Annotated in this window: 51 protein-coding genes and 1 riboswitch (1 of these 52 only partly in view); of the genes, 18 read left to right on the top strand and 33 right to left on the bottom strand. The window is 74.0% G+C overall.

Features of this window, described 5'->3' with window-relative positions; all coding sequences use genetic code 11:
- On the top strand, positions 1-2,444 hold the 3' portion of the coding sequence (locus tag AB0442_RS09230; RefSeq protein ID WP_366161756.1) for a helicase C-terminal domain-containing protein. The gene continues 91 nt to the left of window position 1, outside the view; only the last 2,444 of its 2,535 coding nucleotides appear in the window; the start codon falls outside the window, past its left edge; the stop codon is at positions 2,442-2,444.
- A gap of 9 nt (positions 2,445-2,453) precedes the next feature.
- On the opposite strand, the gene AB0442_RS09235 is transcribed toward AB0442_RS09230, so the two are convergent.
- Positions 2,454-2,726, bottom strand: coding sequence for a hypothetical protein (locus AB0442_RS09235; protein WP_030268854.1), 273 nt, complete (start codon positions 2,724-2,726; stop codon positions 2,454-2,456).
- 98 nt (positions 2,727-2,824) lie between these two features.
- Here AB0442_RS09235 and AB0442_RS09240 point away from each other — a divergent pair, with 98 nt between their 5' ends.
- Entirely contained in the window at positions 2,825-4,459 is a 1,635-nt protein-coding gene (locus AB0442_RS09240; protein WP_366161757.1) for a DNA repair helicase XPB, read from the top strand.
- 100 nt (positions 4,460-4,559) lie between these two features.
- Here AB0442_RS09240 and AB0442_RS09245 read toward each other — a convergent pair whose 3' ends face one another.
- Positions 4,560-4,727: a hypothetical protein gene (locus tag AB0442_RS09245; protein ID WP_344622538.1), complete on the bottom strand. Its 168-nt coding sequence runs from the start codon at positions 4,725-4,727 to the stop codon at positions 4,560-4,562.
- A 342-nt stretch (positions 4,728-5,069) separates the two neighbouring features.
- Between AB0442_RS09245 and AB0442_RS09250 the strand changes: the two genes are divergently transcribed.
- A complete protein-coding gene (locus AB0442_RS09250; protein ID WP_366161759.1) occupies positions 5,070-7,136 on the top strand; it encodes an AAA family ATPase in 2,067 nt (688 codons plus the stop codon).
- A 74-nt stretch (positions 7,137-7,210) separates the two neighbouring features.
- On the opposite strand, the gene AB0442_RS09255 is transcribed toward AB0442_RS09250, so the two are convergent.
- The 3 genes from AB0442_RS09255 to AB0442_RS09265 are packed head-to-tail and all read right to left on the bottom strand — an operon-like array spanning position 7,211 to position 9,246.
- A complete protein-coding gene (locus AB0442_RS09255) occupies positions 7,211-7,897 on the bottom strand; it encodes a copper homeostasis protein CutC (RefSeq protein ID WP_363540813.1) in 687 nt (228 codons plus the stop codon).
- A 54-nt stretch (positions 7,898-7,951) separates the two neighbouring features.
- Positions 7,952-8,890, bottom strand: coding sequence for a hypothetical protein (locus AB0442_RS09260; RefSeq protein WP_366161761.1), 939 nt, complete (start codon positions 8,888-8,890; stop codon positions 7,952-7,954).
- A complete protein-coding gene (locus AB0442_RS09265; RefSeq protein WP_366161762.1) occupies positions 8,887-9,246 on the bottom strand; it encodes a PadR family transcriptional regulator in 360 nt (119 codons plus the stop codon). Before AB0442_RS09265 ends, AB0442_RS09260 begins: the two co-directional genes overlap by 4 nt.
- Before the next feature lie 76 nt (positions 9,247-9,322).
- Between AB0442_RS09265 and AB0442_RS09270 the strand changes: the two genes are divergently transcribed.
- Positions 9,323-9,952 carry a hypothetical protein gene (locus AB0442_RS09270; protein WP_363540810.1) on the top strand — a complete coding sequence of 210 codons (630 nt, stop codon included), beginning with the start codon at positions 9,323-9,325 and terminating at the stop codon, positions 9,950-9,952.
- Here the strand turns inward: AB0442_RS09270 and AB0442_RS09275 are convergent.
- The 7 genes from AB0442_RS09275 to thrC all read right to left on the bottom strand — a co-directional run bounded on the left by AB0442_RS09275 (position 9,933) and on the right by thrC (position 15,701).
- Positions 9,933-10,202, bottom strand: a complete 270-nt coding sequence (locus tag AB0442_RS09275) for a DUF4031 domain-containing protein (RefSeq protein ID WP_363540809.1) — start codon at positions 10,200-10,202, stop codon at positions 9,933-9,935. The genes AB0442_RS09270 and AB0442_RS09275 overlap by 20 nt on opposite strands.
- Complete coding sequence (locus AB0442_RS09280; RefSeq protein WP_366161764.1) at positions 10,199-10,558, bottom strand: hypothetical protein; 360 nt, start codon at positions 10,556-10,558, stop codon at positions 10,199-10,201. Before AB0442_RS09280 ends, AB0442_RS09275 begins: the two co-directional genes overlap by 4 nt.
- A gap of 19 nt (positions 10,559-10,577) precedes the next feature.
- Positions 10,578-11,150: a Uma2 family endonuclease gene (locus AB0442_RS09285; RefSeq protein WP_366161792.1), complete on the bottom strand. Its 573-nt coding sequence runs from the start codon at positions 11,148-11,150 to the stop codon at positions 10,578-10,580.
- Between the two features lie 197 nt (positions 11,151-11,347).
- On the bottom strand, positions 11,348-12,970 hold the full coding sequence (gene groL, locus AB0442_RS09290; RefSeq protein ID WP_363540807.1) for a chaperonin GroEL: 1,623 nt from the start codon (positions 12,968-12,970) through the stop codon (positions 11,348-11,350).
- Positions 12,971-13,288: 318 nt separating this feature from the next.
- Complete coding sequence (locus tag AB0442_RS09295) at positions 13,289-13,495, bottom strand: cold-shock protein (protein ID WP_030235075.1); 207 nt, start codon at positions 13,493-13,495, stop codon at positions 13,289-13,291.
- Positions 13,496-14,114: 619 nt separating this feature from the next.
- A complete protein-coding gene (locus AB0442_RS09300; protein ID WP_095873584.1) occupies positions 14,115-14,393 on the bottom strand; it encodes a MoaD/ThiS family protein in 279 nt (92 codons plus the stop codon).
- Positions 14,394-14,423: 30 nt separating this feature from the next.
- Positions 14,424-15,701: a threonine synthase gene (gene thrC / locus AB0442_RS09305; protein WP_366161765.1), complete on the bottom strand. Its 1,278-nt coding sequence runs from the start codon at positions 15,699-15,701 to the stop codon at positions 14,424-14,426.
- Positions 15,702-15,718: 17 nt separating this feature from the next.
- Positions 15,719-15,852: riboswitch (SAM riboswitch) on the bottom strand.
- Between the two features lie 137 nt (positions 15,853-15,989).
- Here thrC and AB0442_RS09310 point away from each other — a divergent pair.
- Positions 15,990-16,994 (top strand): glucosyl-3-phosphoglycerate synthase, encoded by a 1,005-nt coding sequence (locus AB0442_RS09310; RefSeq protein WP_366161767.1) that lies wholly within the window; start codon positions 15,990-15,992, stop codon positions 16,992-16,994.
- A 60-nt stretch (positions 16,995-17,054) separates the two neighbouring features.
- Positions 17,055-18,524 carry a trehalose-6-phosphate synthase gene (locus tag AB0442_RS09315; RefSeq protein ID WP_344622549.1) on the top strand — a complete coding sequence of 490 codons (1,470 nt, stop codon included), beginning with the start codon at positions 17,055-17,057 and terminating at the stop codon, positions 18,522-18,524.
- Positions 18,525-18,650: 126 nt separating this feature from the next.
- Here the strand turns inward: AB0442_RS09315 and otsB are convergent, their stop codons facing one another.
- Positions 18,651-19,502, bottom strand: coding sequence for a trehalose-phosphatase (gene otsB, locus AB0442_RS09320; RefSeq protein ID WP_366161768.1), 852 nt, complete (start codon positions 19,500-19,502; stop codon positions 18,651-18,653).
- A gap of 37 nt (positions 19,503-19,539) precedes the next feature.
- Complete coding sequence (locus AB0442_RS09325) at positions 19,540-19,767, bottom strand: DUF3263 domain-containing protein (protein ID WP_030268825.1); 228 nt, start codon at positions 19,765-19,767, stop codon at positions 19,540-19,542.
- 93 nt (positions 19,768-19,860) lie between these two features.
- On the opposite strand from AB0442_RS09325, the gene AB0442_RS09330 reads away from it, so the two are divergent.
- Positions 19,861-20,202 (top strand): cupin domain-containing protein, encoded by a 342-nt coding sequence (locus tag AB0442_RS09330; RefSeq protein ID WP_366161769.1) that lies wholly within the window; start codon positions 19,861-19,863, stop codon positions 20,200-20,202.
- A gap of 30 nt (positions 20,203-20,232) precedes the next feature.
- Here the strand turns inward: AB0442_RS09330 and AB0442_RS09335 are convergent, their stop codons facing one another.
- Together AB0442_RS09335 and AB0442_RS09340 are read right to left on the bottom strand one after the other, a co-directional pair.
- Positions 20,233-21,525, bottom strand: a complete 1,293-nt coding sequence (locus AB0442_RS09335; RefSeq protein WP_366161770.1) for an extracellular solute-binding protein — start codon at positions 21,523-21,525, stop codon at positions 20,233-20,235.
- Positions 21,526-21,679: 154 nt separating this feature from the next.
- Positions 21,680-22,474 carry a DeoR/GlpR family DNA-binding transcription regulator gene (locus AB0442_RS09340; protein WP_344622553.1) on the bottom strand — a complete coding sequence of 265 codons (795 nt, stop codon included), beginning with the start codon at positions 22,472-22,474 and terminating at the stop codon, positions 21,680-21,682.
- A gap of 234 nt (positions 22,475-22,708) precedes the next feature.
- Here AB0442_RS09340 and AB0442_RS09345 point away from each other — a divergent pair, with 234 nt between their 5' ends.
- The 4 genes from AB0442_RS09345 (at position 22,709) to AB0442_RS09360 (ending at position 26,807) form a co-directional block, all read left to right on the top strand.
- The gene (locus AB0442_RS09345; RefSeq protein ID WP_366161771.1) at positions 22,709-23,641 is read left to right on the top strand and encodes a sugar isomerase; all 933 of its coding nucleotides are present in this window, start codon (positions 22,709-22,711) and stop codon (positions 23,639-23,641) included.
- 132 nt (positions 23,642-23,773) lie between these two features.
- Positions 23,774-24,706 carry an ROK family protein gene (locus AB0442_RS09350; RefSeq protein ID WP_344622555.1) on the top strand — a complete coding sequence of 311 codons (933 nt, stop codon included), beginning with the start codon at positions 23,774-23,776 and terminating at the stop codon, positions 24,704-24,706.
- A complete protein-coding gene (nagA, locus tag AB0442_RS09355) occupies positions 24,703-25,878 on the top strand; it encodes an N-acetylglucosamine-6-phosphate deacetylase (RefSeq protein ID WP_366161773.1) in 1,176 nt (391 codons plus the stop codon). Before AB0442_RS09350 ends, nagA begins: the two co-directional genes overlap by 4 nt.
- Positions 25,879-25,943: 65 nt before the next feature.
- The gene (locus AB0442_RS09360) at positions 25,944-26,807 is read left to right on the top strand and encodes a class II fructose-bisphosphate aldolase (RefSeq protein WP_366161775.1); all 864 of its coding nucleotides are present in this window, start codon (positions 25,944-25,946) and stop codon (positions 26,805-26,807) included.
- Here the strand turns inward: AB0442_RS09360 and AB0442_RS09365 are convergent.
- Positions 26,785-27,699 (bottom strand): hypothetical protein, encoded by a 915-nt coding sequence (locus tag AB0442_RS09365; protein ID WP_366161776.1) that lies wholly within the window; start codon positions 27,697-27,699, stop codon positions 26,785-26,787. The genes AB0442_RS09360 and AB0442_RS09365 overlap by 23 nt on opposite strands.
- 92 nt (positions 27,700-27,791) lie before the next feature.
- On the bottom strand, positions 27,792-29,588 hold the full coding sequence (locus AB0442_RS09370; protein WP_366161777.1) for a diguanylate cyclase: 1,797 nt from the start codon (positions 29,586-29,588) through the stop codon (positions 27,792-27,794).
- A 280-nt stretch (positions 29,589-29,868) separates the two neighbouring features.
- On the opposite strand from AB0442_RS09370, the gene AB0442_RS09375 reads away from it, so the two are divergent.
- The gene (locus AB0442_RS09375) at positions 29,869-30,396 is read left to right on the top strand and encodes a flavin reductase family protein (protein ID WP_363540796.1); all 528 of its coding nucleotides are present in this window, start codon (positions 29,869-29,871) and stop codon (positions 30,394-30,396) included.
- Between the two features lie 37 nt (positions 30,397-30,433).
- Here AB0442_RS09375 and arfB read toward each other — a convergent pair whose 3' ends face one another.
- Entirely contained in the window at positions 30,434-30,868 is a 435-nt protein-coding gene (arfB, locus tag AB0442_RS09380; protein WP_344622561.1) for an alternative ribosome rescue aminoacyl-tRNA hydrolase ArfB, read from the bottom strand.
- A gap of 136 nt (positions 30,869-31,004) precedes the next feature.
- Between arfB and AB0442_RS09385 the strand changes: the two genes are divergently transcribed.
- Both AB0442_RS09385 and AB0442_RS09390 read left to right on the top strand, forming a co-directional pair.
- Positions 31,005-31,493 (top strand): hypothetical protein, encoded by a 489-nt coding sequence (locus AB0442_RS09385; protein WP_366161778.1) that lies wholly within the window; start codon positions 31,005-31,007, stop codon positions 31,491-31,493.
- 138 nt (positions 31,494-31,631) lie between these two features.
- Positions 31,632-32,207 (top strand): TerD family protein, encoded by a 576-nt coding sequence (locus AB0442_RS09390; RefSeq protein ID WP_030268801.1) that lies wholly within the window; start codon positions 31,632-31,634, stop codon positions 32,205-32,207.
- A 121-nt stretch (positions 32,208-32,328) separates the two neighbouring features.
- Here AB0442_RS09390 and AB0442_RS09395 read toward each other — a convergent pair whose 3' ends face one another.
- Positions 32,329-33,423, bottom strand: a complete 1,095-nt coding sequence (locus AB0442_RS09395; protein ID WP_366161779.1) for a hypothetical protein — start codon at positions 33,421-33,423, stop codon at positions 32,329-32,331.
- Positions 33,424-33,602: 179 nt separating this feature from the next.
- Between AB0442_RS09395 and AB0442_RS09400 the strand changes: the two genes are divergently transcribed.
- Both AB0442_RS09400 and AB0442_RS09405 read left to right on the top strand, forming a co-directional pair.
- Positions 33,603-33,872 carry a hypothetical protein gene (locus tag AB0442_RS09400; RefSeq protein ID WP_344622564.1) on the top strand — a complete coding sequence of 90 codons (270 nt, stop codon included), beginning with the start codon at positions 33,603-33,605 and terminating at the stop codon, positions 33,870-33,872.
- A 1-nt stretch (position 33,873) separates the two neighbouring features.
- The gene (locus AB0442_RS09405) at positions 33,874-35,430 is read left to right on the top strand and encodes an alpha/beta hydrolase (RefSeq protein WP_366161780.1); all 1,557 of its coding nucleotides are present in this window, start codon (positions 33,874-33,876) and stop codon (positions 35,428-35,430) included.
- 46 nt (positions 35,431-35,476) lie between these two features.
- Here the strand turns inward: AB0442_RS09405 and AB0442_RS09410 are convergent, their stop codons facing one another.
- The 6 genes from AB0442_RS09410 to AB0442_RS09435 form a co-directional block, all read right to left on the bottom strand.
- Positions 35,477-35,971 (bottom strand): DUF3180 domain-containing protein, encoded by a 495-nt coding sequence (locus tag AB0442_RS09410; protein WP_344622566.1) that lies wholly within the window; start codon positions 35,969-35,971, stop codon positions 35,477-35,479.
- 158 nt (positions 35,972-36,129) lie between these two features.
- A complete protein-coding gene (folK, locus tag AB0442_RS09415; protein WP_366161781.1) occupies positions 36,130-36,729 on the bottom strand; it encodes a 2-amino-4-hydroxy-6-hydroxymethyldihydropteridine diphosphokinase in 600 nt (199 codons plus the stop codon).
- A 40-nt stretch (positions 36,730-36,769) separates the two neighbouring features.
- Positions 36,770-37,129, bottom strand: coding sequence for a dihydroneopterin aldolase (gene folB / locus AB0442_RS09420; protein ID WP_030268790.1), 360 nt, complete (start codon positions 37,127-37,129; stop codon positions 36,770-36,772).
- A 205-nt stretch (positions 37,130-37,334) separates the two neighbouring features.
- Positions 37,335-37,811, bottom strand: a complete 477-nt coding sequence (locus AB0442_RS09425) for a nuclear transport factor 2 family protein (protein WP_344622615.1) — start codon at positions 37,809-37,811, stop codon at positions 37,335-37,337.
- A gap of 73 nt (positions 37,812-37,884) precedes the next feature.
- Complete coding sequence (gene folP, locus AB0442_RS09430; protein WP_366161782.1) at positions 37,885-38,739, bottom strand: dihydropteroate synthase; 855 nt, start codon at positions 38,737-38,739, stop codon at positions 37,885-37,887.
- Positions 38,740-38,858: 119 nt separating this feature from the next.
- Complete coding sequence (locus tag AB0442_RS09435) at positions 38,859-40,715, bottom strand: phosphatidylglycerol lysyltransferase domain-containing protein (RefSeq protein WP_366161783.1); 1,857 nt, start codon at positions 40,713-40,715, stop codon at positions 38,859-38,861.
- Positions 40,716-41,152: 437 nt separating this feature from the next.
- Between AB0442_RS09435 and AB0442_RS09440 the strand changes: the two genes are divergently transcribed.
- Entirely contained in the window at positions 41,153-42,337 is a 1,185-nt protein-coding gene (locus AB0442_RS09440; protein ID WP_366161784.1) for an alpha/beta hydrolase-fold protein, read from the top strand.
- A gap of 65 nt (positions 42,338-42,402) precedes the next feature.
- Here AB0442_RS09440 and folE read toward each other — a convergent pair whose 3' ends face one another.
- The 6 genes from folE to dacB form a co-directional block, all read right to left on the bottom strand.
- Positions 42,403-43,008: a GTP cyclohydrolase I FolE gene (gene folE / locus AB0442_RS09445; RefSeq protein WP_366161785.1), complete on the bottom strand. Its 606-nt coding sequence runs from the start codon at positions 43,006-43,008 to the stop codon at positions 42,403-42,405.
- A gap of 126 nt (positions 43,009-43,134) precedes the next feature.
- Positions 43,135-45,177 (bottom strand): ATP-dependent zinc metalloprotease FtsH, encoded by a 2,043-nt coding sequence (gene ftsH / locus AB0442_RS09450; RefSeq protein ID WP_344622572.1) that lies wholly within the window; start codon positions 45,175-45,177, stop codon positions 43,135-43,137.
- 218 nt (positions 45,178-45,395) lie between these two features.
- Positions 45,396-45,950: a hypoxanthine phosphoribosyltransferase gene (gene hpt / locus AB0442_RS09455; protein ID WP_030268775.1), complete on the bottom strand. Its 555-nt coding sequence runs from the start codon at positions 45,948-45,950 to the stop codon at positions 45,396-45,398.
- Positions 45,951-46,011: 61 nt separating this feature from the next.
- Positions 46,012-47,136, bottom strand: a complete 1,125-nt coding sequence (gene tilS, locus AB0442_RS09460) for a tRNA lysidine(34) synthetase TilS (RefSeq protein WP_366161787.1) — start codon at positions 47,134-47,136, stop codon at positions 46,012-46,014.
- 235 nt (positions 47,137-47,371) lie between these two features.
- Positions 47,372-48,529: a zinc-dependent metalloprotease gene (locus AB0442_RS09465; protein WP_366161788.1), complete on the bottom strand. Its 1,158-nt coding sequence runs from the start codon at positions 48,527-48,529 to the stop codon at positions 47,372-47,374.
- 77 nt (positions 48,530-48,606) lie between these two features.
- On the bottom strand, positions 48,607-50,118 hold the full coding sequence (gene dacB / locus AB0442_RS09470) for a D-alanyl-D-alanine carboxypeptidase/D-alanyl-D-alanine-endopeptidase (protein WP_366161789.1): 1,512 nt from the start codon (positions 50,116-50,118) through the stop codon (positions 48,607-48,609).
- A 74-nt stretch (positions 50,119-50,192) separates the two neighbouring features.
- On the opposite strand from dacB, the gene AB0442_RS09475 reads away from it, so the two are divergent.
- Positions 50,193-50,684, top strand: a complete 492-nt coding sequence (locus AB0442_RS09475) for an inorganic diphosphatase (protein ID WP_263104139.1) — start codon at positions 50,193-50,195, stop codon at positions 50,682-50,684.
- Between the two features lie 95 nt (positions 50,685-50,779).
- Here the strand turns inward: AB0442_RS09475 and AB0442_RS09480 are convergent, their stop codons facing one another.
- The gene (locus AB0442_RS09480) at positions 50,780-50,995 is read right to left on the bottom strand and encodes a dodecin (protein WP_263104140.1); all 216 of its coding nucleotides are present in this window, start codon (positions 50,993-50,995) and stop codon (positions 50,780-50,782) included.
- Positions 50,996-51,202: the final 207 nt, after the last annotated feature.

Consider the following 51,202-nt stretch of genomic DNA (forward strand, 5'->3'; position numbering starts at 1 on the left):
CCCTCTCCGGGCTGCTGCGCGCACGGCCCGACCTGCTGAACCCGGTGCCCGGGGACCTGACCCAGCTCTCCGCGCGGCTCTCCAGCCGGGCCTCGGCGCTGCGCGCGCTGGAACGCCTCGACCGGTTCACCCTGCAGGTCGCCGAGGCGCTCGCCGCCGCACCGGACGCCACCGGCGACACCGTCGTCCGCAACCTGCTGGCCGGCCCGGCCCGGGTGAAGCCGCACCCCGGCGCCGAGCCGGTGGACCGCGCCGCCGTCACCGCCGCCCTGCCCGGAGCACTGGAGACGCTCCGGGCCCGGGCACTGCTGTGGGGGCCCGACTCGGCGCTGCGCCTGGTGCTGGCCGTCCGGGAGGCCCTGGCACCGAGCGCGGCCAACCCGGGCCGGACGGGGCTCGGCCCGACGGTGTCGGAGGCCACCGTCGGCATGTCGCCGGCCCGGCTGCAGGAGCTGCTGGCCGGAGCCGGGCTGCCGGCCACGCCCGACCCGGTGACCGCGGTGGCCGCCCTGGCCGGGCTGTTCGCCGACCGCAAGCGCTGCGCGGCGCTGCTGGAGCAGGCGCCGCCGCCCGCGCTCGCCCTGCTGGACCGGCTGGTCTGGGGCCCGCCGACCGGCACCCTGCCGGACGCGGCCCGCCCGGTCACCGCCGAACAGGCGCACACCCCGCTGGAGTGGCTGCTCGCCCGCGGCATGCTGCTGCCCTCCGGCCCCGGCTCGGTAGTGCTGCCCCGCGAGCTCGCCCTGCACCTGCGCGGCGGGCGCAGCCACCGCGCGGTGGAGTCGGCGCCGCCGGTCGTGGAGTCCGCCGCCGACCGGGACCCGGCCACGGTGGAGGCGACCGCGGCCGGGCAGGCGTACACCGCGGTGCGGACCGTCGAGGAGCTGCTGGAGGGCTGGGGGCTGCAGCCGCCGCCCACCCTGCGGGCCGGCGGGCTCGGTGTCCGCGACCTCAAGCGGACCGCGATCGCCCTGGACTGCTCGGAGCAGGTCGCCGCGTTCTGGCTGGAACTCGCCTACGGCGCCGGACTGCTCGCCCCCGACGGCGAGGCGGACGAGCACTGGGCGCCCACCCCGGCGTACGACGGCTGGCTGCAGGACTCGGTCGCCGAGCGGTGGGAGGTGCTCGTCCGGGGCTGGACGGCCGCCACCCGGGTGGCCGGGCTGACCGGCAGCCCGGACGCCAAGGGCAGGCCGCGGGCGGCCCTCGGCCCGGAGCTCGACCGCACCCTGGCGCCGTCCGTCCGCCGGGCCGTGCTGGAGCTGCTGGCCGAACTGCCGCCGGGCGGCACGGCCGGGGCCGAGCGGCTGCTGCCGGCGCTGCGCTGGCAGCGCCCGCTGCGCGGCGGCGCCACCGGGCCGGACGGCCGCGACCTGCGCGAGCACCTCACCGACTGGACGCTGCAGGAGGCCGAGCTGCTCGGCATCACCGGCCGCGGCGCGCTGTGCGCGGCCGCCCGGGCGCTGCTGGCGGACGGCGACCCGGCGGCCGTGCTGGACCCGCTGCTGCCGAAGCCGCTGGACCACGTGATCCTGCAGCCCGATCTGACGGCGATCGCGCCCGGGCCGCTGCTCACCCCGCTCTCCCAGGCGCTGGCGCTCTGCGCGGACATCGAGTCCAAGGGCGGGGCGACGGTGTACCGGTTCACCTCGGAGTCCGTGCGACGGGCGCTGGACGCCGGCCGGACGGCGTCCGACCTGCACGCCTTCCTCGCGCAGCACTCGCGGACCCCGGTGCCGCAGCCGCTCGACTACCTGATCGACGACGTGGCCCGGCGGCACGGCGTGCTGCGGGTCGGGGCGGCCTCCTCGTACCTGCGCTGCGACGACCCCCAGCTGCTGAACGAGGTGCTGGCGGACCGCCGCGCCGCGGAGCTGCGGCTGCGGCTGCTGGCGCCGACGGTGCTGGCCGCGCAGGCGCCGCCGGACACGCTGCTCGCGGTGCTCCGGGGGATGGGCTACGCGCCGGCCGCGGAATCGGCCGAGGGCGATGTGCTGATCTCCCGTCCGGACAGCCGGCGGACCCCGCCGCGCAGTGCGCCCGTGCCGGTTCCGGACGGGCCGCCGCGCCCCGACGACGCGCTGCTCGGCGCGGCGGTGAAGGCGATCAGGGCCGGCGACCGGGCGGCCACCGCCGTCCGCCGGGAGACGGTGGCCGGACCGGCCGCGCTCCTGCCGCAGTCCGGTCCGGCCCGCACCGACCTGCGGCAGCTGCCGCGCACCGCGGCCGCCGACACGCTGGCCGCGCTGCAGACCGCGGTGCTGCTCGGCGAGCGGATGTGGATCGGCTACATCAACGCCGAGGGCATCGCCTCCCAGCGGGTGGTCGACCCGGTGAAGGTGGAGGGCGGCTTCGTCACCGCGTACGACCACCACGCGGACGAGGTGCGGACCTTCGCCCTGCACCGGATCACCGGGGTGGCCGAGGTCGACGACCAGGCCTGACGGCCCGGGTCAGTGGCCCTGGGCGGCCTTGGCGTCCTGCTCGGCCTTCTGCTGCTTGGCCTGCTCCACGAAGGACTGCGGGTCGGGGATCTTGGGCTGCACCCCGGTCAGCAGTCCGGTCGCGGTGAACGCGGTGGCGCCCAGCAGGCCGCCGGGCTGGCCCATGTCGGCGACCTGGTCGAGGCCGGGCTCGGCGGCCTGCGCGGGGCTCGCGCCGAGGACGGTGGCGAAGGCCGCGCCGGAGAGGGCGAGGCCGGCGAGGAGGCGGTTCGGCTTGTTCATGCCCTGACCAACGAGGCTGCGACCGCCCGGTCACCCGGCACCGCCCGGGTGCGGGACACTGGAAAGTCTGCGACACGACCACACGGAGGGTTGCCCGCGTGAACGACGGACCGCTCATCGTCCAGAGCGACAAGACGCTTCTGCTGGAGATCGACCACCCGAGGGCGGCGGACTGCCGGCGCGTCATCGCCCCGTTCGCCGAGCTGGAGCGCGCCCCGGAGCACGTGCACACCTACCGGGTGACCCCGCTCGGCCTGTGGAACGCCCGGGCGGCCGGTCACGACGCCGAGCAGGTGGTGGACGCGCTGGTCAGCCACTCCCGCTACCCGGTGCCGCACGCCCTGCTGGTGGACATCGCCGACACCATGGCCCGCTACGGCCGGCTGCAGCTGCAGAAGCACCCGGTGCACGGCCTCGTCCTGTCCACCACCGACCGGCCGGTGCTGGAGGAGGTGCTCCGCTCCAAGAAGATCGCCCCGCTGGTCGGCGCCCGGCTCGACCCGGACACCGTGGTCGTGCACCCCTCGGAGCGCGGCCAGATCAAGCAGGTGCTGCTGAAGCTCGGCTGGCCCGCCGAGGACCACGCCGGCTACGTGGACGGCGAGGCCCACCCGATCCACCTGGAGGAGGACGGCTGGCAGCTGCGCCCGTACCAGAAGCAGGCGGTCGAGGGCTTCTGGCACGGCGGCAGCGGCGTGGTGGTGCTGCCCTGCGGCGCGGGCAAGACGCTGGTCGGCGCGGCGGCGATGGCGGAGGCCAAGTCGACCACGCTGATCCTGGTGACCAACACCGTCTCGGCCCGGCAGTGGAAGCACGAGCTGGTGAAGCGCACCTCGCTGACCGAGGACGAGATCGGCGAGTACAGCGGCACCCGCAAGGAGATCCGGCCGGTCACCATCGCCACGTACCAGGTGATGACCACCCGCCGGAAGGGCGTCTACCCGCACCTGGAGCTGTTCGACGCCCGCAACTGGGGCCTGGTGGTGTACGACGAGGTGCACCTGCTGCCGGCCCCGGTGTTCAAGTTCACCGCGGACCTGCAGGCCCGCCGCCGCCTCGGCCTGACGGCGACGCTGGTGCGCGAGGACGGCCGCGAGGGCGACGTGTTCTCGCTGATCGGCCCCAAGCGCTTCGACGCGCCGTGGAAGGAGATCGAGGCGCAGGGCTACATCGCGCCCGCGGACTGCGTCGAGGTGCGGGTGACGCTCTCCGACTCGGAGCGGCTGACGTACGCGACCGCCGAGCCGGAGGAGCGGTACCGGTTCTGCTCGACCACGGCGACCAAGCGGCGGGTGGTGGAGTCGCTGGTCCGCAAGCACGAGAAGGACCAGACGCTGATCATCGGTCAGTACATCGACCAGCTGGACGAGTTGGGCGAGGTGCTCGGCGCGCCGGTGATCAAGGGCGAGACGACCAACGCGCAGCGCGAGAAGCTGTTCGAAGCGTTCCGGAACAAGGAGATCTCCGTGCTGGTGGTCTCCAAGGTGGCGAACTTCTCGATCGACCTGCCGGAGGCCACCGTGGCCATCCAGGTGTCGGGGACGTTCGGCTCCCGCCAGGAGGAGGCGCAGCGGCTCGGCCGGGTGCTGCGGCCCAAGGCGGACGGGCACATGGCGCACTTCTACTCGGTCGTCGCCCGGGACACCGTGGACCAGGACTTCGCGGCGCACCGGCAGCGCTTCCTGGCCGAACAGGGCTACGCGTACCGGATCGTCGACGCGGACGACGTCTGAGGCGTACGGGCCCGGCCGGCGGCCGGGCTCGGGCCCGCGGTCCCGGCCGGGGTCGGGCTCGGGGGCTGGCTCAGGGTCGGGCTCGGGGTCGGGCGCGCGGTCAGTAGGAGACGCCGTCGCGGCCGAGGAAGACCACCCGGGCGGCGGTGTCGAGCATGATGCCGACGTTGCGGACGGCCTTCGCCACCGGGCCGCGGTGGCGGTGGTCGTCCTGGTCGGGGCGGTCGGCGGAGCGGCGGTCTGCTGCGTGCTGTGTTCTGTTCCTCATGCTTCCACCGTAGGTTTTCGGCCATTCGGGCGCATCGGCCCGAAGTCCGTTTCCGCGGGCCTTGGACGTCGTCCTCCAGGCGTAGGGCGACCCCGAGGATCGACGGTGGCAACCCTGAGACCGGCCTTGGGCCGGAAGTGTGCGAAATGTTTGGTGCGGCCGCCGGGAGCGGTCTATGATCGCCGGTCTGCCCCCTCCCGAACCGTGGTGCCCCGTCGTGCGGCAGCCGGGGGAGGTCCGGCCGGTCGGCAACCGGCCGGTGTTCCTCTGCCGTGAGCTACCACCATGAGTCCGCTGCCCCCGCGCCTGCGTGCGCGGGCGGGGCAGCCGGGAAGGTTCGCCGTGCACTCCCCCACCACCGACGCCGCTGCCGCCGGCACCGATCCGCTGCAGCGCGAGCGGGACCACCTGGCCTCCTCGCGCGCCGCCCTGCGCGCCATGCGCGAGGACGTCGAGTCGCTGGACCTCCGCGACGTGACCGGCACCTGGGTGTCGGCCGCCGTGCTGCACAACCAGATCCAGCAGCGGATCGCCGCACTCGCCGACCTGGCGCACACCCCGCTGTTCTTCGGCCGCCTCGACTACCTGCACGCGATCAGCGAGGAACTCGCGGAGGGCGGCACCGGCGAGCGGTTCTACATCGGCCGCCGGCACGTGCACGACGCCGACGGCGACCCGATGGTGATCGACTGGCGGGCGCCGGTCTCGCAGCCGTTCTACCGCGCCAGCCGCAAGGACCCGATGGACGTCGAGCGGCGCCGCCGGTTCGGCTACACGGCGGGCGAACTGACGGCGTACGAGGACGAGCACCTCACCGACCCGGCCGAGGGCGACACCCGCTCGGCGCTGCTCGCGGCGGAGATCGAGAAGCCGCGCGTCGGCCCGATGCGCGACATCGTCGCCACCATCCAGCCGGAGCAGGACGAGATCGTCCGGGCCGACGTCTCGGGCACGGTCTGCGTCCAGGGCGCCCCGGGCACCGGCAAGACCGCCGTCGGCCTGCACCGTGTCGCCTACCTGCTGTACGCGCACCGGGAGCGCCTCGCCCGCACCGGCACGCTGGTGATCGGCCCGAACAACTCCTTCCTGCAGTACATCGAGCAGGTGCTGCCCGCGCTCGGCGAGCTGGACGTCGCCCAGGCGACCGTGCAGCAGCTGGTCGGGCACGTGGAGGTGCGCGGCGAGGACTCCGCCGCGGCCGCCCTGGTGAAGGGCGACGCGCGGATGGCGGAGGTGCTGAAGCGGGCGGTCCGCTCGGGCATCACGCTGCCGACCGAGCCGTGCGTGGTCGTCCGCGGCGCCCGGCGCTGGCGCGTCCCGGCGTACGAACTCACCGGGATCATCGAGGAGTTGCAGGGCCGGGAGATCCGCTACGGGGCCGCCGCCGAGGCGCTGCCGCAGCGGATCGCGCACGCCGTCCTGGTGAAGATGGAGCAGTCCGGGGAGGCGCCGGACGACCGGGTGCAGGACGCGGTGGCCCGCAACACCGCGGTCAAGGCCGTGGTGAAGGCCTGCTGGCCGCCGGCCGACCCGGTGAAGCTGGTGCACCGGCTGCTCTCGGACGCCGACTTCCTCGCCCGCTGCGCGGACGGCCTGCTGACCGAGGAGGAGCAGCGGACGATCCTCTGGGAGAAGCCCGCCCGTTCGCCGAGGACCGCCCGCTGGTCGGCGGCCGACGCGGTGCTCGTGGACGAGGCCACCGACCTGGTGCAGCGCACCCCCTCGCTCGGCCACGTGGTGCTCGACGAGGCGCAGGACCTCTCGCCGATGCAGTACCGCGCGGTGGGCCGGCGCTGCTCGACCGGTTCGGCGACCGTCCTCGGCGACCTCGCCCAGGGCACCACCCCGTGGGCGACCGCCGACTGGCCGGAGGCGCTGCGCCACCTCGGCAAGTCGGACGCGCACATCGAGGAGCTCACCCAGGGCTTCCGGGTGCCGGAGGAGGTCATCGCGTACGCCTCGCGGCTGCTGCCCGCCATCGCGCCGGGGCTGGCGCCGGCGTCCTCGGTCCGCGAGGCGCCCGGGTCGCTGACGGTCCGTCGGGTGACCGGCGACCACGTCACGGAGGTGGTGGCGGCCTGCCGGGCCGCGCTCGGACACGAGGGCTCGACCGGCCTGATCGCCGCGGACGCCCGGATCCCGCTGTTCGCCGAGGCGCTGGCCGAGGCCGGCCTGCCGTTCGTCGAGCCGGGTGTGGAGACCACCGCGGAGGCCCGGCTGACCCTGGTGCCGGCCTCGCTGGCCAAGGGTCTGGAGTACGACTACGTGGTGCTCGACGAGCCCGCCGAGGTGGTGGCCGGCGAGCCCGACGAGCGGACGGGGCTGCGCCGGCTGTACGTGGCGCTCACCCGGGCGGTCTCCGGACTGCAGGTGCTGCACTCGGCACCGCTGCCGGACCGGCTGGTCTGACCGCGCGGGCGCCGGACGCCCGGCACTGGGCATCGGGCGTCGGGCGTCAGGCGTCAGGCGTCAGGCGTCAGGCGTCAGGCGTCGGCCAGGGTGCGCCAGGCGGCCACCTTGGCCGGGTCGACCGGGGTCGTCCAGCCGTCCACCCGGGCGGCGCCGCCGATGTGGAAGGCGTCGAATCCGGCCGCCTTGAGGCCCGGCACGTGGTCGGCCCGCAGGCCGCCGCCGACCAGGATCCGCTGGGTGTAGCCGGGCTCGCCGTCCTTGGCGAGCTCGCCCTCCAGGACGCCCTGGCCGGCGTCGACACCGGCCGGGGCGCCCGAGGTGAGGAAGGTGTCCAGGCCCGGCAGTGCGGAGACCGCGGCCCGTACGCCCGCCCGGTCGGCGCTGTGGTCGAGTGCGCGGTGGAAGGTCCACGGGCAGCCGGCCACGGCCTCGGCGACGGCCGCGGTGGCGGCCAGGTCGACCTCGCCCTGCGGGTCGAGGAAGCCGAAGACGAACTCCTCGGCCCCCTCGGCGCGCAGCGCTGACGTCCGGGCGAGCAGGTCGTCCAGGTCACCGGGGGTGAAGCCGTCGCGGATGCGCAGCATCACGCGCAGCGGCAGGGAGACCGCCGCCCGGATCCCGGCGAAGTCGGCCACCGACGGGGTGAGCCCGTCCGCGGCCATGTCGGTGACCAGCTCGAGCCGGTCTGCGCCGCCGGACTCGGCGGCCCGGGCGTCCTGGGCGGTCAGCGCGATGACTTCGACAATTGGTCTAGACATATGCGTACCCTGCCACATGGGGGGCCCGCCGGGCGAGCCCCCCTCCCCGTTCGCTCAGCCGACGGCCGGCGGCAGCTCCGCGGAACGGCCTCGGCGGACCAGCAGGGCGACGGACGCGGCCACGCCCGCGGCGGCGGCGAGCACCAGCTCCGACGAGCGCAGATTGCCGAACACCACGTACAGCTGCCCGAGGGTCTCGCCCGCCATCGCGGGCACCAGCGCCAGGACGACGGCGACCGGCAGGACGCGGCCGCGGTAGGCGGCCGCCAGGCCGAGCGCGATCAGCGCCGCGGAGAGCAGCGGCGGCAGCAGGAACGCCTCCGGTCCGCTGTGCAGGAGCGGGCTGAACTCGGAGTACAGCTCCAGAGAGGCGGCGGCGAGGACCGCGGCACCGAGCATGCGGCGCACGGACGGCCGGGGCAGCAGGTCGGGCGGCGCGGCCAGCAGCAGGGCGGACCAGATCAGCGGCGGCAGCAGGGTCGCCCCCAGCCACACGACCGTGGCGGCGTCGAACCGGGGGTAGGCCGGGCTCAGCACGTGGCCGATCCGCAGGTACGCCAGCCCGGCGACGCCGAGGACCACCGGCAGCACCAGGAGCCGGGCGGCGGCCCACCGGCCGGCGAGGCCCGCGGCGGCGGCCGCGAGCTGGCCGACGGCGACGAGCAGGAACAGCCACCTGTCGTCGCCGGGCACGGGCGCCCCCCACCTGTTCTCCAGCACCAGCATCAGGAAGTCGGGGACGGCCGTCCCGATCCCCGCCGCGAGGACCAGCGGTGCGGCGGTGGCCAGTAAACGCCCGCCGGGCGCGGCCGAGGTGAGCCCCGTCCGCAGCCGCAGTCCGTACCCGGCTATGCCGGCCAGTTCGCGGGCGGCGGCGAGGCGCCCGGCGCCGGCCGTGGTGTCCGCGTAGACGGCGGCGAGTTCGGGGCCGCGCTCCGTGCGGTAGGCGGCGGGATACAGCCGCATCGCGGCGGTGAACGGACGTGTCGTCACGCGAAGGCCCCCCTGACCCTCGGGTTCGGCTTCGGACCGGCGGCGGCCATCCGGCGCTCCGCCTCGGCCGCCACGGCGCGCAGCCGCGCGGCCTCGGCGGCCAGCACCTGTCGGCCGGCACCGGTGAGCGCGTAGCTGCGGCGGGCCCGGCCGTCCACCACCTCCTCGCGGTCGACCTCGATCAGCCCCTGCTGGAGCAGCCGGTCGAGGGCGCCGTAGAGGGTGCCGGTGCGCATCCGGACCCGGCCGCCGGAGATGGCGTCGATCTCCTGGATCAGGGCGTAGCCGTGCCGCGGCGCGTCCGCCAGCGCGGTGAGCAGGAGCAACGTGGGCTCCTGCATGCTTCGTTCCGTCATGTCGACTACATATACCGGTCACCGACATATGGTGTCCGGCGGACCGTCGAATCCGGTCCGGAGCAGAATGGACGTCATGACCGATGCGCTGCTCGACCGTTGGAACGAACTGCTGCGCCGCTGCGGGGCGGCGGTGGACCCGGAGCCGTACGGGCGGGACCTGCTGACCCGCTGGTCGGAGCCGCAGCGCAAGTACCACACGGTGGAGCACCTGGCCGCCGTCCTCGGCCACGTGGACACGCTGGCCGAGCGGGCGCAGGACGCCGACGCGGTGCGGCTGGCCGCCTGGTTCCACGACGCGGTCTACCGCCCGGACCGCTCGGAGAACGAGGAGCGCAGCGCCCGACTGGCCGTCCGGGCACTGCGCGAGGCCGGGCTGGCCGAGGACCTGGTCGCCGAGACGGCCCGGCTGGTGCGGCTGACGGCGGGTCACGGCTGTGAGCCGGGCGACCGGAACGGCGAGGTGCTCTGCGACGCCGACCTCGCGGTCCTCGGCTCCGGCCCGGAGCGGTACGCGGCCTACACGGCGGCGGTGCGCGAGGAGTACGCCTTCGTCCCCGAGGAGGCCTTCCGGGCCGGGCGGGCGGCGATCCTGCGGCAGCTGCTGGAGCTGCCCGCGCTCTACCGCACGCCCGAGGCGCTGGCCCGGTTCGACGCCGCCGCCCGGGCCAACCTCGCGGCGGAGCTCAGGAGCCTGGAGAGCTGACCTTGCGGCGGCGCAGGCCGGCCGCGGTGAGCCGGGCGACCAGCTCCTTGCTGCCGACCGGCTCGGCGCCGAGCGCGACGGCCTGCTCGTACCGGTCGGCCGGGATGTCGTAGTGGTCGCGCTCGAACCCGCGCGCGGGCACGCCGAGGCGCGCGGCGAAGTCGTGCAGTTCTTCGAGGCTGACGTCGCTCACCAGGTGCGACCAGTACCTGCCGTGGCCGGGCCAGGTCGGCGGGTCCACCAGGATCACGAGAGCTCCCCGACCGCAGCCACCACCACGCCGCGCTTGCCGCACACCCAGCGCGGGTCGGGGCCGAGTTCCGGCTCCACGCTCAGTGCGTGCGGGTCGTCGTCCTCGGCGGCGCAGGCCGCGCACAGCGGCCAGCGCCCGTACGCCTCCAGCAGGGCGTCCTGGACGTCCTGGGCGACCAGCCCGAGGACGAACCCGGTGCCGTCGGGCCACTGCTCCAGCCACCACCGCCGGTGCGTCACCGCCTCCTCCACCAGGGACACCACCGCCGCGTCCGCCACGTCCCGGGCGGTCAGGTCGGCGAGGATCAGCGCACGGGCGCCGTGCAGGGCGGCTTCGATCTCAGGACTGGCCATCCGCCCATTCTCCCGCAGCTCACTTGTCGGCCGGGAAGCCCTCCGTCGCCAACGCGATCGCGAACGGTTCGGGCAGCTCGACCGGCTGCCCGAACGGCGTGCGGACACCCCGCTGGTACCGCCCCTGGTCCGGCTCGGAGAACAGGGTGACCGTCGGCCCCTCCTCGTCGAACCGGTCGACCAGCAGGAAGAGCGGGACGGGGGCGTGGCCGTACGCCCAGAGCTTCTTCGTGCGGTCCAGCCGGGCGGTGCGCTTCGAGGTGATCTCCACCGCCATCAGCAGGCCGGCCGCGTCGATCGACGCCTCCTGCGCCACCAGGCGTGTCTTGTCCACCACCACCAGATCGGGCACGTACAGCTTCTCCAGCGGAACGATCTCCGTCCCCAGGGTCTGGTAGACGCCCACCTCGCGCGGCAGGCATTCGAGCAGCGCCCGGTGAACCTCACCGGCAATCACGTTGTGGCCCACGTTGGGCGGCGGCACCAAGCGGATCTCCCCCTCGTCGATCTCCGCGCGCCAGCCCTCGGGGACGTCCAGCTCCAGCCAGGTGTTCAGCAGGTAGTCCCACTGACGCCCCGGCTCGACCGACATCGAAGTCACCGCCGACCTCCTGTCTCCCGTTCGACGCTCGTGGTCGTCACCGTACGGATCGTCCGAGGTGCCCCATCCGGTCATGGGCCCAGCGTCCCACGGAGGAGTGAGTGGCGGGGGGAATGCCGCGAGGGCGGCCTCCCGTGTGGGGAGACCGCCCTCGCGGAGCGTTCCGGGCTTGCCGATCCTCGGGAGGATCAGAAGTCCATGTCACCGCCCGGCATGCCGCCGCCGGCGGCCGCGGAGGCCTTCTCCGGCTTGTCGGCGATGACGGCCTCGGTGGTGAGGAAGAGCGCCGCGATGGAGGCGGCGTTCTGCAGCGCGGAGCGGGTGACCTTGGCCGGGTCGATGATGCCCGCGGCGATGAGGTCGACGTACTCGTTGCTGGCGGCGTTCAGGCCGTGGCCGGCGGGGAGGTTGCGCACCTTCTCCACCACGACGCCGCCCTCGAGGCCGGCGTTGGTCGCGATCTGCTTGATCGGGGCCTCGAGCGCCACGCGGACGATGTTGGCACCGGTGGCCTCGTCGCCCTCCAGCTCCAGCTTGTCGAAGGCGACACCGGCCTGCAGCAGCGCGACGCCACCACCGGCGACGATGCCCTCCTCGACGGCGGCCTTCGCGTTGCGGACGGCGTCCTCGATGCGGTGCTTGCGCTCCTTGAGCTCCACCTCGGTGGCCGCGCCGGCCTTGATGACGGCCACGCCGCCGGCCAGCTTGGCGAGGCGCTCCTGGAGCTTCTCGCGGTCGTAGTCCGAGTCGCTGTTCTCGATCTCGGCGCGGATCTGGTTCACGCGACCGGCGACCTGCTCGCTGTCGCCGCCACCGTCGACGATGGTGGTCTCGTCCTTGGTGATGACCACCTTGCGGGCGGTGCCCAGCAGGTCGAGGCCCGCGTTCTCCAGCTTGAGGCCGACCTCCTCGGAGATGACCGTGCCGCCGGTGAGGATGGCGATGTCGCCGAGCATGGCCTTGCGGCGGTCGCCGAAGCCCGGGGCCTTGACGGCGACGGACTTGAAGGTGCCGCGGATCTTGTTCACGACCAGGGTCGACAGGGCCTCGCCCTCGACGTCCTCGGCGATGATGACGAGCGGCTTGCCGCTCTGCATGACCTTCTCGAGCAGCGGGAGGAGGTCCTTGACCGAGGAGATCTTGGAGTTGGCGATGAGGATGTACGGGTCCTCGAAGCTGGTCTCCATGCGCTCCAGGTCGGTGGCGAAGTACGCGGAGATGTAGCCCTTGTCGAAGCGCATGCCCTCGGTGAGCTCGAGCTCCAGGCCGAAGGTGTTGCTCTCCTCGACGGTGATGACGCCTTCCTTGCCGACCTTGTCCATCGCCTCGGCGATGAGCTCGCCGATCTGGGTGTCGGCGGCCGAGATGGAGGCGGTGGAGGCGATCTGCTCCTTGGTCTCCACGTCCTTGGCCTGGGCGAGCAGCTGGTCGGAGACGGCCGTGACGGCCTTCTCGATGCCGCGCTTCAGGGCCATCGGGTTGGCGCCGGCGGCGACGTTGCGCAGACCCTCGCGGACGAGCGCCTGGGCGAGCACGGTGGCGGTGGTGGTGCCGTCACCCGCGACGTCGTCGGTCTTCTTGGCGACCTCCTTGACGAGCTCCGCGCCGATCTTCTCGTACGGGTCCTCGAGCTCGATCTCCTTGGCGATGGAGACACCGTCGTTGGTGATCGTGGGGGCGCCCCACTTCTTCTCAAGGACGACGTTGCGGCCCTTGGGGCCGAGCGTGACCTTGACGGCGTCGGCAAGCTGGTTCATGCCGCGCTCAAGGCCGCGGCGAGCTTCCTCATCAAAAGCGATGATCTTGGCCATCTGAAGTGGTCCTCCGGGACACGGTCGACTGCTCGGACCAGAGGTGCCCGCGACGGACGGCCCTGTGAGCGGGGGTCCTTTCCCCTACCGCTCGCCGGGGCCTCACCGACCCGGTCCGCTTGTCACTCTCAAGCTGTGAGTGCTAACGCCAATGATTAGCACTCGCCGGTGGCGAGTGCAAGCCCGTTCGCCGTGTCCCGTGGCGCGGCCGCACCGGTTCCGGACACGGCACAGGCCCGTACGACGTGTCGTACGGGCCTGTCGCGAAGAATCGCCGACCAGCTCGTGACGAGCCGAGGGCTCCGCAGGTTTCGAAGGTCAGCCCGCGGCGGCACGAACCATGTCCGCCTGCGGCCCCTTCTGCCCCTGGGAGATCTCGAACTCGACCCGCTGGCCCTCTTCGAGGGTGCGGTAGCCGTCCATCTGGATCGCGCTGTAGTGGACGAACACGTCCGCACCACCGTCGACCGCGATGAAGCCGTAGCCCTTCTCCGCGTTGAACCACTTGACGGTGCCCTGAGCCATTCCGAACTCCCCTTGTGCTGTGCTGGCCATTCACGGGTCCGCAGTCTTTGCGGGCCCAGGTCCGGTGGGCCTGCCCGAGGGAACCCCCCCTGGGCACGGCCCTGCACGCCGCAGACCACCGCCCGAGGCCCTTCGCGGGCCCGGCGGACGGGTGAATGCGTCGACCGCGGCTGAATGTATCCGGACAGGAGCCCTGTGCAACAGGCCCAACTTCGGGGAAATCGGCAGTCATGACAAGGGATATGACGGGATGAAAGCCGCAGATCTCGGCATTTCACGCCGGACATAACGGGCAGAAAACGACATATAGCCGCATGAATTCTGACACTTGCCTGACAGGTTCGTCCCCGCGCCGTCCGCGGCCCGTCTCAGCGGGCGGACGTCCCCGCGACCGGTTCCGGAGCCTTGCGCACACGATCCGACCGGCCGGGCCGGGGCGTGCAATTCCGGGTATTGGCGCTGATCAGGGCGGGCGGCGCGGAGGGGAGTACTGCCACCGCCCCGAACTCTACTCCCCGTCAGGCGGTCGAATTGCACCCGGCACGACGAGAGCCGCCGCCGGGACCGGAAAATCGCGTTCCGGTCCCGGCGGCGGCTCTCCGCGGGAAGAATGCGGGGCTCAGCAGCCGCCGGCCACCGCGGGGATGATCGACACCGTGGCGCCGTCCTTGATCGCGGTCTCCAGGCCCTCGGCGAAGCGGACGTCGTCGTCGTTCACGTAGACGTTCACGAACCGACGGAGCTTGCCGGCGTCGTCCAGGATGCGCGCGGAGATGCCGGTGTGGTTCTGCTCCAGGTCCGCGACGACGGCGGCCAGGGTGTCGCCCTCGGCGGTGACCTCGGCCGCACCGCCGGTGTAGGTGCGCAGGATGGTCGGGATGCGGACGGTGGCGCTCATGGGTGCTCCTTGGCGGAAGGGGTGGGCTGCTCAGGCGAGGCCGGCGGCGCGGAAGGACTCCAGCGTCGGGCGGATGGTGGCGGTCAGTCCGGCGTCGGCGACCGCGTCGAGGGTCTTCAGGCCGTCACCGGTGTTGATGGCGACGGTCTCCTTCGACGGGTCCAACTGCCCGGTCTCGACCAACTTCTTGAGGACGCCGACGGTCACGCCGCCCGCGGTCTCCGCGAAGATGCCCTCGGTGCGCGCCAGCAGCTTGATGGCGGCCACCACCTCGGCGTCGGTGACGTCCTCGACCGCGCCGCCGGTGCGGCGGGCGATGTCGAGCACGTACGGGCCGTCGGCCGGGTTGCCGATCGCCAGCGACTTGGCGATGGTGTTCGGCTTCACCGGCCGGATCACGTCGTGGCCGGCCTTGAAGGCGGCGGACACCGGGGAGCAGCCCTCGGCCTGGGCTCCGAAGACCTTGTACGGCCGGTCCTCGACCAGGCCGAGCCTGATCAGCTCCTGCAGGCCCTTGTCGATCTTGGTGAGCTGGGAGCCCGAGGCGATCGGGATCACGATCTGCTCCGGCAGCCGCCAGCCGAGCTGCTCGCAGATCTCGTAGGCCAGCGTCTTGGAGCCCTCGCCGTAGTACGGGCGGAGGTTGACGTTGACGAAGCCCCAGCCCTCGCCGGCCGGGTCGCCGATCAGCTCGGAGCAGAAGCGGTTCACGTCGTCGTAGTTGCCGTCGATGCCGACCAGGGCGCCGCCGTACACGCCGGCCATGACGATCTTGCCCTGCTCCAGGTCGTGCGGGATGAACACGCAGGACTTGAACCCGGCCCGGGCCGCGGCGGCACCGACCGCGCCGGCCAGGTTGCCGGTGGAGGAGCAGGAGAGCGTGGTGAAGTCGAAGGCGCGGGCGGCCTCGATCGCACAGGCCACCACGCGGTCCTTGAAGGAGTGCGTGGGGTTGCCGGAGTCGTCCTTGACATGCAGCTGGGCGGTGAAGCCGAGCTCGCGACCCAGGTTGTCCGCCTTGACCAGCGGGGTCCAGCCGGGGTTGAGGTTGGGCTTGCCGGCCACGTCGGCGGGCACCGGCAGGAGCGGGGCGTAGCGCCAGATGCTGGCCGGACCGGCCTCGATGCGCTTGCGGAGCTCCGCGGCGTCGTAGCCGCCGAAGTCGTAGGCGATCTCCAGCGGGCCGAAGCACTCCAGGCACGCGAAGCTCGGGCCGAGCGGGAAGCGGGTGCCGCACTCGCGACAGGAAAGCGCTGCGGCCGGACCGAGGTCGACGGTGGCAGCGGATGCAGGGGTAGCGGTAGCCATGGTGGCGGAGGCCTCTCTCCTCATCTTCCCCGCGGCGCGGTTGCGCCACAGGCCGGAATTGGCACCTGTCCCGCGGGGGGCCTGCGACCGCCGCTGCGAGAAGGTTGCCGGGACGTCGACGGGCCGTTCCCTCAGTCCCTCTGGATGAGCTCTGTGAAGTTGTGTGTTGTTCACTGCGGTGACCCCGGCGTGCGAAGGCTCGACCGCAGTACGAAGACTGTATCCGAAGGCCCCGGCGCCGAAAGGCGGCGTCCGATCCGCGAGATGGAAGTTACGAGGAGCGAGACCGTGACCGAGCAGCCCCGTCCCGACGTCCTCCCCGAGGTCGCGTCCTGGCTGCGTCGCCGCTCCTGGGCGGCGGCGGACTACCCGGTGGAGCGGCTGCTCGCCGCCAAGCGGGCGGCGGGGAGCGCCGGAACGGTCAGCGTGGTGCTGCCCGCCCTCGACGAGGAACCCACCGTCGGGGAGATCGTCACCACCGTCCGCCGCGAGTTGATGGGACGTCACCCGCTGGTCGACGAGCTGGTGGTGGTGGACTCCGGCTCGGTCGACCGGACGGCCGAGACCGCCCGGTCGGCGGGCGCCCGGGTGGTCCACCGGGACGACATCCTGCCCCGGCTGCCGGCCGCCCCCGGCAAGGGCGAGGTGCTCTGGCGGTCGCTGCTGGCGACCTCCGGCGCGATCGTCTGCTTCGTCGACGCCGACCTGCGCGAGTTCGACCCGGCCTTCGTCACCGGGATCGTCGGCCCGCTGCTCACCGACCCCGCGCTGCAGCTGGTCAAGGCGATGTACGACCGGCCGCTGGAGACCGCGGGCGCGGTGGTGCCGGCCGGCGGCGGGCGGGTCACCGAGCTCGTCGCCCGGCCGCTGATCAACCTGCACTGGCCGCAGCTGTCCGGCTTCGTCCAGCCGCTCGGCGGCGAGTACGCGGCCCGCCGCACCCTGTTGGAACGGCTGCCCTTCCCGACCGGGTACGGGGTGGAGCTCGGCCTGCTGGTGGACGCCCTGGAGGAGGTCGGGCTGGACGCGTTGGCCCAGGTCGACGTGGGTGTCCGGCACCACCGCCACCAGGACGGCCAGGCCCTCGGGCGGATGGCCGCCACGATCTACCGGACGGCCCTGGAACGGCTCGACCGCACCCACCGGCTGAAGGCCGGCGAGGACCTCGTGCACCCGCTGCTCACCCAGTTCAGCCGCGACACGGGCACCCGGGGCTTCACCGCCCACACCCACGAGGTGACCGCACTGGAGCGCCCGCCGATGCGCACGGTGCCGGAGTACACCGCGCGCTGAGCGGGGCCCGCGGGGCCGCCGAATGGTTTGCCGGACCGGTCGCGCGGCAAGCTAGGGGATATGGCCGATCTCGCGTTCGAACGTACGCAGCAGTCCGGCGCCGCCCCCGTCCTGGTGGCCTCGAACCGCGGCCCGGTGTCCTTCAGCAGCGGGGACGACGGCGCGCTCACCCTGAAGAGAGGCGGCGGCGGCCTGGTGTCCGGGCTCTCCGCGATCGACGACCCCTCGGCGGTCTGGGTCTGCGCCGCCCTCGGCGACGCCGACCGGACGGCCGCCCGGCAGGCGCCGGACGGCCGGCTCGACCTCGCCGGCCACGACGTCGGCGGACAGGCCGTCCGGATGCTGGACATCGAGCCCGGCACCTTCGCCCGCGCCTACAACGGCATCGCCAACTCCACCCTGTGGTTCGTCCACCACCTGCTGTACGACACCCCGGTCTCGCCGGTCTTCGACGACCGGTTCCGCCGCGAGTGGGAGTCCTACACCGCGTACAACACCGCCTTCGCCGAGGCGCTCGCCGCCGAGGCCGCCCCGGGTGCCGCCGTGCTGGTGCAGGACTACCACCTCTCGCTCGCCCCGGCGCTGCTCCGCACGCTCCGCCCGGACCTGCGGATCGGGCACTTCTCGCACACCCCGTGGGCCCCGCCCGAGTACTACCGGCTGCTGCCCGACGACGTCGCCGCCGAGGTGCTCACCGGCATCCTCGGGGCCGACCGGGCCGGCTTCCTCACCGAACGCTGGGCGCTCGCCTTCGCCGACTGCTGCGAGGCCGTGCTCGGCGCCGAGGTGGACCGCGCGGCCCGCACCGTCACCCACGCCGGGCGCACCACCCGGCTCGGCGTGCACGGGCTCGGCGCCGACGCCGACTTCCTGCGCGAACGCGCGCACCGGCCGGACGTGGACGCCCGGCTGGCCGCCCTCCGCGAGGCGGTGGGCGACCGGAGGACGATCGTGCGGGTCGACCGCACCGAGCTCAGCAAGAACATCGTCCGCGGTCTGCTCGCCTACCGGCACCTGCTGCGCAGCCGCCCCGAGTGGCTTGACCGGGTGGTGCACATCGCCTTCGCCTACCCGTCCCGGCACGACCTGCCCGAGTACCGGGAGTACACCGCGGCGGTGCAGCGGATCGCCCGCGAGATCAACGACGAGTTCGCCACCCCCGACTGGCAGCCGCTGATCCTGCACGTCAACGACGACTTCCCGCGGTCGCTGGCCGCCTACCGGCTGGCCGACGTCGCCCTGGTCAACCCGATCCGGGACGGCATGAACCTGGTCGCCAAGGAGGTCCCGGTGGTCTCCGACGCGGGCTGCGCGCTGGTGCTGTCCCGGGAGGCCGGTGCCTTCGCCGAGCTCGCCGAGGACTCGATCACCGTCAACCCGTACGACGTGATCGCCACCGCGGAGGCGCTCCACCGGGGGCTGACCATGCCCGCGGAGGAACGCACCGACCGCACCAAGCGGCTCGCCGCCGCGGCCACCGCCCTGCCCCCGCAGCAGTGGTTCCTCGACCAGCTCGACGCCCTCGGCTGAGAGGCAATCCGTGAGGGGCGCGGGCAACCGCGCGGTCCGGGATCGGGCACCACGACGGTACGGGCCGAGCCCTGACCCGCACGGTCGCCCCTTCCCGCTCGCGCGGTCCCCGCGTCCCTCCGGGGTTCAGCCCAGTTCCGCGGCGAGGGCCGCGAGCAGGTCGACCAGGCCGGCCGGGCCCGGGACGACCAGGTCCGCCCGGTCGGCGAGCTCCCGCACGGGGGCCTCCCCGGTGGTCGGCCCGCTGCACACCAGCAGGCCGGGCAGGCCCTCGCCGCGGCGCTTCTCGACGGCGGCGAAGGCGGCGAGGTCGCCCAGGTCGTCGCCGGCGTAGAGCACCGCGCGGGCCGCGTGCTCGGCGAGGAACCCCTCCAGGGCGGCGCCCTTGTCGACGCCGGGCGGCCGCAGTTCCAGGACGAACCGGCCGGGTTCGACGACCAGTCCGTGTGCGGCCGCGAACGCGGCCAGCGGGGTGCGCAGCCGGTCCATCGCGGGCTGCGGTTCGGCGGTGCGGCGGGTGTGCACGGCGAGGGCGCGGCCCTTGTCCTCCGTCCAGGTGCCCTCGGGGGCGCCTTCGCGGGCCAGCAGGGCGGGCAGCCCGGCGCGGGCCGCGGCCACGCCCGCCGGCGGTTCGGGGGCGGTGAGCGCCCCGGTGTGCGCGTCCCAGCGCTCGGCGCCGTACTGCCCGAGGACGGTCAGGTGCTCCAGTCCGGGGACGCCGTCGAAGCCGCCGTAGGCCACCGCGTCGGCGGCGGGCCGGCCGGTGACCACGGCGACGGCGCCGACCCGGGGTGCGAGCGCGGAGAGCACGGCGGCGGCCCTGGGGTGGGCGCGGGCGGCGGTGGGGTCGGCGACGATCGGTGCCAGGGTGCCGTCGAAGTCGAGGGCCACCACGGCCTCGCCGGGTGCGGCCAGCAGCGCCGCCAGGCCGTCCCGCCCGGCGGCCGTGCTCGGAGTGAACTGCTCAGGAATGCCCATGTCCGGGACGGTACCCAGGCTCGGGCGCCGGACACCGTCAGCGTTCGGCGCGCCGCCGTTCGCGGATCCGGCGCAGCCGGTTGACCAGCACCGGGTCGGCGGCCAGCGCCTCCGGGTTGTCCAGCAGGGCGTTGAGCAGCTGGTAGTAGCGGGTCGCGGAGATGTCGAGCTCGGCGCGGATCGCCCGTTCCTTGGCGCCGGCCGTGCGCCAGGGCCGGGCCTCCAGGGCGAGCACCGCGCGGTCCCGCTCGGTCAGGGCGGCCATCGTCCACCTCCTCTTACGAGGTGTCATTCTGCCCGCCCGGTGCGACACACTCTGCCCGCCCGGCCGTCGGCCCGGCCCGGCTAGTTTCGGTCCATGACCTTCGCACTGCACGTCCCCGACGCCGAGCTCGAACCCGAGCCGCTCGACCCCGACCGGATCGTCGCCGGCACGCCCGAGGTGACCGGGAGGGTGCTGTGGTCCTCGCCGGACGGCCGGCAGCTGCGCGGCCTGTGGCAGATCACGCCGGGCACGGTGACCGACACCGAGGCGGACGAGCTGTTCGTGGTGGTGAGCGGTCGGGCGACGATCGAGGTCGAGGGCGGCTCCGTCCTGGAGGTGGGCCCGGGCGACGCGGCCGTGCTGCGCGCGGGCGACCGCACCACCTGGACGGTGCACGAGACGCTCCGTAAGGCGTACGCGATCACCCTGCCCTGAGGTCGGCTCCGGCCGGGGCCGCGGACGCCCTCAGCGCCGGCTGCGGCCCGCCTCGGTGGCCGCGGCGGCCTGCAGGGCGGCGAGCGCGTCGTTGCCGTCGCGCTTCACCGCGGCGCCGACCTGCTGCTTGACCAGGCCGCTGACCTTGTCCCAGGACGGGTCGCCGTAGGGATAGAAGTTGGCGGTCGGCAGGGCGTTGAGGAATTCGGCGAGGTCCCGGTGGCGGCCGCTGCCGGTCATCGCGGTGCGGGTCTCCTGGGTGACGGGCAGCAGGTTGTACTGCTCGTCGAAGGCGAGCTGGTTGTCGGTGCGGTAGAGGAACCCGAGGAACTTCTTGAGCTCGGTGCGGTGGCCGTTGGCCTTGAAGGCCATCATCCAGTCGGCGACGCCGAAGGTGGCGGGCTTGACGGTGGCGTCCTTGCGCGGGATCGCCGCCGTACCGTAGTCGATCTTCGCGGCGGTGGCCTTGGCGACCAGCCCGGGGTGGCCGTTGAGCATCGCGACCTTGCCGGCGGCGAAGTCGTTGAAGGCGGTCTTGCGGTCGGTCGCGGCCGGGTCGGCGTAGGTGAGGTGCTTCTCGACCAGGTTGGTGCGCAGCCAGGCGAAGGTGGCCCGGTTCTGCGGGGAGTCGACGGTGTAGTTGCCGGCGTTGTCGGCGAGGCCGCCGCCCCCGCCCATGGCCCAGATCATGGATTCGGCCTGGGCCTCCTCGGGTCCGAGCGGCAGCGCGTACGGGGTGACGCCGGGCACCTTGGCCTTGATCAGTTCGGCGTCGCGGCGGAGCTCGTCCCAGGTGGTGGGCGGGGCGGTGATCCCGGCCTTGGCGAAGACGGCCTTGTTGTAGAAGAAGACCCGGGTCGAGGCGACGAACGGGATGCCGTACTGGCTGCCGAGCACCTGGCCGGCCCGGGAGAACGCGTCGATCATGCCGGCCTGGGTGTCGATGGAGAGGACGTCGGTGGCCGGGTAGAGCCGGTCGGCCGCGACCTGGTCGGCGAAGCCGCCGGTCTGCACGAGGTCCGGGGTGCGGCCGGAGGCGATCAGGCTCGCGACCCGCTTGTCGATGTCGTTCCAGCTCTGCAGGTCGAGTTCGACCTTGATGCCGGGGTTGGCCTCCTCGAAGCGGCCGATCACGTCGCCCCAGAAGTGCGAGGTGCTGTTGGCCTCGCTGTCGCCGTAGTCGGCGGCGACCAGGCGGAGCGTGACGTCGCCGCCGCCGTCGCCGGAGCCGAGGGCGCCGCACCCGGTGGCGAGGACCAGGACGAGTGCGGGCGCCAGGACGCGACCGGTGCGGAGCGGGTTCGTGCGGGTGAGGGTGTACACGCGGGGACCGCCTTCGGGAGGGGAAGCTGCGCCACCCTCCCAAGCACCCGCACATGTGGTCCAGACCTGTTCGCGCGGTAGTTATCGAAGTGTCAGACGTCGTTGCACCGGCTGCAATCGGAACCGGGCGAATCCGGACAGTCCGACCGCGCGTTCAGACGGTGACCACCTGGACGCCGGCCTCCGTGAAGGCCCGCGTCAGCTCCTGGTCGGCGCCGGAGTCGGTGACCAGGGTGTCGATCGCGTCCAGGCCGCAGATCCGGGCGAAGGCGCGGCGGCCGAGCTTGGAGGAGTCCGCGGCGACGACGACCCGGCGGGCGCGCTCGGCGAGCAGCCGGTTCACCCCGGCCTCGCCCTCGTGGTGGGCGGTCGCGCCGTGCTCGACGTCGATCGCGTCGACGCCCAGCACCGTGACGTCCAGCGCGAGTTCGGCGAGCATCAGGCCGGCCAGCGGGCCGATCAGCTCGTAGGACTGCGGCCGGGCGACGCCGCCGGTGACCACGATCTTGACCTGCGGACGGACGGTCAGCTCGTTGGCGATGTTGAGCGCGTTGGTGACCACGGTGAGGCCCTGGCCGGCGCCGCCCTCGGGGGATTCGGTGAGCTCGGGCCGGACGGCGAGCGCCCGGGCGACCTCGGTGGTGGTGGTGCCGCCGTTCAGGCCGACCACCTCGCCGGGGGCGACCAGGCCCGCGACCGCGGCGCCGATCCGCTGCTTGGCGTCGGCGTGCCGGGCGGTCTTGTAGCGCAGCGGCAGGTCGTAGGAGACGTGGTGGGCGACGGCGCCGCCGCGGGTGCGGGTGACCATCTGCTGGCGGGCGAGCTGGTCGAGGTCGCGACGGATGGTCGCGGCGGAGACCTGCAGGGCCTCGGCGGCCTCCTCGACCTCCAGCCGTCCGTGCTCGGCCAGCAGCTCCAGCAGTGCGTTCCACCGCTCGTACCTGGACACCCCGCGCCGCCCTCCCGACCACGTCCGACCACGTCCGACCGCTGCGCGCACCTGCGCGAAGCCTGCACAGCTTTGCACACCGGTGGCGCGGCGCGCCCGGTCGGCGGCCGGTTTCCACCGCTCCGCGGCGCGCACCGTTGCGCATTGCTGCGCGAAAGAGCTATAAATCAATCATCTTCACGCAGTTCCTGCAGTTCCTGTCCGATCCGGCGCATCTGCCCGAGGAGCCGCCCCATGCCCCTGCCCTCCCTCACCGCCGAGGAGCTGGCCACCCAGCCCGCCGACTGGCGCACGGCGGCGGCCCTGGCCGCCGAGTCGTCCGCCGCCCTGCCGCAGCGCGGGGAGCGGGTGGCCGTGGTCGGCTGCGGCACGTCCTGGTTCATGGCCCAGGCGTACGCCGCGCTGCGCGAGTCCGGCGGCCACGGCGAGACGGACGCCTTCGCCGCTTCCGAGTTCCCGGCCGGCCGCGGCTACGACCGGGTGCTGGCGATCACCCGCTCCGGCACCACCACCGAGGTGCTGGACCTGCTCCGGCAGGCGAAGGCTCCGACCACCGCGATCACCGCGGACACCTCGCAGCCGGTCACCGCGCTCGCCGGGGCCGTGGTCGACCTCGGTTTCGCCGACGAGCGTTCGGTGGTGCAGACCCGGTTCGCCACCACGGCCCTGGCGCTGCTCCGGGCCCACCTGGAGACCGAGGGCCCGCTGCCCGCCGGGGTCCGCACGGTGGCCCGCGCCGCCGAGGACGCGCGCGCCGCGGTCGAGGACGCGCTGCCGGCGGGGCTGGTCGACTGCGAGCAGTTCTCCTTCCTCGGCACCGGCTGGACGGCGGGCCTGGCCCAGGAGGCGGCGCTCAAGATGCGCGAGGCCTCGCTCTCCTGGACGGAGGCCTATCCGGCGATGGAGTACCGGCACGGGCCGATCAGCATCGCCGCACCCGGCCGCGCGGTGGTCGCCTTCGGCGCGCTGCCCGCCGGGCTGGCCGCTCAGGTCGGCGCGACCGGTGCGCTGCTGGTGGCCGGCTCGGGGCCGGACGGCATCGACCCGATGGCCGACCTCGTCCGGGCGCAGCGCCTCGCCCTGGCGGTCGCCGCGGCCCGCGGGCTGGACCCGGACCGGCCCCGGAACCTGACCCGGTCGGTGGTACTGGCCCCGGACGGGGCATGAGAAGGGTGGTGGGCCGGGAAGGAGCAAACCTCTCAGCTGCGGCGCAATGGCGACAAACGTCACCGTCATGGACCAGACCAATCACGCAACTGGACTAGACCTCTCGGACCGGCTCAAGGGAGACTGTCCCCCGTGAAGCACGTCATCGCACTCGATGTGGGCGGCACCGGCATGAAAGCCGCGCTGCTCGCCCAGGACGGCTCAGTGCTGCTCGAAGCACGGAGGCCGACCGGGCGGGAGCACGGCACGGACGCCGTCGTCACCGCCATCCTCGACTTCGCCGCCGAACTGGCGGACGAGGGCCGCACCCGTCTCGGGAGCGCTCCCGTCGCCGCCGGAGTCGCGGTGCCGGGGACGATCGACGAGAAGAACGGGATCGCGGTCTTCTCCGCCAACCTCGGCTGGCGCGACCTGCCGCTGCGCAAGCTCCTCGGCGAGCGGCTCGGCGGCCTGCCCGTCGCCCTCGGCCACGACGTCCGCACCGGCGGACTGGCCGAGGGGCGGATCGGCGCCGGCCGCGGCGTGGACCGCTTCCTGTTCGTCGCGCTGGGCACCGGCATCGCCGGCGCCATCGGCATCGACGGCCGGATCGAGGCGGGCGCGCACGGCTACGGCGGCGAGATCGGCCACGTGGTGGTCCGCCCCGGCGGACCGGCCTGCGGCTGCGGCGCCCGCGGCTGCCTGGAGACCCTGGCCTCGGCCTCCGCGGTCTCCCGGGCCTGGGCCGACGCCTGCGGCGACCCGGACGCGGACGCGGCGGCCTGCGCGGCCGCCGTCGAGGCCGGCGACCCGCGGGCGGCCGAGGTCTGGCGGACCGCCGTGGACGCCCTCGCGGACGGCATCGTGCTGGCGCAGAGCCTGCTCGACCCGTCCACGGTGATCGTCGGCGGCGGGCTGGCCGAGGCCGGTGACACGCTCTTCACACCGCTGCGTACGGCGGTCTCCGAGCGGCTGACCTTCCAGATGCCCCCCGTGGTCGTCCCGGCCGAGCTCAGAGACACCGCCGCTTCCCTGGGAGCGGGTCTGCTCGCCTGGGACCTGCTCTCCACGGAGGTGACCGCGTGACCGCGGACCGCATTGCCCTGGCCGGCGCCCGACTCGTCCTCCCCGGCGGCGTCGTCGAGAACGGCCGGATCACCGTCGAGGGCCCGCGCATCGCGGCCCTGGGCGGCGAGCCGGACCTCGCCGACGTCGACCTCACCGGGTACACGGTCGTCCCCGGCTTCGTCGACCTGCACGTGCACGGCGGCGGCGGCGCCTCGTACGCCGCCGGCGACGCCGAGCAGGCGCTCGTCGCGGCGCGCACCCACCTGGCGCACGGCACCACCACCACGGTCGCCTCCACCGTCACCGGCGAGATCGACGAGGTCTGCCGGCAGGCGGCCGTCCTCTCCGAGCTGGTCGAGGACGGCGTGCTGGCCGGCGTGCACTTCGAGGGCCCGTTCATCTCGCCGGGCCGCTGCGGCGCGCACGACCCGGCGCTGCTGCGCGACCCGGACCCGGCGGTCGTCCGCAAGGTGGTGGACGCCGCCCGCGGCACCGCCCGCATGGTCACCCTGGCCCCGGAGCTGCCCGGCGGTCTGGAGTCCGTGCGGATGCTCGCGGACCTCGGCGTGATCGCCGCGGTCGGCCACACCGACTCCGACTACGCGAAGACCCTGGAGGCCATCGAGGCGGGCGCGACCGTCGCCACCCACCTCTTCAACGCGATGCCCGCCATCGGCCACCGCGCCCCCGGCCCGATCGTCGCCCTGCTGGAGGACGAGCGGGTCACCGTCGAGCTGATCAACGACGGCGTCCACCTGCACCCCTCGGTGCTGGACCTCGCCTACAGCACCGCCGGCTCCGGCCGGGTCGCGCTGATCACCGACGCGATGGGCGCGGCCGGCATGGGCGACGGCCTCTACCCGCTCGGGCCGCTGGAGGTCCGGGTGGAGAACGGGGTCGCGCGGCTGGTCGAGGGCGGCTCCATCGCCGGCTCCACCCTCACCCTCGACGTGGCGTTCCGGCGCTCCGTCACCGTCAACGGCCTGAGCCTCGGCCAGGCCGTCGAGTCCCTGTCCACCGTTCCGGCCCGGCTGCTCGGCCTGGCGGACTCGGTCGGGTCGCTGGAGACCGGCAAGCACGCCGACCTCGTCGTCCTCGACTCGCTCACGTACGACCTCGTCGCGGTGATGCGCCGCGGCGAGTGGATCACCGGCGCGGACCGCCTCGCCAGGACCGTCTCCTCGGTCTGATCCCCCGTCCCACCGGGGGTGAGTGGCGGCACTGCGTCCCGTCACTCACCCCCTGGGGGACACCCATGCCCATTGCCGCCACCGCCGACCTGCTCGCCCAGGCGGCGGCCGACCGCCGCGGCCTGCCCGCCTTCAACGTGATCAGCCTGGAGCACGCCCAGGCCGTCGCCGAGGGCGCCGAACGCGCCGGTACCGCCGCGGTGCTGCAGATCAGTCAGAACGCCGTCCGCCACCACGGCGGCCGGGTGCTGCCGCTGGCCCGCGCCTGCGCCGAGATCGCCGCGGCCGCCGGGGTGCCGCTCTCGCTCCACCTCGACCACGTCGAGGACCTCGACCTGCTGCACGCCGCACCGGCGGCCGGCTTCTCCTCCGCCATGTACGACGCCTCCCGGCTGCCGCACGACGACAACGTCAAGTCGACCGCCGAGGCCGTCTCCTGGGCGCACCGGCACGGGCTGCACCTGGAGGCCGAGCTCGGCCGGATCGGCGGCAAGGAGGGCGAGCCGCCGCTCTCCCCGCACGACCCGGGCGCCCGGACGGACCCGGCGGAGGCCGCCCGCTACGTCGAGGACACCGGGGTGGACGCGCTGGCCGTCGCGGTCGGCAGCTCGCACGCGATGACCACCCGCACCGCCGTCCTGGACCACGCGCTGATCGGCCGCCTGGCCGCGGCCGTCCCGGTGCCGCTGGTGCTGCACGGCAGCTCCGGGGTCCCCGACGGGGAGCTGTCCGCGGGCATCGCCGCCGGCCTGGTGAAGATCAACATCGGGACGGCGCTCAACACCGCCTTCACCCGGGCCGTCCGCGAGCACCTCGCCGCGGACGGGCGGGTCACCGACCCGCGCCGCTACCTCGCGGACGGGCGCGCGGCGGCCGCCGCCGCGGTCGCCCGCCTCGCCGCCGTCGTCAGTTCTTCGGGTACTCGCTGACCGACATGTCGGTCAGCGCGACCTGGTCGAGCAGGATGCTGCCGCTGCCGGCCGGGAGGGTCACCGTCAGGGTGTTCGTCCCGGCCACCAGCTGCGGCCATATGTTGGTGCTGTACCAGGCGCGGTTCGCGTCCGAATTGCCCTTGGAGTAGTTCTTGAAGGTCACTCCGCCGGGGTGGTCCTTGCCGTTGACGGTGACCTGCGCGGGCGTGTCCGAGCCGGTGTTGTTGAAGTGCAGCCAGAACTTGGTCTGGCCGGCCTGCTGGGCGGTCACCGTCCAGGTCACCGTCGAGCCGCCCTGCAGCGTCAGGTAGCTGCCGTCGGCGGAGATCGCGCCCTTCACGCTGCTCGCCGCCGGGGCGTTCTGGGCCTGCAGCTTGGACGCGTCGGAGACCGGCTTGCCGTCCGGCGTCGGGCTCGCCGACGCGGTGGGCGAGGCCGGGGCGCCCGTCGAGGCCTGCGCGGAGGCCGCCGTCGGGTTCGGCGCGGCCTTGTCCTTCTTGCCCGGGTCGCCGGTGGAGAGCGCGATGCCCACACCGATCGCCACGGCGGCGATCACGGCCACCGCACCGATCACCGCGCCCTTGCCGCGGCCCGAGCCCTGCCGGTCCTCGCCCGGCTGCGGGCGGGAGCGCTCGGCGTACCGGCTCTGCTGCGGCGGCAGCGGCGTGGTCTGCGAGGCCTGACCGAACGACGGCTGCGGCGGGTAGGGCTGCTGGGGGCGGGCCGCCGCCTGCTGGCCGTACTGCGCGCGGCCGACCTCCATCGGTCGGCTGTACGAGCTGCGCGGCTGGGCGGGCGCGGCGGAGCCGTCGGCCGGGCGGTAGAGGTAGGCGAACGGGTCGTCGTCGCCCGCGCCCTCGGGCGCGCCGTTGCTGCCGTCCGTGGTCACGGTGCACACTCCCCGGGCAGATGATGGACGCTCGTACCAGCGGCACCCTACCTGCCGGGGCCCACCGCGGGGAAAGCCGATCAAGGGATGTGCTAACCGGCGCGACGGTGGGAACGCTCCCCCCGCGTTCCCCTCACCGAACCTCCACGCGCCCGCTTCTCGTCGTACATCCGCTCGTCGGCGGCGTGCAGCACCTCTTCGATCGACATGCCGCAACCCGCCCAGCCGATGCCGAGGCTGACACCGACCCGCATCGCCCGGTTGTCGATCCGCATCGGCGGGATGATCGCGTTCCGCAGCCGGCCGGCGAGGTCCTTCGCCTCCTCGCGGCCGATGCCGTCGGCCAGCACCACGAACTCGTCGCCGCCGAGCCGGGCGACGGTGTCCCCCTCGCGGACGGCCTGCTGCAGCCGCCGCGCCACCTCGATCAGCACCGCGTCGCCCGCGTTGTGGCCGAACCGGTCGTTGATGGACTTGAAGCCGTCCAGGTCGCAGAAGAGCACCGCCAGGCCCTTGTCCGGCGCGCCCGGCGCCCGGTGCGCCCCGTGCCCCGCGTTCCACGGCTCCGGCCCGTCCGGCTGCTCCGCGGGCACCGCGGTGTGCACGTGCGCCGGGTCGTGGTCGAAGCGGCTGAGCACCTCGCCCGCGGCGAAGGCCTCCAGGTCGCGGTCGAAGGCCGGGTCCGAGGTGCCGTAGCCGTGCGCCAGGGCGGTCGGGCCGCCGGGGCCGTCGTAGGCGGTGTGCGCGCTGTAGGAGAACTCGGGGTGGGCGAAGGCCGGACCGTGCCCGGCGGCCGCGGCGGGCGGCAGGCTGCACAGCCGGCGGCCGAGGCGGGTGCGCAGCTCGGCGCCGTTCGGCAGGCCGGTCAGCGCGTCGTGGCTGGCCCGGTGGGCCAGCTGCAGCTCGTGGCGCTTGCGGTCCTCGATGTCCTCGACGTGGGTCAGCAGGAAGCTCGGCCCCTCGCCGGCGTCCGCCACCACCGAGTTGCGCAGGCAGACCCACTGGTAGCCGCCGTCCCGGCGGGAGAGCCGCAGCTCGGCGCGGCCGCCCTCGGCACTGGTGCGCTGCAGCAGGGCGAGGTCCTCCGGGTGGACGAGGTCGGCGAAGCTCTGCCGGCGCAGCGTCGCCCGGGGGCGGCCGAGCAGCCGGCACAGCGCGTCGTTGACCCGGGTGAGCTGGCCGCGCGCGGCACCGTGCAGCTCGGTGATGGCCATCCCGCTGGGCGCGTACTCGAAGGCCTGACGGAAGCTCTCCTCGCTGGCCCGCAGTGCCTGCTGCTCCTTCTCCAGCCGGGCGAGCGCGCGCTGCATCTCGGCGCGCAGCCTGGCGTTGCCGATCGCGATGGAGGCCTGCAGGGAGAACATCTCCAGGGCCTCGCGCGTCCAGGCGCCGGGCCGCTTGCCGCTGCGCGGCCGGTCGACCGAGAGCACCCCGAGCAGGTCGCCGCCGGCGCTGTACATCGGCGCGAAGAGGAAGTCGCGGGGGTGCCAGTCGTTGGCGTAGACCGGCAGCGGACCGTCGCCCGTCCAGGTCGGCACGTCGGTGCCGATCGCCCAGCCCCGGTCGTACGGCAGGAAGCGCAGCGTGCCCCAGTGGTCGCTGACGCTGAGCATGCGGTCCCAGGACTCCCGGGAGCCGACCTGGCCGAGCAGCACCGCCGGGCCGCCCACCCCGCTCTCCTCGACCTCCCAGACCGCCGCCACCACCAGGTCGCCGTCGGGCCGGACGAGGCTCACCGCGGCCGCGTCGAACCCGAGCCCGTGCACGGCGCCCTCCACCACGGCCTGCAGCGTGCCGGCCAGGCTGCGGGCAGCGTTGAGGTCCGCCACGACCCGGTGCAAGGTGCGGAGGGTCGCGAGGCGGACGTAGGGCTCCGACTCGGCTTCCATGCGGGGGCTCCCCGGCTGCTTCGGATTGGCGGTGGTGGTTATCGTCCGATTGCCAGAAGAACTGAATCACAGCGAGCACAGCGATAGGCACGCTCGGTCAGCAATAGGCCGTCACTTGTGACTCAAATCACATCACTTGCCCGTGCCCACTCCGCTCCGGGCAGCCACGAACCATGACGAACCCGGACAACGGACCGCGACAGGGCGGCCCGTACCGGCCCCCGGTCCTACGACCAGGGCCCGATTCCGCTCCGCGCGGGCGCGGACTACCGTGCGGTACGTGCACACCTCCTCGCAACCCTCGCCCATCCGTACGGCCGGCCCCGACGAGTTCCGGGCCGCCCTCTCGCAGCTCGCCTCGGGCGTCGCCCTGGTGACCGCCAACGACCCGGAGGACGGCGAGGACGCGGGCATGACGGCGACCTCGTTCCTGTCGGTGTCGCTGGAGCCGCCGCTGGTGCTGGTCTCGGTCCGCGAGGACTCCCGGATGGACGACGTGCTCACCCGCGCCGAGACCTGGGCCGTCTCCCTGCTCGCCGAGGAGCAGCGCACCGCCGCCTCCCGGTTCGCCATGAAGGGCCGGCTCAGCGACCGGCTGCTCTTCGCCGACACCCCGCACCGCCGCGGGGAGCACAGCGGCGCCCCGCTGATCGAGGGCGCACTGGCGACCGTGGAGTGCCGCACCGAGCAGCGGGTGACCGCGGGCGACCACGTCCTGGTGATCGGCCGGGTGCTGGAGGCCCGGGTGCAGCAGCCCGGCGCCAAGCCGCTGCTGTACTTCCGCGGCGACTACCGCAAGCTCGCCTGAACCACCGCCGCCCGCCGGCCCGCGGCCCGACGCGGCGTCAGTCCGCCGGTCGGACCCGGGACCGGCCCTGCTTCAGCTGCGCGCGGTGCCGCTTGTTCTCCAACCGGCGCTCGACCATGCCGCGGCTCGGCCGGGTCGCCCGGCGCGCCTTCGGCGGCGGCGCGGTCGCCTCGCCGAGCAGCGCGGCCAGCCGCGCGGCGGCGGTCTCCCGGTTGCGCCACTGCGAACGGTGCTCGGAGGCCCGCACGACCAGCACCCGGCCGTCCACCAGGCGGTGGGCGAGGCGCTCCAGGGCGCGCTCCTTCCACACCGGGGGCAGGGCGGCCGACGCCGCCAGGTCGTAGCGCAGCTCGACCTGGGTGTCGGAGGTGTTCACGTGCTGGCCGCCGGGGCCGGAGGAACGCGAGAAGCGCCAGACGAGCTCGGCGTCGGGGACGACCACCGACCCCCGTACGCGGATGGGCTCGGACATGCGTCCATCATCCCGCCCCACCGCCCCGAGGTCACGCGGTTAACCGCACGGAGCAAAGCGACTCCAAGGCCCCCGGCGACCGCCCCCGAGGTCGCCGTCCTCCGGGGGCACTGCCCGTTCCTGCGAGAATGAGGCGGTGATCGAGCTCGGGTACTCCCTGTCCAACCGCTTCCCCGACCCGCCGCAGACCGACTACCGGCAGGCCCCCGTGCGGAGCCTGCGGTACGACCTGTTCTGCGGCGACGTCTACCTGGAGGTGGACGGCGAGGCCGTGGAGACCCGCTGGGGCTGGGTGCCGGTGCTGGACTTCGCCTGGGCGCTGTGCGACATCGCCGAGCAGCTGGACGAGGACCCGCAGGGCAGCCGCTCCGCCGCCGTGCGGACCGCCGACCTCGACTTCACCCAGAACACCGAGCTGCTGCGGTTCGCCCGCCGGTTCGGCTGGGTGGAGGTCACCGCGACCTGGCTGCGGGACGCCGAGCCGCTGGTGGTGCGCCACGCGGACTTCCGTCGCGAGGCCCGCGACTTCCTGCAGGACGTGCTGGCCGATCTGACGGACCTGCACGAGGGCCTGGCCGACAATCCGAACATCTGGTCGGTGCAGGGCCGCTTCCCCCGGATCTGACCGGCGCTCCGCCGGCCCCGCGCGCCCGCGGCACGCCGCTGAGCGACGGTTCGTACGAGAAATTCGGCCGGGCCTGGAACCATGGCCCCCGCGAGCAGCGTTCTTCCGAACAAAAGCGACCGAAGGGACACACACACCATGCCCGTGAGCCTCTCCAAGGGTGGCAACGTCTCGCTGACCAAGGAGGCCCCCGGCCTGGCCGCCATCACCGTCGGCCTCGGTTGGGACGTCCGCACCACCACCGGTGCGGAGTTCGACCTCGACGCCAGCGCGATCGTGCTGAACAACGACGGCAAGGTGTACTCCGACCGTCACTTCGTCTTCTTCAACAACACCGCCACCCCGGACAACACGGTCGTCCACACCGGTGACAACCGGACGGGCGAGGGCGCCGGCGACGACGAGCAGATCAACGTCAACCTGGCCGCCCTGCCGGCCGACGTCACCCGGATCACCTTCCCGGTCTCGATCTACGACGCGGTCAGCCGCGGCCAGAGCTTCGGCCAGGTCCGCAACGCCTACATCCGCGTGCTCAACCAGGCCGGCGGCGCCGAGATCGCCCGCTACGACCTGTCGGAGGACGCCGCCACCGAGACCGCCATGATCTTCGGCGAGCTCTACCGCAACGGCGCCGAGTGGAAGTTCCGCGCCATCGGCCAGGGCTACGCCTCGGGCCTGGTCGGCATCGCGCAGGACTTCGGCGTCAACGTCTGACGCACCGGCAGCCTGCCGGACCGTCAACCTCCGGCGCGCCACGAACGGGCGATGCCCGGGAATCCCTGCGGATTCCCGGGCATCGCCCGTTCTGCGTTCGTGCCGGTGCCTGCGCCTGCCGTCAGGAGCGTCCGGCGCGCAGCTCGGGGAGCTGCAGCATCTCGGTGTCCTCGTGCGGCGTCAGGTCGACCACCTCGGGGCGGCCGTGCTCGGCGTCCGCCACCGGGGCCGGCTCCGTCCGGGCCGGCTCCACCGGGGAGGCCTGCTCGGCCGAAGGCGCCTGCTCCACGGGGAGGACCTGAGTCGCGGGGGCCGCGTAGCGGACGCTCTCGGCCAGCGCCTCGTCGCCGACGACGTCGGCCAGGTCGGCCAGGTCGCCGACGGCGGGCGCCGGGGCGGCGGCCCGCAGTGCCGCGGCGGTGGCGGGCCGGCCGAAGAAGCTGAATCCGGGGCCCCGCCCGGCCGCCCGGACACGGGCGGCGGGCACGACGGTGCCGGTGCGGGGGCGCAGCGCGGGCGGCGCGGTGAGCGGCCGGTCGGCAGCCGGCCCGGGGGCCGGTACGACGGCCCCCGGGGCGGTCTCCTGGGCCTTCGGGCGGGCGACGGGCACCGGCTCGGGCATCCGCGGCCGGAGCTCCAGCTGGGCCCGTGCCTCGCCCTCGCGGCGGCGCACCTCCGCCTCGTTGCCGACGCGCTCCAGGTGGCGCAGCGCGGCGGCGGCCCGCACGTACGCGGCCGGGCTCGCCGGGTGCTTGGGACGGGCGGCCTCCAGGGCGCGCTTGGCGGCCTCGGCCTCGCGCATGGCCTGCTCGGCGACCGCGACGGCGCGCTCGCGCAACAGACGGGCGATCTCGGTCTCGGCCTTGGCGAGCCGGGACTTCTCGGCGGTCAGCCGGCGGCCGAAGCGGGTGGCCCGCTCCTCGGCGACCTCGGCCGCGTACTCGGCCTCGGCGAGCTGCTCCTCGAACCGCTCCTCCAGGCGCAGCCGCCTGGTCGCGGCGAGCTGCAGGGCGGCCCGGGCCGCGCGGTCGCGCTGGCGCAGCAGGAGGCCGAGCCCGACGGCCGCGACCACGGCGGCGACGCCGACGGAACGCGCCACCACCGGATCCGGTGTGGCCACCAACGCGGCCACGGCGGCGAGCACGAGCACACCGATGGCGACAGGTGGCGCGTAGCGGCCGAGGACGGAGGAATGACGGTGGCGTCCACGAGACATGCCAAGAAACTAGCGTGCGAATCGGGGCCCTGTCAGCCTCGCCACTCATTCGGCTCTTGACAGCCCGTCGGAAATACTCGGCGCCGCGGTGCGATCACGGGCCGTTACCATGGCGGGCGACATTCCGACCGTTGAGCGAGGTGCCCGTGTCCCCCGGTTTCCGTGTGCACCCTGGAGAGTTGACCGCGGCCGGGCAGGCCGCCCGGCGGACCGCGGAGCAGCTGCGCGCCGATGCCCGTGCGGTGCTCGGCCCGGCCGACGCGGCGGCCGCGGCGCTGCCGGGCTGGCGGACGGCCGCCGCGCTGCGGGACTGCGCCGATGCGTGGCACCGGCTGTTCGAGCGGCTGGCGGACGACCTCGGCACGATCGGCGCCGATCTGGTGCGGACGGCCGACGGCTACACCGCCGCCGACGAGTCCGTCCGCCGCAGCCTCACCCCGGCGGGCTGAGGTGGACGCCGCCGCGCTGGCCGCCGCCCGGCCGGCCGAACTGCCGGCCGCCGCGGCCGCGTACGGTGCCCTGGCCGCCGCGCTGGAGGGGCACCACCAGGCGTGGGCCCGGCAGACCGCGGGCCGGGTGCACGGCTCCGGCTGGCAGGGCCGGGCCGCCGAGCTGGCGGGTGCCGCGGTCGACCGGGTCACCGGCCGGCTGCAGGCGGCCTGGGTGGAGCTGACGCTCGTCCAGGAGACGCTGCGTCAGGCGGCGGAGGCCTTCGCGGTGGCGCAGGCGGCGCTGCCGGGCGATCCCTCGGGTGCCGTCGCGGCGGCGGAGCGGGCGGACACCGCGGCTGCCCAGCGGCTGACGGCACTGGCCGCGGCGGCGCGGGACGGCCGGGCGCTGACGCCGGCCGCGGCGGTGGCGGGACTCGGCCGGCTGTCAGACCCGCGGGAGCCGCTGAACGCCGCGCTGCGGGCGCTGCTGCCGCCGCCCGGCGCCGGCCCCGGTGAGGTCGCCGCCTGGTGGCGCGGTCTGGCGCCGGGCGCCCGTGCGGCCCTGACGGAGGGTCGACCGGACCTGGTCGGCGCCCTGGACGGGCTGCCCGCCCGCGACCGGGACCGCGCCAACCGGCTGCAGCTGTCCCGGCTGCTGGAGCACCCGGACGTGCTGTCCGGCCCGCTGCGGGAGGGCCTGCGGGCCGTCGCCGCCCGGCTGGCGGAGGGCGATCCGGCGGGCGGCGACCTGCTGCTGCTCGCGCTCGGTGCACAGGGCCAGGGCCGGGCCGTCCTCGGGTACGGCGACCCGGACACCGCGGACGACGTGGCGGTGTACGTGCCGGGCTTCGGCACCGAGCTGGCCGCCGCGGGTCGCGGGGACGCCGAGCGGGCGGAGCGGATCCGCACCGCGGCGGCCCGCTGCGGGGGCGGCCGGACGACGGCGGCGATGGTGTGGCTGGGCTACGACGCCCCGCCGAACGAGGGGCTGAGCCTGCGCTCCGCCGAGGTGGCGGGCGACGCCCGGGCGAAGGCCGGCGCGGCCGACCTGAACCGCTTCCTGGGCGGGCTGCGGGCGGCCCGGCCGGGGGAGCCGGCGCACGTCACCGCGGTCGGGCACAGCTACGGTTCGCTGGTCGTCGGGCTCGCCGCCCGGCAGGACGGCACCGGGATGGACGACGTGGTGCTGGTGGGCAGTCCCGGGGCCGGGGTGGACCGGGCGGACGGGCTGAAGGTGGGCGCCGGCCACGTGTACGTCGGGGTGGCCGAGCACGATCCGGTCGGCCGGCTGCCGGCCGGCTCCGGGGTGGCCGGCGGGATGCTGCTGGGCGGCCCGGCCGCGGCGGCGCTCGGGCAGGCGACCGGCCCGAACGAGCTGTGGTTCGGCCGGGACCCGGCGGACGCCGGCTTCGGTGCGCACCGCTTCGAGGTGGCACCGGGCGATCCCGAGCACCCGTTCGCCAGCCACTCCGCGTACTTCGACGCGGCACCGGACGGGCCGTCCGCCTCGCTGGAGAACATCGGCCGGGTGGTCGCCGGGCGGGGCGCGGAGACCACCGCGGTGCCGCCGCGCTGAACCCCGCGCCGGGGTCCGGAGCGGCCGGACCCCGGAAGGGGCGGGGTCAGCGCGGGGAGGGCTCGGCCGGGTGGCGCCGGCCGTTGTCGTGGTCCTCGGGCAGCCGGAGGATGTGCTGCAGCCAGAGCGCGGCGGCCATCACGGCGGCGCCGGCCAGGACGGCGAAGCCGGCGGTGACCGCCTGCGACTTGCGGGCGGCGATGTCGAGCTGCTCCAGCAGGTAGACCCCGGTGCCGGCGTAGATGCCGGTGACCACCGCGGAGACCAGTGCGCTGGCCTGCGCGAGCACCAGGGCCCGGGCGGCGTGCAGCGGGTCCACGCCCTTGGCGTCCGGCTGCCGCTCGCGGACCGCCTTCAGCCGGGAGCGCAGCGAGATCGCGGTGGCGAGCAGCACCACGGCGACCGCCGCGAGCACCAGCGGTGCCGCGGCCGGGACACCGGGCAGGCTGCCCAGCGACCCCCAGAGTTTGGCCCCGGACCAGGAGAGCACCCCCGCGACGGCGGTGATGCCGAGCAGCAGGCGCAGACGGAGCGGCTTCACGCGGACGATGTCCTTCCCGGCGGAGGCGACGGACTGCTGTCCCTGACGGACCGTCGCGGTGCGGCGGTGCGTGCCCACCGTACCGGGCCGTCGCGCGCCACCTGTACGGACGGCCCGGCGGGCGGGGAAGTTCCCGCCCGCCGGGCCGTGCGGCGGTCCTACTCCGGCAGGCGCAGCTGCAGGTCGGCGCGGCGGCGGACGCCCTGGGCGTCCTCGCCGCCGAGCTCCTTCAGGAGGTCGGCGACCTGGCCGCGGCCGGGTACCTCGGCCGCGGGGTCGGCGTCCAGCCAAGGGGCGAGCACGAAGGCGCGCTCGTGGGCGCGCGGGTGCGGCAGCAGCAGGTGCGGGTCGTCGCTGAGGACGCCCTCCACGGCGAGGATGTCGACGTCGAGGGTGCGCGGGCCCCAGCGGACCTCGCGGACCCGCCCGAACGCGTCCTCGACGGCGTTGCCGCGTTCCAGCAGCGAGTCGGCGGGCAGCGTGGTGCGCAGCAGCACCACGGCGTTGAAGTAGGACGGCTGGTCGGCGGGGCCGCCGACGGCGTCCGTCTCGAACACTCCGGAGACCGCGGTCACCTTGATGCCCGGGGTGTCGGCGAGGGCGTCGACGGCTCCCTGGAGGGTCTCCAGGCGGTTGCCGAGGTTGGCGCCGAGGGCGATCGCGGCGTGGCGGACGGTCTGCAGGGTGGAGTCGGCACTGTCCACCCGGCGCTCCAGGTCGAACGTGGTCGGCGAGGCGGTCGGGTCGCTGGTGCTCATCGGGTTCCCTCTGCGGCTCGGGGGCGGGGCAGCCGGCACGTCATGCGCGGCCCCGGTGGATGGTGACGGTCACGTCGTCGAACGGGACGGTGATCGGGGCGTCCGGCTTGTGCACGGTGACCTCGACCTCCTGGACGGGCTCGTGCTTGAGGCACTGGTCGGCGATGCGCTGGGCGAGCGTCTCGATCAGGTCGACGGGGTCGCCGGCGATCACCGCGGTGACCTCCTCGGCGATCACGCCGTAGTGGGCGGTCCTGGTGAGGTCGTCGCCCGCCGCGGCCGGCCGGGTGTCCAGGAAGAGCACGAGGTCGACGACGAAGGTCTGGCCCTCGATGCGCTCCCGTTCGAAGACGCCGTGGTGGCCGCGGGCACGCAGGCCCCGCAGGGTGACGCGGTCCAGCAAACGAATCACTGCTCCCAGAAGACGGCCCCGACCGAGGACAGGGCGAAGGCGGGCACCGTCGCCCGCCGTCCCTCGAATCTACCTCCGGGTGACCGCGGTCCAGACCGTCTACCCGGCAGGGCGGGGCGCCACGCGCGCCGGATCGGCGATTGACGTGAACGTTTCGTGCCGTTCCGGCGACGCTGCGGGCCCTCCTCCGGGGTCAGTCCTCGTCCTCGTCGTCTCCGCTGGTCAGAACGGGTGAGCCGTGGTGCGACCAGATCCGCCAGCCGTCCTGGGTGCGGCGGAAGAGGTTGGTGGAGACGACCTTGCCGCCGACCAGCGGGCCGAGTTCGCCCTCCTCCTCGGCCTCGCCGCCGGAGAGGATGTTCTCGGTGCAGGTGACGAGGGCCACATCGCCCTGCACCTCGCACTCGACGTCGGTCAGGAAGAACTGGATGTACTCGGTGTTGGCCATGATCAGCATGTATGAGCGGGTCACCTGGGCCCGCCCGCGCAGCACCGGCCAGCCCGGGTGGACGCAGACCACGCCGGTCTTGTCGTCGGCGTCCCCGGCGCCCAGCCAGATGGCCTCGACGGCCTCCAGGTCGCCGTTCTCCAGTGCCTCGTAGAGCGCCTGGTTCGCCGCCAGGACGGCCTCGCGGTCCACTTCCAGGGCCGCCGCCCGGTCGCCGCTCATCGCGCCGCCTCCGATCGGCGGGCCGGCCTCGTCGTCGTCCCGCACTGTGCCTCCTGCCGGGCTCCTGCCACGCCTACCCCCTTCGGGCGGCCTGCTGCCAGGCCGCGACCACTCGTACGGCGTCCGCCGTGCCGGCCACGTCGTGCACCCGGACGGCCCAGGCGCCGGCCCGGGCGGAGAGCACGGAGACCGCCGCGGTGGCGTCGTCCCGCTGCCTCGCCGGGCGCAGCTCCCCGGTTTCCGGGTTGGCGAGCAGCGTACCCAGGAAGCGCTTGCGTGAAGCGGCGACGAGCACGGGGCGGCCGAGCGCGGTCAGCGCGTCGAGCCGGCCGAGCAGGGCCCAGTTGTGCTCCGAGGTCTTGGCGAAGCCGAGGCCGGGGTCGAGGACGAGCTGCTCCTCCTTGACGCCGGCGGCCAGCAGGGCGGCCACCCGGGCGGTGAGTTCGGCGGCGACGTCGGCGACCACGTCGTCGTAGACGGCGAGGGAGTCCATGTCGGCGGACTGGCCGCGCCAGTGCATCACCACGAAGGGCGCGCCGGTGGCGGCGACCACCTCGGCCATCCCGGGGTCGGCGAGGCCGCCGGAGACGTCGTTGACCAGCCGGGCGCCGGCCTCCACCGCGGCGGCGGCGACGTTCGCCCGCATGGTGTCCACCGAGACGACCACGCCGGCGGCGGCGAGCTCGCGGACGACGGGGACGACCCGGCGCAGCTCCTCCTCCTCGGTGACCCGCTGGGCGCCGGGCCGGGTGGACTCGCCGCCGACGTCGATCAGGTCGGCGCCCTGGGCGGTGAGCCGCAGGCCGTGCGCCACCGCCGCGGCCGGATCGAGCCACAGGCCGCCGTCGGAGAAGGAGTCGGGGGTGACGTTCACCACCCCCATCACGGCGCAGCGGTCGAGGGTCGGGAGGCCGGGCAGGTTGTCCATGGGGCCATTATCGAGCCACCCGGCGGCCGGAACGGGCGGCCGGAACGCGCCCGCGGCGGGCACCGGGGTCCGGTGCCCGCCGCGGGCGGGTGGTGCGGGCCGAGCCGCGCGGCCGTCGGTCAGGCGGCCTCGGTGACCGCGGCCAGCCTGGCCTGGTCGGGCTCGGGCATGAGGCCCTGGCGCTGCTTGGCGCGGCCCAGGCGCGGCATGCCGAGGGTGATGAAGGCCTCCGCCTGCATCGCCGCGAAGCCGATCCGCGGGAGGTCCCGGGTCTGCTTGTAGACGAGGAAGCGGGGTTCCCACTCCGGCTGGAACTTGGCGTTGAACTTGTACAGCGACTCGATCTGGAACCAGCGGGAGAGGAACACCAGCAGGCCGCGCCAGGCGCGCAGCACCGGGCCCGCGCCGATCCGCTCGCCGCGGGCGAGGGCGGAGCGGAACATCGCGAAGTTCAGCGAGACCCGCTTGACGCCCATGGCGGGGACGGCCTGCAGGGCGGCGACGATGAGCAGCTCGTTGAGGCCGGGGTCGGCCTCGCGGTCGCGGCGCATCAGCTCCAGCGAGATGCCGTCGGGGCCCCAGGGCACGAAGTGCAGCACCGCCTTGAGGTCGCTGCCGGGCGCGCCGGCCGGCTCGCCCTCGGCCGGGGCCTTGTGGGCGGTGACGACGACGCAGCGGTCGTCGGTGGGGTCGCCGAAGCGGCCGAGCGCCATGGAGAAGCCGCGCTCGGTGTCGGTGCCGCGCCAGCGGCAGGCGGCGTCGGCGATCTGCCGGCGCTCCTCCAGGGTGAGGTCGCCGACCCGGCGGACCTGGCAGGAGTAGCCGTTGCGCTCGATCCGCTTGACCATCTGGCGGACGTTGCGCATGGCGCGGCCGGAGAGCGAGAAGGTGGCGGTGTCGACGATCGCCTCGTCGCCGAGCTCCAGCGCGTCGAGACCGGCCTCGCGCGTCCAGACCTCGCCGCCGACCTCGCTGCAGCCCATCACCGCGGGGACCCAGGCGTGCTCGCGGGCCTCCGCCATGAAGACCTTGATCGCGCCGGGCCAGGCCTCGACGTCGCCGACCGGGTCGCCGGAGGCGAGCATCACGCCGGAGACGACGCGGTAGGAGATGGCGGCCTTGCCGGAGGGCGAGAAGAGGACGCTCTTGTCGCGGCGGAGCGCGAAGTAGCCGAGCGAGTCGCGGGTGCCGTGGCGGGCCAGCAGCTCGCGGACCTTGACCTCGTCCTCGACGGTGAGCTCCGGCTCGGGCTTCTCCGGGCGCAGCAGCAGGTAGGCCGAGGTGAAGGCGGTCAGCAGGCCGAGCGCGCCGAGCGAGTAGGCGACCAGGTCGGAGATCCGGTCGGAGCCGTAGCGGATCGGGCCGTCGAAGCCGAAGAGGCCGTAGACCGTCTCCTGCAGTCGCTGGACCGTCGACGGGTCGCCGATCTCCGACTTCGGGTGGACGCTCACGATCAGCAGGCCGAGCAGGACGCTGAAGACGCCCATGACGACCAGGTTGACGAGCGCGCGCCAGCGGGTGCGCGGGTCGGCCTTGGCGTAGAACTCGCGGCGGTGCACCAGGATCACCGCGAACAGCACCAGGGAGATCACGGCGGGACCGGTCTGGTGCCAGCGCAGCAGGTGCAGGGCGGCGCCCACGGGCAGCAGGACGACGACCGCGCGCCAGGCCCGCCGCTTGCGGCGGCGCAGGGCGTGGGCGAGGAGCACCAGCAGGACGCCGACCATGAGCGTGCCCGCCGCGGCGAGCGTGGTGGTCGCGCCCGGCAGCTGCCCGGCGAAGGTGTGCATCCGGGTGTGGCGGAGCTTCGGGAAGACGGCGCTGCAGATGTCGAGCAGGCCGATCAGCAGGCAGGCGTAGCCGACCACGCCCGGAAGCCAGGCGCGGGGGACGGCCGCGGCCTGGGTGCGCAGCGTCTGCAGCCCGCCTCGGCGGGGCTGCTCGGTCGACGGCTCAACGGACACGGGAACGCTCATGGAAGTTCAGCGTAGGGGCTGATCCGGCTCGTCCTGTCACTCCGAAGTAGGAGTTGTGATGGACCTTCATGACTATTCCTTGATCGGGCAATCCGCTGGTCAAGAAGGCCCCGCCGGCGGGCATGCCGGTCGGGCGCCTCCCGGGCCGAGGGGGAGCCTGGGGACGGGTGGTGGACCGCTCCCGGGCCCGGTCCGGAGGGGACCGGGCGACCGGACGGCGGTCGCGGGGACGGCGCGCAGCGGCCGTCACGACGGGGACGGTGGTTCACGCACTGCACTCGGTGGACGCCGCATTCTAGGGCCTCGGTTGCACCCGGATCAGCACCCCGGGCGGCGTCGGGATCCGACGCCCGGTCAGGCTAGCCCCGGTGGCCCGGGGTGGTGGGCGAACGCACGATGAACCCTGGCCCCACCCCTGCCCGACGGAAGGCGCCGCCATGGAACTGACCAGCAGGTCGCTGGTGTACTCGCTGGTCGCGACGGCGGTCGCGGGCCTGGCCGCCACCCTCTGGCTGTGGCCCCGGCTGGCCCGCCAGCGGCCGCTGGCGGTGCTGGGGCGCCTGGGCCTGCTGACGGTGGTTCAGGCCTCGGTGCTGGGGGTGCTGGCGCTGGCGGTCAACAACACGTACAGCTTCTACACCTCGTGGAACGACCTGCTGCACCCGGGCGGGGCCGCCCTGGCGCTGACCAGCTCGGAGCACGCCAGGGGCGCTGCGCCGGACTCCCAGAAGCTGGTCGAGCCGACCTCCGAGGGCGGGCTGGAGACGGTGAAGGACGTGCTGCCGGCGGGCAGGCCGGAGGAGGTCGGGCGGGTCGACTCGGTGAAGGTGACGGGCACCGAGTCGGGGCTGTCCGACCAGGTCTTCGTCTACCTGCCGCCGGAGTACTTCGTCCCGAAGTACGCCCGCGAACGGTTCCCGGTGATGCTGGCGATCGGCGGCTACCCCGGCCCGTCGCTGCACCTGGTGGAGGGGCTGCGGGTGCCGCAGACGGTGTCGGAGCTGGAGCAGGCCGGCCGGATGTCGCCGACGATCGTGGTGATGGCCCGGCCGACGGTGGCGCCGCCGCGGAACACCGAGTGCGTGGACGTGGCCGGCGGCCCGCGGTCGGAGACCTGGTTCACCAAGGACGTCCCGACGGCGATCAGGTCCGCCTACCGGGCGAGCCACTCCCCCGCCTCCTGGGGGGTGTTCGGCTACTCGACCGGGGGGAGCTGCGCGCTGCGGATGGCGATGCGCAGTCCGGACGCCTTCCCGAACGCGGCCGCCCTGCACGCGGACTACCAGGTGCCGAACGACCGCTGGACGGACGGCGACCTCTTCCGGGGCGACGCGCAGGCCGCCTCGCAGTCGGACCTGAACTGGCGGCTGAAGAACCTGCCGGCCCCGCACGCCTCGCTGCTGGTGGTCAGCACCAGGACGGAGGACAACTACCAGGCGACCCAGCAGTTCCTGGCCACCGCCCAGCAGGTCGCGGCGAACAACCCCGACTTCACCGTGGACTCGCTCTTCCTGGACGACGGCGGGCACAGCTTCGAGACCTGGCGCCGGGAGCTCCCCGCGGCCTTGGAGTGGATGAGCGACCGGTTGGCGCCGCCGCCGGACCGCGAGCCGCGGCAGTAGCGCGGCCCCCGCCCCGGGGCGAGCCGCGCGGGGTGCTACGGCGCGGGGTGCTACGGGGCCGAGTGCTACGGGGCGGCGATCAGGCTCATCGCCTCGGCGCGGGTGGCCGGGTCGCGGAGCTGGCCGCGGACGGCCGAGGTGATGGTCTTGGCGCCGGGCTTGCGGATACCGCGCATCGACATGCACATGTGCTCGCACTCGATGACGACGATCGCGCCGCGGGGCTCCAGGATGGTCATCAGGGCGTCGGCGACCTGGCTGGTCAGCCGCTCCTGGACCTGCGGGCGGCGGGCGTAGACGTCGACCAGGCGGGCCAGCTTCGACAGGCCGGTGATCTTGCCGGTGGTGGCCGGGATGTACCCGACGTGCGCGACGCCGCGGAAGGGCACCAGGTGGTGCTCGCAGGTCGAGAAGACCTCGATGTCCTTCACCAGCACCATCTCGTCGTGGCCGATGTCGAAGGTGGTGGTGAGCACGTCCTCCGGCTGCTGCCAGAGCCCCGCGAATATCTCCTTGTAGGCGCGGGCCACCCGGGCCGGCGTCTCCAGCAGGCCCTCGCGGTCCGGGTCCTCGCCCACGGCGATCAACAGCTCGCGCACCGCGTTCTCGGCGCGCTTCTGGTCGAAGTGCCCGACGGTGGGCTCACCGTCGAGAGTCACCGGGTCGATCATGCGGACCTCGCTTGCCTCATTGCCAGTGGGTGGTCGTTCGTCGGGCACCGGGCCCGGCAGCACGAATGCCGCGCCTCCAGGGTACAAACCCCGGTGGCGCGGCATTCATTCCGTACGGGCGGCCGCTCAGCTCTCGGTGGAGCCCTCGGCGGGCGGCAGCTTCATGACGTCCACCGGGGCGGCCTCGTGGGAGGAGGCGACGCCGTTGGTCAGCGCCAGCTCCTTCGGGGACTGCACCGGCGGGCGGGTGGAGGGGGTGCGGCGGGAGGAGCCCGTCCACGCGGGGCGGGCGGGGCGCTTCACGATCGTGGAGAAGATCTCGGCGATCTGCTCCTTGTTCAGCGTCTCCTTCTCCAGCAGCTCCAGCACGAGGTTGTCGAGCACGTCGCGGTTCTCGACCAGGATCTCCCAGGCCTCGTTGTGCGCGTTCTCGATGAGCTTCTTGACCTCCTCGTCCACCAGCCCGGCGATCTCCTCGGAGTAGTCGCGCTGGTGGGCCATCTCGCGGCCCAGGAACGGCTCGGAGTCGCTGGAGCCGAACTTGATCGCGCCGAGGCGCTCGCTCATGCCGTACTGGGTGACCATCGCGCGGGCCGTGGCGGTGGCCTTCTCGATGTCGTTGGACGCGCCGGTGGTCGGGTCGTGGAAGACCAGCTCCTCCGCGGCGCGGCCGCCCAGCATGTAGGCCAGCTGGTCGAGCATCTCGTTGCGGGTGGTCGAGTACTTGTCCTCGTCCGGGAGCACCATCGTGTAGCCCAGGGCACGGCCGCGGGACAGGATGGTGATCTTGTGGACCGGGTCCGCGTTCGGGGAGGCCGCCGCGACCAGGGCGTGGCCGCCCTCGTGGTACGCGGTGATCTTCTTCTCGCGGTCGGACATGATCCGGGTCCGCTTCTGCGGGCCGGCCACGACGCGGTCGATGGCCTCGTCGAGGACGAGGTTGTCGATCAGCTTCTTGTCCGAGCGGGCGGTCAGCAGGGCCGCCTCGTTGAGGACGTTGGAGAGGTCCGCGCCGGTGAAGCCGGGGGTGCGCTTGGCGACGGCCGAGAGGTCGACGTCGGGCGCGATCGGCTTGCCCTTCTGGTGCACCTTGAGGATGTCCAGGCGGCCCTGGAGGTCGGGGCGCTCGACGGCGATCTGCCGGTCGAAGCGGCCCGGGCGCAGCAGCGCCGGGTCCAGGATGTCCGGGCGGTTGGTCGCGGCGATCAGGATGACGCCGCCCTTGACGTCGAAGCCGTCCATCTCGACGAGCAGCTGGTTCAGCGTCTGCTCGCGCTCGTCGTGGCCGCCGCCGAGGCCCGCACCGCGGTGCCGGCCGACGGCGTCGATCTCGTCGACGAAGATGATCGCCGGGGCGTTCGCCTTGGCCTGCTCGAACAGGTCGCGCACCCGGGAGGCACCGACACCGACGAACATCTCGACGAAGTCGGAACCGGAGATGGAGTAGAACGGCACGCCCGCCTCGCCGGCCACGGCACGGGCCAGCAGGGTCTTGCCGGTGCCGGGCGGGCCGTACAGCAGCACGCCCTTGGGGATCTTGGCGCCGACGGCCTGGAACTTCGACGGCTCCTGCAGGAACTCCTTGATCTCCTGGAGCTCCTCCACCGCCTCGTCCGCGCCCGCGACGTCCGAGAACGTGGTCTTCGGGGTGTCCTTGGTGAGCAGCTTGGCCTTGGACTTGCCGAACTGCATGACCCGGGAGCCGCCACCCTGCATCTGGTTCATCAGGAACAGGAAGACGAGGACGATGATGACGATCGGCAGCATCGACAGCAGCAGGCTGACGAAGGTCGACTGTCGCTCCGGGGTGACGGTGTAGTTGTTGGGCAGCTGGCCGTTCTTGTACGACTGCTGGAGCGTGTCGGCGATGGCGTTCGCCTGGCCGTCCGAGACGTACGAGGCCTGGAACTTGCTGCCGCTGGGGGCCTTGCCGTTGGCCTTGGCCGGCAGCTGCTGGCCGTCCTTCAGCTCGATCTTGATCAGGTTCGAGTCACCGGTGGTGAGCTGCGCCTGCTTGACCTGGTTGCTGTTGATCGCCGCAATGACCTGGCCGGTGTCCGCCGTCTTGTAGCCGCTCGAGTCCGAGACGACCTGCATCAACACGATGACGGCGAGGACGGCCAGCACGATCCACATGATCGGCGCACGGAAGTATCGCTTGACGTCCATCCATGCGGGGCGTCGCCGCCCCGTCCCTCCTGCCACTCGACGGCGCTGCGCGGCCTCGGCCGCGGCGCATCCGGTATCTGCTCATGAGAAGAGCGGTTCATTGGACCGTACCGCAGTACCACCCGCACGCGGCGGGAGCACGACGGCACGACGTATTTTCCTACCTCGGCACAACGGGTGGGAACGGCGTGCTGTTCCCACCCGCCGCCCGGACGGCGTCAGCCGCCGTAGACGTGCGGCGCCAGCGTGCCGATGAACGGCAGGTTGCGCAGCTTCTCGGCGTAGTCGAGGCCGTAGCCGACCACGAACTCGTTGGGGATGTCGAAGCCGACGTACTTGACGTCGATCTCCACCTTGGCGGCGTCCGGCTTGCGCAGCAGGGTGCACACCTCGAGCGAGGCGGGGCGGCGCGAGCCGAGGTTGCCGAGCAGCCAGGACAGCGTCAGACCGGAGTCGATGATGTCCTCGACGATCAGCACGTCCCGGCCGGCGATGTCGGTGTCGAGGTCCTTGAGGATCCGCACCACGCCGGAGGACTTGGTGCCCATCCCGTAGGAGGAGACGGCCATCCAGTCCATGGTCACCTGGGAGTGCAGCGTCCGGGCGAGGTCGGCCATCACCATGACGGCGCCCTTGAGCACGCCGACCAGCAGCAGGTCCTTCCCGGCGTAGTCCCGGTCGATCCGCTCGGCCAGCTCAAGCAGCTTGGCGTCGATCTCGTCCTTGCTGATGAGCACCTTCGCCAGGTCGGCGCCCATGTCGTTCTGATCCACCGGGGATACGTCCTCAAACGTTCGGGGTCTGTGTCGGCGGCGGCTACGCGACCGGATGCCGCTAGTCGCTCTGCCGCCGAAACACCAGCGTGCCACACCGGCGGGTCGCTTCGACCCCCCCGGGTAGGTGCAGCGGCCCCTGGCCGCGCCAGCCGGTGACCAGCAGGTCGACGCTCTCCAGGTGCCGGGCGAACAGGCCGCCGGCAGGGCAACCCGCACGCAGCGCGGCCCGGCGCAGCACCCGGCGGCGGACCGCGGGCGGCAGTTCGGCGAGCCGGCCGACGTCCAGGGAGCCTTCGGCCGTTCGGAGGTCGCGCTCGGCGAGGGCGGCCCACTGGTCGAGCGCGTCGGCGTCGTCGCGGAACAGCCGGGCGGTGCGGGCGAGCGCCTCGACCACGCCGCCGCCGAGGTGCTTCTCCAGCACCGGCAGCACCTCGTGGCGGACCCGGGCGCGGGTGTAGGCCGGGTCGGAGTTGTGCGGGTCGTCCCAGACCGGGATGGACTGCGCCGAGCAGGCCTGGCGGGTGGCGGCGCGGTCGAGTTCGAGCAGCGGCCGGCGGTAGCGGCCCTTCTGGGCGGGCATGCCGGCCAGCGAGCGGGCGCCGGAGCCGCGGGCGAGGCCGAGCAGGACGGTCTCGGCCTGGTCGTCGCGGGTGTGGCCGAGCAGGACGGCGAGCGCGCCGTGGCGGTCGGCGGCGGCGTCGAGGGCGGCGTAGCGGGCGTCCCGGGCGGCGTTCTCCGGGCCGCCGTCGCGGCCGACCCGGACGGGGACGGCCTCCACCGGGTCGAGGCCGAGTTCGCGCAGCCGGACGGCGACCTGCTCGGCGCGCTCGGCGGAACCGGCCTGCAGGCCGTGGTCGACGGTGACGGCGCCCACCCGCAGGCCGAGCTTGGGGGCCTCGAAGGCGGTGGCGGTCGCCAGGGCCATCGAGTCGGCGCCGCCGCTGACGGCGACCAGCACGAGCGGCGAGCCGGGGGCGGCGGGGGTGCGCGGCAGCCCGGAGGGGTGGCGGCGGGCGTTGCCGATCAGGGTGGTGGCGCCGGCCGGCACGAGCGCGGCGGCGGCGGGCCGGCTCTGCGGGGCGCGGACCGGTGCGGCGACGGGGACGCCGGCCTCGGCCGCGAGGTCGGCGAGGGTGCGGCGGACGGCGAGGCGTATCGCCGCGACGGCGGGGTGTGGGCCCACGGGGTGCACTCCTTGACGGAGAGGGGGAGGGACGGCGGCCGGCCCGGGCGGCGGGGCGGGGAACCTCGCACGCTCACGGTCACCGGGCGCTCACAGATGGTCGCAGAAAGCGGCCCGCTGCCAGGCCGTGCACGCCAGCGCGGGGTCCACGGTCCCACGTACGGGTGAATGGAAAAACGTTCATTCGGCCGCCGTCGGCCCGGGTTGGGCAGGTGTGCGGTCGCCGGCGGACGGGTCAGCGGGCCACCCGGGCGACCCAGGCGGCCGGGTCGTGGATCTCCTCCTTGGTCGGCAGGGTGTTCGGCGACGTCCAGATCCGGTTGAAGCCGGCCATGCCGACCCGGTCCACCACGCCGCGGACGAAGACCGCACCGTCCTGGTACTGGCGCAGCTTGGCGTCCATGCCGAGCAGCCTGCGCAGCACCAGGTCCAGCCGGCTGGCGCCGCGGTCGCGGCGACGCTGGAACTTCTCCCGGATCTCGGCGACGCTCGGCACCACCGCGGGGCCGACGCCGTCCATGACCACGTCGGCGTGGCCCTCCAGCAACGACATCACCGCGGTCAGCCGGCCCAGCACCTCGCGCTGGCCGGGCGACTGGACGGCCTCCAGCAGGGTCTGCGGGCCCGAACCGTCGCCGCGCCCGCCGAGGCCCGGGAAGCCGTCCGCGACGACCTCGCGGGCCCGCTCCAGCAGCGCGCCGGGGTCGATGTCGGTCTGCGCCAGGAAGGACTGCACCTCGGACTGGATGTGGTCGCGCAGCCACGGCACCGCGCTGAACTGGGTGCGGTGGGTCTCCTCGTGCAGGCAGACCCAGAGCCGGAAGTCGTGCGGGTCCACGTCCAGCTCCCGCTCGACCTGGACGATGTTCGGCGCGACCAGCAGCAGCCGGCCCGGGCCGGGCGGCTCGGGGCCGCGGCGTGGCTTGTCGAAGAGCCCGGCGGGGCTGTCCGGCGGCTCGGCGGGCGCGAAGGTCTCGTACTGGCCGAGCACCTTGGTGGACAGGAAGGCCAGCAGCGCGCCGACCTCGATGCCGGTGGCCTTCTCGCCGATGCTGCCGAACACCTGGGAGCCGGCGCTCTCGCTGCGGCGGGCCTGGAGGCGGTCCACCAGCGGCTGGACGATGGTGCGGAAGCCCGCGACGTTGGCGCGCACCCAGCCGGGCCGGTCGACCACCAGCACCGGGGTGGCCTCGGCGTCGGACAGCCGGGCGGGCCTGAGCCCGGTGTAGCCGCGCACGTGCTCCTCGGCCTCCAGGGCGTGCCGGCGCAGCTCGGCGACCACCTTGACGGCCTCCTCGCGGGTCACCTCCGGGCCCGGCCTGGCCAGCCGGGTGGCGGTCGCGACCGCGAGGTTCCAGTCGACCATTCCTGCTCCGCCGCTCGCGCTCGTCATGCCCTCACCGTACGTGCTCCGGGGCGGTGGAGGGAGGGAACCTGCCGTGCCGGTGCCGGGGTGCCGCGGCGGGCGGGTCAGCGGCAGCCGCAGGCGGCGATCCTGGCGACGATCCGGTCGACCGCGCCGCGGGCGTCGCTCCCGTTCGTCCGGCTCATCAGCGCGAAGACCAGCACCCGGCCGTCGGCGTCGACGACGGTGCCGGCCAGGGTGGCCACGCCGGAGAGGGTGCCGGTCTTGGCCCGGACGACGCCGGCCGCCCCGGCGGCGCCGGAACGGGCGCCGAACCGGTTGACCAGGGTGCCGGTGAATCCGGCGACCGGCAGGCCGGTCAGCACCGGGCGCAGCCCGGGGTGGTCGGGGGCGGCGGCCCGGGCGAGCAGTTCGGTGAGGGTGATCGGCGGGATCAGGTTCTTGCTGCTGAGGCCGCTGCCGTCGTTGAGCACCACGCCCGCCGTCGGGACGGCGAGCGCCGTGAGCGCCTGGAGGGTGGCGGCGGAGGCGCCCTCGAAGCTCGCCGGCTTCCCGGCGGCGATCGCGACCTGCCGGGCGACGGCCTCGGCGAGGGTGTTGTCGGAGGTGGTGAGCAGCCGCTCGACGAGCCGCGGGACGGTCGGCGACCGGACCTCGGCGATCGCGGCGGCGCCGGCCGGGGCGGTGGTCCGCGCGGGGGTGCCGTCGACGGCCACGCCCTCGGCGCGCAGCCGGTCGGCGAAGGCCCCGGCGGCCTGCCCGGCGGGGTCGAAGACCCGGGCGGGGGCCTCGTCGGGGGACTTCGGGTCGATCCGGCCCTCGTCGACCATCAGCGGGGTGACCGCGGCGATGTTGGTGGCGTCGTGCTCGGGGTGGAGCAGCGGGCCGGTGTAGAGCGAGGTGTCGTAGCCGAGCCGGACGGTGGTGGTGCCGGCGGCCTTGAGGGCGGCCGCGGTGCGGGCGGCGAGGTCGGTGAGCGAGGCCGGGGCGGTGTCGGCGTCCACCGGCTGGCCGCCGACACGGACCTGGTCGGCGGGGAGCGCGGTGAGGGTCGGGTCGCCGCCGCCGACGAGGGTGATGCTGCCGGGGTCGCTGCCGCGGACGACGGTGGTGGCGATCCGGGTGGTCGGCGGGATCAGCGCGAGCGCGGCGACGGCGGTGGCGAGCTTGGTGGTGGAGGCGGGGGTGGCCGGGGTGTTCTCCCCGGAGCCGTACAGCAGCGTGCCGGTGGTGGCGTCGGCGACCGCGAGGTTCAGCGTGGCGAGGGCGCCGTCGTGGACGGCCGGGTCGAGGGAGCGGTGCACGCCGTCGCCGGTGGGCACGCCGGCGGCGTCCGCGGCGGCGAGCACCGGGCCCTTCACCGGGGCGCTGCGGTGCCGGCGGGCCGTGCCCTTGCCCGACCCGGAATCGTTCTTCCTGTCGTCGGCGCCGGTGCTCCGGCGGTGGGCGCCGTCGGTGCCGTCGTCCGAGCGGTGCCGGTCCTGCCGGCCGGCGGCCGGGCCGGGATCGGCCGCCGCGGTGGGTGCGGCGAGCGGTCCGGCGACCGCGAGCACCGTCGCGACGGCTCCGGCGGCGACGGCCCGGCGACCCCTCCACACCCGTGCACGCGCGTTCACCGACCGGCCCCTTTCCCGAGCACTCCCTGCCGTGCGAGACACTGGATTCTGTCAGTTTCTACCTTGGAGGAACCTTGGAGTTCGACGTCCTGATCGAGATCCCGAAGGGCTCGCGCAACAAGTACGAGGTCGACCACGAGACCGGTCGTCTGCGCCTTGACCGCATGCTCTTCACCTCGACCCGCTACCCGGCCGACTACGGCTACGTCGAGGGCACGCTCGGCGAGGACGGCGACCCGCTGGACGCGCTGGTCATCCTGGACGAGCCGACCTTCCCGGGCTGCCTGATCAAGTGCCGCGCCATCGGCATGTTCCACATGACCGACGAGGCCGGCGGCGACGACAAGCTGCTCTGCGTCCCGGCGACCGACCCGCGCTGGGAGCACCTGCGGGACATCCACCACGTCTCGGAGTTCGACCGCCTGGAGATCCAGCACTTCTTCGAGGTCTACAAGGACCTGGAGCCCGGCAAGTCGGTGGAGGGCGCCAACTGGGTCGGCCGCGCCGAGGCCGAGGCCGAGATCACGGCCTCGATCAAGCGCCTGGAGGAGAAGGGCGGCCACTGAGCCGTCCCTCCCCTCGGTTCTCCGGGGTGACGCGAGGGCCGGGGCGGGCAGCACGTGTGCTGTCCGCCCCGGCCCTCGTGCGTCCGCGGGCGGTGTCAGTCCGCGTCGTCCAGCCGGAAGCCGACCTTCAGTCCGACCTGGTAGTGCTCGATCCGGCCGTCCACGAGGTGTCCGCGGACCTGGGTCACCTCGAACCAGTCCAGGTTCCGCAGGGTGCGGGACGCCCGGTCGATGCCGTTGCGGATCGCCTGGTCGATGCCCTCGGCGGAGGAGCCGACGATCTCGGTGACTCGGTAGACGTGGTCGGTCATGGCGCATCTCCCAGCAGTGGGTGACGAGGGACGGTGTGCGGGCCCTCGTCCACCGTGCCGCAGGACGCCGCGGCCCGCGCGCCGAGCGGGCGCCTGCGGGCCGCGGCGCGGGCCCCCCGGGGGGGGCCCCGGGGGGGCGGGGGGGGGGGGGGTGTGGTGGGGGGCGGGGGGGGGGGGGGGTTGAAAAAAGCGGGGGGGCGCAAGGGG

Source organism: Kitasatospora sp. NPDC085895 (genome assembly GCF_040702125.1).
Taxonomy (GTDB): domain Bacteria; phylum Actinomycetota; class Actinomycetes; order Streptomycetales; family Streptomycetaceae; genus Kitasatospora; species Kitasatospora arboriphila.

Bases quoted from the DNA above. Each gene is read 5' to 3' on its own strand.
- groL (WP_363540807.1), bottom strand. From the start codon at position 12,970: ATGGCCAAGATCATCGCTTTTGATGAGGAAGCTCGCCGCGGCCTTGAG.
- AB0442_RS09370 (WP_366161777.1), bottom strand. From the start codon at position 29,588: ATGGAAGCCGAGTCGGAGCCCTACGTCCGCCTCGCGACCCTCCGCACC.
- folP (WP_366161782.1), bottom strand. From the start codon at position 38,739: ATGGACAACCTGCCCGGCCTCCCGACCCTCGACCGCTGCGCCGTGATG.
- AB0442_RS09280 (WP_366161764.1), bottom strand. From the start codon at position 10,558: ATGGCCAGTCCTGAGATCGAAGCCGCCCTGCACGGCGCCCGTGCGCTG.
- AB0442_RS09425 (WP_344622615.1), bottom strand. From the start codon at position 37,811: ATGAGCGGCGACCGGGCGGCGGCCCTGGAAGTGGACCGCGAGGCCGTC.
- folK (WP_366161781.1), bottom strand. From the start codon at position 36,729: ATGAGCACCAGCGACCCGACCGCCTCGCCGACCACGTTCGACCTGGAG.
- AB0442_RS09345 (WP_366161771.1), top strand. From the start codon at position 22,709: ATGCCCCTGCCCTCCCTCACCGCCGAGGAGCTGGCCACCCAGCCCGCC.
- AB0442_RS09265 (WP_366161762.1), bottom strand. From the start codon at position 9,246: ATGACGGAACGAAGCATGCAGGAGCCCACGTTGCTCCTGCTCACCGCG.
- AB0442_RS09300 (WP_095873584.1), bottom strand. From the start codon at position 14,393: ATGAGCGCCACCGTCCGCATCCCGACCATCCTGCGCACCTACACCGGC.
- AB0442_RS09390 (WP_030268801.1), top strand. From the start codon at position 31,632: ATGCCCGTGAGCCTCTCCAAGGGTGGCAACGTCTCGCTGACCAAGGAG.
- otsB (WP_366161768.1), bottom strand. From the start codon at position 19,502: ATGGGCATTCCTGAGCAGTTCACTCCGAGCACGGCCGCCGGGCGGGAC.
- AB0442_RS09235 (WP_030268854.1), bottom strand. From the start codon at position 2,726: ATGAACAAGCCGAACCGCCTCCTCGCCGGCCTCGCCCTCTCCGGCGCG.
- AB0442_RS09245 (WP_344622538.1), bottom strand. From the start codon at position 4,727: ATGAGGAACAGAACACAGCACGCAGCAGACCGCCGCTCCGCCGACCGC.
- AB0442_RS09360 (WP_366161775.1), top strand. From the start codon at position 25,944: ATGCCCATTGCCGCCACCGCCGACCTGCTCGCCCAGGCGGCGGCCGAC.
- AB0442_RS09255 (WP_363540813.1), bottom strand. From the start codon at position 7,897: ATGTCTAGACCAATTGTCGAAGTCATCGCGCTGACCGCCCAGGACGCC.
- AB0442_RS09315 (WP_344622549.1), top strand. From the start codon at position 17,055: ATGGCCGATCTCGCGTTCGAACGTACGCAGCAGTCCGGCGCCGCCCCC.
- AB0442_RS09440 (WP_366161784.1), top strand. From the start codon at position 41,153: ATGGAACTGACCAGCAGGTCGCTGGTGTACTCGCTGGTCGCGACGGCG.
- ftsH (WP_344622572.1), bottom strand. From the start codon at position 45,177: ATGGACGTCAAGCGATACTTCCGTGCGCCGATCATGTGGATCGTGCTG.
- folE (WP_366161785.1), bottom strand. From the start codon at position 43,008: ATGATCGACCCGGTGACTCTCGACGGTGAGCCCACCGTCGGGCACTTC.
- AB0442_RS09285 (WP_366161792.1), bottom strand. From the start codon at position 11,150: ATGTCGGTCGAGCCGGGGCGTCAGTGGGACTACCTGCTGAACACCTGG.
- AB0442_RS09480 (WP_263104140.1), bottom strand. From the start codon at position 50,995: ATGACCGACCACGTCTACCGAGTCACCGAGATCGTCGGCTCCTCCGCC.
- AB0442_RS09295 (WP_030235075.1), bottom strand. From the start codon at position 13,495: ATGGCTCAGGGCACCGTCAAGTGGTTCAACGCGGAGAAGGGCTACGGC.
- AB0442_RS09325 (WP_030268825.1), bottom strand. From the start codon at position 19,767: ATGGCCGCCCTGACCGAGCGGGACCGCGCGGTGCTCGCCCTGGAGGCC.
- arfB (WP_344622561.1), bottom strand. From the start codon at position 30,868: ATGTCCGAGCCCATCCGCGTACGGGGGTCGGTGGTCGTCCCCGACGCC.
- AB0442_RS09435 (WP_366161783.1), bottom strand. From the start codon at position 40,715: ATGAGCGTTCCCGTGTCCGTTGAGCCGTCGACCGAGCAGCCCCGCCGA.
- AB0442_RS09395 (WP_366161779.1), bottom strand. From the start codon at position 33,423: ATGTCTCGTGGACGCCACCGTCATTCCTCCGTCCTCGGCCGCTACGCG.
- thrC (WP_366161765.1), bottom strand. From the start codon at position 15,701: ATGGCTACCGCTACCCCTGCATCCGCTGCCACCGTCGACCTCGGTCCG.
- AB0442_RS09270 (WP_363540810.1), top strand. From the start codon at position 9,323: ATGACCGATGCGCTGCTCGACCGTTGGAACGAACTGCTGCGCCGCTGC.
- AB0442_RS09465 (WP_366161788.1), bottom strand. From the start codon at position 48,529: ATGACGAGCGCGAGCGGCGGAGCAGGAATGGTCGACTGGAACCTCGCG.
- AB0442_RS09330 (WP_366161769.1), top strand. From the start codon at position 19,861: ATGACCTTCGCACTGCACGTCCCCGACGCCGAGCTCGAACCCGAGCCG.